The organism is Nonomuraea longicatena (genome assembly GCF_039525605.1).
GTDB lineage: Bacteria > Actinomycetota > Actinomycetes > Streptosporangiales > Streptosporangiaceae > Nonomuraea > Nonomuraea longicatena.
The window spans coordinates 202,986-258,056 of record NZ_BAAAHQ010000021.1 but is presented as its reverse complement, the minus strand read 5'-3'; the positions used below and the strand labels follow the sequence as shown (position 1 = coordinate 258,056).

Annotated in this window: 59 protein-coding genes (1 of these 59 cut by a window edge); 34 read left to right on the top strand and 25 right to left on the bottom strand. The window is 69.2% G+C overall.

Going from position 1 to position 55,071, the window contains the following annotated elements; translation table 11 throughout:
* The 7 genes from ABD120_RS20925 to ABD120_RS20895 all read left to right on the top strand — a co-directional run.
* Positions 1–386 carry part of the coding region annotated (locus ABD120_RS20925) for a PEP/pyruvate-binding domain-containing protein (protein WP_343951636.1) on the top strand (this coding region is incomplete at its 5' end). The annotated region extends 1,890 nt beyond the left edge of the window, so 386 of the 2,276 annotated nt are shown.
* 32 nt (positions 387–418) lie between these two features.
* Positions 419–1,255 (top strand): UbiA prenyltransferase family protein, encoded by an 837-nt coding sequence (locus tag ABD120_RS20920; protein WP_343951635.1) that lies wholly within the window; start codon positions 419–421, stop codon positions 1,253–1,255.
* A complete protein-coding gene (locus ABD120_RS20915) occupies positions 1,252–2,439 on the top strand; it encodes a cytochrome P450 (RefSeq protein ID WP_343951634.1) in 1,188 nt (395 codons plus the stop codon). The genes ABD120_RS20920 and ABD120_RS20915 overlap by 4 nt, the downstream gene beginning before the upstream one ends.
* A complete protein-coding gene (locus tag ABD120_RS20910) occupies positions 2,433–3,023 on the top strand; it encodes a nitroreductase family protein (RefSeq protein WP_343951633.1) in 591 nt (196 codons plus the stop codon). Before ABD120_RS20915 ends, ABD120_RS20910 begins: the two co-directional genes overlap by 7 nt.
* A gap of 93 nt (positions 3,024–3,116) precedes the next feature.
* Positions 3,117–4,154 carry a cobalamin-independent methionine synthase II family protein gene (locus tag ABD120_RS20905; RefSeq protein WP_343951632.1) on the top strand — a complete coding sequence of 346 codons (1,038 nt, stop codon included), beginning with the start codon at positions 3,117–3,119 and terminating at the stop codon, positions 4,152–4,154.
* A gap of 57 nt (positions 4,155–4,211) precedes the next feature.
* Positions 4,212–4,766: a heavy metal-binding domain-containing protein gene (locus ABD120_RS20900; RefSeq protein WP_343951631.1), complete on the top strand. Its 555-nt coding sequence runs from the start codon at positions 4,212–4,214 to the stop codon at positions 4,764–4,766.
* The gene (locus tag ABD120_RS20895) at positions 4,766–5,155 is read left to right on the top strand and encodes a hypothetical protein (RefSeq protein WP_343951630.1); all 390 of its coding nucleotides are present in this window, start codon (positions 4,766–4,768) and stop codon (positions 5,153–5,155) included. The genes ABD120_RS20900 and ABD120_RS20895 overlap by 1 nt, the downstream gene beginning before the upstream one ends.
* 5 nt (positions 5,156–5,160) lie before the next feature.
* Here ABD120_RS20895 and ABD120_RS20890 read toward each other — a convergent pair whose 3' ends face one another.
* Genes ABD120_RS20890 through ABD120_RS20870 form a run of 5 tightly spaced genes read right to left on the bottom strand, consistent with a single transcriptional unit; the run spans position 5,161 to position 9,334 of the window.
* On the bottom strand, positions 5,161–7,074 hold the full coding sequence (locus ABD120_RS20890; protein ID WP_343951629.1) for a hypothetical protein: 1,914 nt from the start codon (positions 7,072–7,074) through the stop codon (positions 5,161–5,163).
* Positions 7,071–7,886: a 5'-methylthioadenosine/S-adenosylhomocysteine nucleosidase family protein gene (locus tag ABD120_RS20885; protein ID WP_343951628.1), complete on the bottom strand. Its 816-nt coding sequence runs from the start codon at positions 7,884–7,886 to the stop codon at positions 7,071–7,073. Before ABD120_RS20885 ends, ABD120_RS20890 begins: the two co-directional genes overlap by 4 nt.
* A gap of 15 nt (positions 7,887–7,901) precedes the next feature.
* Positions 7,902–8,585, bottom strand: a complete 684-nt coding sequence (locus tag ABD120_RS20880) for an NUDIX hydrolase (protein ID WP_343951627.1) — start codon at positions 8,583–8,585, stop codon at positions 7,902–7,904.
* A 59-nt stretch (positions 8,586–8,644) separates the two neighbouring features.
* Positions 8,645–8,833, bottom strand: coding sequence for a hypothetical protein (locus ABD120_RS20875; protein WP_343951626.1), 189 nt, complete (start codon positions 8,831–8,833; stop codon positions 8,645–8,647).
* Positions 8,834–8,875: 42 nt separating this feature from the next.
* Complete coding sequence (locus tag ABD120_RS20870; protein WP_343951625.1) at positions 8,876–9,334, bottom strand: MarR family winged helix-turn-helix transcriptional regulator; 459 nt, start codon at positions 9,332–9,334, stop codon at positions 8,876–8,878.
* Positions 9,335–9,399: 65 nt separating this feature from the next.
* Here ABD120_RS20870 and ABD120_RS20865 point away from each other — a divergent pair, with 65 nt between their 5' ends.
* Positions 9,400–9,909, top strand: coding sequence for a VOC family protein (locus ABD120_RS20865; protein WP_343951624.1), 510 nt, complete (start codon positions 9,400–9,402; stop codon positions 9,907–9,909).
* 55 nt (positions 9,910–9,964) lie between these two features.
* Positions 9,965–10,207 (top strand): hypothetical protein, encoded by a 243-nt coding sequence (locus tag ABD120_RS20860; RefSeq protein WP_343951623.1) that lies wholly within the window; start codon positions 9,965–9,967, stop codon positions 10,205–10,207.
* Positions 10,208–10,226: 19 nt separating this feature from the next.
* Here the strand turns inward: ABD120_RS20860 and ABD120_RS20855 are convergent, their stop codons facing one another.
* The gene (locus ABD120_RS20855; protein WP_343951622.1) at positions 10,227–12,647 is read right to left on the bottom strand and encodes a PKD domain-containing protein; all 2,421 of its coding nucleotides are present in this window, start codon (positions 12,645–12,647) and stop codon (positions 10,227–10,229) included.
* A 192-nt stretch (positions 12,648–12,839) separates the two neighbouring features.
* Here ABD120_RS20855 and ABD120_RS20850 point away from each other — a divergent pair, with 192 nt between their 5' ends.
* From ABD120_RS20850 to ABD120_RS20835, 4 genes are all read left to right on the top strand, one after another.
* On the top strand, positions 12,840–13,496 hold the full coding sequence (locus tag ABD120_RS20850) for a DUF998 domain-containing protein (protein ID WP_343951621.1): 657 nt from the start codon (positions 12,840–12,842) through the stop codon (positions 13,494–13,496).
* 63 nt (positions 13,497–13,559) lie between these two features.
* The gene (locus tag ABD120_RS20845; protein ID WP_343951620.1) at positions 13,560–15,851 is read left to right on the top strand and encodes a sensor histidine kinase; all 2,292 of its coding nucleotides are present in this window, start codon (positions 13,560–13,562) and stop codon (positions 15,849–15,851) included.
* On the top strand, positions 15,848–16,219 hold the full coding sequence (locus tag ABD120_RS20840; RefSeq protein ID WP_343951619.1) for a DUF742 domain-containing protein: 372 nt from the start codon (positions 15,848–15,850) through the stop codon (positions 16,217–16,219). Before ABD120_RS20845 ends, ABD120_RS20840 begins: the two co-directional genes overlap by 4 nt.
* Positions 16,220–16,273: 54 nt before the next feature.
* On the top strand, positions 16,274–17,239 hold the full coding sequence (locus ABD120_RS20835; RefSeq protein ID WP_343951618.1) for a DUF4331 family protein: 966 nt from the start codon (positions 16,274–16,276) through the stop codon (positions 17,237–17,239).
* On the opposite strand, the gene ABD120_RS20830 is transcribed toward ABD120_RS20835, so the two are convergent.
* The 4 genes from ABD120_RS20830 to ABD120_RS20815 are packed head-to-tail and all read right to left on the bottom strand — an operon-like array spanning position 17,236 to position 20,627.
* Complete coding sequence (locus tag ABD120_RS20830) at positions 17,236–17,805, bottom strand: GTP-binding protein (RefSeq protein WP_343951617.1); 570 nt, start codon at positions 17,803–17,805, stop codon at positions 17,236–17,238. The two genes, ABD120_RS20835 and ABD120_RS20830, sit on opposite strands and share 4 nt — an antisense overlap.
* Entirely contained in the window at positions 17,786–18,133 is a 348-nt protein-coding gene (locus tag ABD120_RS20825; protein WP_343951643.1) for a DUF742 domain-containing protein, read from the bottom strand. The genes ABD120_RS20830 and ABD120_RS20825 overlap by 20 nt, the downstream gene beginning before the upstream one ends.
* Positions 18,134–18,135: 2 nt before the next feature.
* The gene (locus ABD120_RS20820) at positions 18,136–18,531 is read right to left on the bottom strand and encodes a roadblock/LC7 domain-containing protein (protein WP_343951642.1); all 396 of its coding nucleotides are present in this window, start codon (positions 18,529–18,531) and stop codon (positions 18,136–18,138) included.
* A gap of 8 nt (positions 18,532–18,539) precedes the next feature.
* Entirely contained in the window at positions 18,540–20,627 is a 2,088-nt protein-coding gene (locus tag ABD120_RS20815; RefSeq protein WP_343951616.1) for a sensor histidine kinase, read from the bottom strand.
* Positions 20,628–20,777: 150 nt separating this feature from the next.
* Here ABD120_RS20815 and ABD120_RS20810 point away from each other — a divergent pair, with 150 nt between their 5' ends.
* Positions 20,778–21,545 carry an SDR family NAD(P)-dependent oxidoreductase gene (locus tag ABD120_RS20810; protein WP_343951615.1) on the top strand — a complete coding sequence of 256 codons (768 nt, stop codon included), beginning with the start codon at positions 20,778–20,780 and terminating at the stop codon, positions 21,543–21,545.
* Here the strand turns inward: ABD120_RS20810 and ABD120_RS20805 are convergent.
* Together ABD120_RS20805 and ABD120_RS20800 are read right to left on the bottom strand one after the other, a co-directional pair.
* Positions 21,520–22,098: a hypothetical protein gene (locus ABD120_RS20805; RefSeq protein WP_343951614.1), complete on the bottom strand. Its 579-nt coding sequence runs from the start codon at positions 22,096–22,098 to the stop codon at positions 21,520–21,522. The two genes, ABD120_RS20810 and ABD120_RS20805, sit on opposite strands and share 26 nt — an antisense overlap.
* A complete protein-coding gene (locus ABD120_RS20800; RefSeq protein WP_343951613.1) occupies positions 22,095–24,062 on the bottom strand; it encodes an NAD(P)-binding protein in 1,968 nt (655 codons plus the stop codon). Before ABD120_RS20800 ends, ABD120_RS20805 begins: the two co-directional genes overlap by 4 nt.
* A gap of 266 nt (positions 24,063–24,328) precedes the next feature.
* Between ABD120_RS20800 and ABD120_RS20795 the strand changes: the two genes are divergently transcribed.
* On the top strand, positions 24,329–24,952 hold the full coding sequence (locus tag ABD120_RS20795) for a hypothetical protein (RefSeq protein WP_343951612.1): 624 nt from the start codon (positions 24,329–24,331) through the stop codon (positions 24,950–24,952).
* A gap of 36 nt (positions 24,953–24,988) precedes the next feature.
* Here ABD120_RS20795 and ABD120_RS20790 read toward each other — a convergent pair whose 3' ends face one another.
* On the bottom strand, positions 24,989–25,420 hold the full coding sequence (locus tag ABD120_RS20790) for a MarR family winged helix-turn-helix transcriptional regulator (protein ID WP_343951611.1): 432 nt from the start codon (positions 25,418–25,420) through the stop codon (positions 24,989–24,991).
* An 83-nt stretch (positions 25,421–25,503) separates the two neighbouring features.
* On the opposite strand from ABD120_RS20790, the gene ABD120_RS20785 reads away from it, so the two are divergent.
* Positions 25,504–25,854, top strand: coding sequence for a DMT family transporter (locus tag ABD120_RS20785; protein ID WP_343951610.1), 351 nt, complete (start codon positions 25,504–25,506; stop codon positions 25,852–25,854).
* Between the two features lie 11 nt (positions 25,855–25,865).
* Complete coding sequence (locus tag ABD120_RS20780) at positions 25,866–26,183, top strand: DMT family transporter (RefSeq protein ID WP_343951609.1); 318 nt, start codon at positions 25,866–25,868, stop codon at positions 26,181–26,183.
* An 82-nt stretch (positions 26,184–26,265) separates the two neighbouring features.
* Here ABD120_RS20780 and ABD120_RS20775 read toward each other — a convergent pair whose 3' ends face one another.
* A complete protein-coding gene (locus tag ABD120_RS20775) occupies positions 26,266–27,540 on the bottom strand; it encodes an MFS transporter (RefSeq protein WP_343951608.1) in 1,275 nt (424 codons plus the stop codon).
* Between the two features lie 82 nt (positions 27,541–27,622).
* On the opposite strand from ABD120_RS20775, the gene ABD120_RS20770 reads away from it, so the two are divergent.
* Positions 27,623–28,168, top strand: a complete 546-nt coding sequence (locus ABD120_RS20770; RefSeq protein WP_343951607.1) for a CGNR zinc finger domain-containing protein — start codon at positions 27,623–27,625, stop codon at positions 28,166–28,168.
* 4 nt (positions 28,169–28,172) lie between these two features.
* On the opposite strand, the gene ABD120_RS20765 is transcribed toward ABD120_RS20770, so the two are convergent.
* The 3 genes from ABD120_RS20765 to wecB form a co-directional block, all read right to left on the bottom strand.
* Positions 28,173–28,949 carry an IclR family transcriptional regulator gene (locus tag ABD120_RS20765; protein WP_343951606.1) on the bottom strand — a complete coding sequence of 259 codons (777 nt, stop codon included), beginning with the start codon at positions 28,947–28,949 and terminating at the stop codon, positions 28,173–28,175.
* 142 nt (positions 28,950–29,091) lie between these two features.
* Positions 29,092–31,128, bottom strand: coding sequence for a glycosyltransferase family protein (locus ABD120_RS20760; protein ID WP_343951605.1), 2,037 nt, complete (start codon positions 31,126–31,128; stop codon positions 29,092–29,094).
* Between the two features lie 56 nt (positions 31,129–31,184).
* Positions 31,185–32,315, bottom strand: a complete 1,131-nt coding sequence (wecB, locus tag ABD120_RS20755; RefSeq protein ID WP_343951604.1) for a non-hydrolyzing UDP-N-acetylglucosamine 2-epimerase — start codon at positions 32,313–32,315, stop codon at positions 31,185–31,187.
* A gap of 56 nt (positions 32,316–32,371) precedes the next feature.
* Here wecB and ABD120_RS20750 point away from each other — a divergent pair, with 56 nt between their 5' ends.
* The 5 genes from ABD120_RS20750 (at position 32,372) to ABD120_RS20730 (ending at position 39,031) form a co-directional block, all read left to right on the top strand.
* Positions 32,372–34,036 carry a glycosyltransferase family 4 protein gene (locus tag ABD120_RS20750; RefSeq protein ID WP_343951603.1) on the top strand — a complete coding sequence of 555 codons (1,665 nt, stop codon included), beginning with the start codon at positions 32,372–32,374 and terminating at the stop codon, positions 34,034–34,036.
* Between the two features lie 115 nt (positions 34,037–34,151).
* A complete protein-coding gene (locus ABD120_RS20745; protein ID WP_343951602.1) occupies positions 34,152–35,414 on the top strand; it encodes a nucleotide sugar dehydrogenase in 1,263 nt (420 codons plus the stop codon).
* 18 nt (positions 35,415–35,432) lie between these two features.
* Complete coding sequence (locus tag ABD120_RS20740; RefSeq protein ID WP_343951601.1) at positions 35,433–36,521, top strand: glycosyltransferase; 1,089 nt, start codon at positions 35,433–35,435, stop codon at positions 36,519–36,521.
* Positions 36,522–36,564: 43 nt separating this feature from the next.
* Positions 36,565–38,361 carry a DUF4434 domain-containing protein gene (locus ABD120_RS20735; RefSeq protein ID WP_343951600.1) on the top strand — a complete coding sequence of 599 codons (1,797 nt, stop codon included), beginning with the start codon at positions 36,565–36,567 and terminating at the stop codon, positions 38,359–38,361.
* A gap of 10 nt (positions 38,362–38,371) precedes the next feature.
* Positions 38,372–39,031: an NUDIX hydrolase gene (locus tag ABD120_RS20730; RefSeq protein WP_343951599.1), complete on the top strand. Its 660-nt coding sequence runs from the start codon at positions 38,372–38,374 to the stop codon at positions 39,029–39,031.
* 348 nt (positions 39,032–39,379) lie between these two features.
* On the opposite strand, the gene ABD120_RS20725 is transcribed toward ABD120_RS20730, so the two are convergent.
* Positions 39,380–40,621: a helix-turn-helix domain-containing protein gene (locus tag ABD120_RS20725; protein WP_343951598.1), complete on the bottom strand. Its 1,242-nt coding sequence runs from the start codon at positions 40,619–40,621 to the stop codon at positions 39,380–39,382.
* Positions 40,622–41,128: 507 nt separating this feature from the next.
* Here ABD120_RS20725 and ABD120_RS20720 point away from each other — a divergent pair.
* Genes ABD120_RS20720 through ABD120_RS20710 form a run of 3 tightly spaced genes read left to right on the top strand, consistent with a single transcriptional unit; the run spans position 41,129 to position 42,419 of the window.
* On the top strand, positions 41,129–41,365 hold the full coding sequence (locus ABD120_RS20720; RefSeq protein WP_343951597.1) for a hypothetical protein: 237 nt from the start codon (positions 41,129–41,131) through the stop codon (positions 41,363–41,365).
* Complete coding sequence (locus tag ABD120_RS20715; protein ID WP_343951596.1) at positions 41,353–42,036, top strand: hypothetical protein; 684 nt, start codon at positions 41,353–41,355, stop codon at positions 42,034–42,036. The genes ABD120_RS20720 and ABD120_RS20715 overlap by 13 nt, the downstream gene beginning before the upstream one ends.
* Complete coding sequence (locus ABD120_RS20710; protein WP_343951595.1) at positions 42,036–42,419, top strand: hypothetical protein; 384 nt, start codon at positions 42,036–42,038, stop codon at positions 42,417–42,419. The genes ABD120_RS20715 and ABD120_RS20710 overlap by 1 nt, the downstream gene beginning before the upstream one ends.
* An 830-nt stretch (positions 42,420–43,249) precedes the next feature.
* Here the strand turns inward: ABD120_RS20710 and ABD120_RS20705 are convergent.
* The gene (locus ABD120_RS20705; RefSeq protein WP_343951594.1) at positions 43,250–43,684 is read right to left on the bottom strand and encodes an NUDIX hydrolase; all 435 of its coding nucleotides are present in this window, start codon (positions 43,682–43,684) and stop codon (positions 43,250–43,252) included.
* Between the two features lie 62 nt (positions 43,685–43,746).
* Between ABD120_RS20705 and ABD120_RS20700 the strand changes: the two genes are divergently transcribed.
* The 4 genes from ABD120_RS20700 to ABD120_RS20685 all read left to right on the top strand — a co-directional run bounded on the left by ABD120_RS20700 (position 43,747) and on the right by ABD120_RS20685 (position 47,505).
* Positions 43,747–44,532 carry a GntR family transcriptional regulator gene (locus tag ABD120_RS20700; protein ID WP_343951593.1) on the top strand — a complete coding sequence of 262 codons (786 nt, stop codon included), beginning with the start codon at positions 43,747–43,749 and terminating at the stop codon, positions 44,530–44,532.
* A 905-nt stretch (positions 44,533–45,437) separates the two neighbouring features.
* Complete coding sequence (locus ABD120_RS20695) at positions 45,438–45,746, top strand: hypothetical protein (RefSeq protein WP_343951592.1); 309 nt, start codon at positions 45,438–45,440, stop codon at positions 45,744–45,746.
* Positions 45,747–45,820: 74 nt separating this feature from the next.
* On the top strand, positions 45,821–46,405 hold the full coding sequence (locus ABD120_RS20690) for an RNA polymerase sigma factor (protein ID WP_343951591.1): 585 nt from the start codon (positions 45,821–45,823) through the stop codon (positions 46,403–46,405).
* Positions 46,402–47,505 carry a CU044_5270 family protein gene (locus tag ABD120_RS20685; protein WP_343951590.1) on the top strand — a complete coding sequence of 368 codons (1,104 nt, stop codon included), beginning with the start codon at positions 46,402–46,404 and terminating at the stop codon, positions 47,503–47,505. The genes ABD120_RS20690 and ABD120_RS20685 overlap by 4 nt, the downstream gene beginning before the upstream one ends.
* A gap of 123 nt (positions 47,506–47,628) precedes the next feature.
* Here ABD120_RS20685 and ABD120_RS20680 read toward each other — a convergent pair whose 3' ends face one another.
* Positions 47,629–47,925, bottom strand: coding sequence for a DUF1330 domain-containing protein (locus tag ABD120_RS20680; protein WP_343951589.1), 297 nt, complete (start codon positions 47,923–47,925; stop codon positions 47,629–47,631).
* Between the two features lie 123 nt (positions 47,926–48,048).
* Here ABD120_RS20680 and ABD120_RS20675 point away from each other — a divergent pair, with 123 nt between their 5' ends.
* From ABD120_RS20675 to ABD120_RS20660, 4 genes are all read left to right on the top strand, one after another.
* Positions 48,049–48,537 carry a MarR family winged helix-turn-helix transcriptional regulator gene (locus ABD120_RS20675; RefSeq protein WP_343951588.1) on the top strand — a complete coding sequence of 163 codons (489 nt, stop codon included), beginning with the start codon at positions 48,049–48,051 and terminating at the stop codon, positions 48,535–48,537.
* Between the two features lie 207 nt (positions 48,538–48,744).
* Positions 48,745–49,986, top strand: a complete 1,242-nt coding sequence (locus ABD120_RS20670; RefSeq protein ID WP_343951587.1) for a YwqG family protein — start codon at positions 48,745–48,747, stop codon at positions 49,984–49,986.
* A gap of 186 nt (positions 49,987–50,172) precedes the next feature.
* Entirely contained in the window at positions 50,173–51,423 is a 1,251-nt protein-coding gene (locus tag ABD120_RS20665) for an SMI1/KNR4 family protein (RefSeq protein WP_343951586.1), read from the top strand.
* 327 nt (positions 51,424–51,750) lie between these two features.
* Entirely contained in the window at positions 51,751–52,338 is a 588-nt protein-coding gene (locus tag ABD120_RS20660) for a peptidase inhibitor family I36 protein (RefSeq protein ID WP_343951585.1), read from the top strand.
* A 27-nt stretch (positions 52,339–52,365) separates the two neighbouring features.
* Here ABD120_RS20660 and ABD120_RS20655 read toward each other — a convergent pair whose 3' ends face one another.
* From ABD120_RS20655 to ABD120_RS20635, 5 genes are all read right to left on the bottom strand, one after another.
* On the bottom strand, positions 52,366–52,656 hold the full coding sequence (locus ABD120_RS20655; RefSeq protein WP_343951584.1) for a hypothetical protein: 291 nt from the start codon (positions 52,654–52,656) through the stop codon (positions 52,366–52,368).
* Positions 52,653–53,051, bottom strand: coding sequence for a hypothetical protein (locus ABD120_RS20650; RefSeq protein ID WP_343951583.1), 399 nt, complete (start codon positions 53,049–53,051; stop codon positions 52,653–52,655). The genes ABD120_RS20655 and ABD120_RS20650 overlap by 4 nt, the downstream gene beginning before the upstream one ends.
* Before the next feature lie 215 nt (positions 53,052–53,266).
* The gene (locus tag ABD120_RS20645; protein ID WP_343951582.1) at positions 53,267–53,407 is read right to left on the bottom strand and encodes a hypothetical protein; all 141 of its coding nucleotides are present in this window, start codon (positions 53,405–53,407) and stop codon (positions 53,267–53,269) included.
* Positions 53,408–53,572: 165 nt separating this feature from the next.
* On the bottom strand, positions 53,573–53,959 hold the full coding sequence (locus tag ABD120_RS20640; RefSeq protein WP_343951581.1) for a hypothetical protein: 387 nt from the start codon (positions 53,957–53,959) through the stop codon (positions 53,573–53,575).
* A gap of 449 nt (positions 53,960–54,408) precedes the next feature.
* The coding region (locus ABD120_RS20635) for a DUF5753 domain-containing protein (protein ID WP_343951580.1) at positions 54,409–55,071 on the bottom strand (663 nt) is incomplete at its 5' end.

Below are 55,071 nucleotides of genomic sequence, written 5' to 3'. Positions count from 1 at the left end.
TCAACCGGCCGATGGCCCCGCCGAAGGACACCGGCCCGGCGGCCGGGTCCTCGGCGTCCGGCGAGCTGCGCGGGCTGCCGTCCAGCAGGGGAGTGGTGCGCGGTGAGGCCCGCGTCGTCCTCGACCCCTCCGTATCCCCCGAATCCTGCCGTGACCGGATCATCGTGGCGAAGGAGACCGACCCCGGATGGCTGTTCCTCATGATGGCGGCGCGCGGAATGGTGGTGGAACGGGGCACCCTGCTGTCCCACACCGCGATCACCGGACGCCTGCTCGGCATCCCGACCGTCGTGGCCGTGCCCCGGGCGACGACGCTGATCAAGGACGGGGATCTGGTGGAGATCGACGGGGCGGAGGGGAGCGTGCGGGTAGTGGCCACGCCCTGAAGCGGTACGTCGCCGGCAGTTTCCCGCCCAAGGTGTACCTTCCGTACGCGCTGACCTGGGCGCTCGGCGCCCCCGCCGCGTGCGCGCTCGCCGACCCCCGGATCACCGGCTGGCTGCCGGACGCCGCGAGCGCGGTGAGCGCGGTGACGCTGGTCGTCGTCCTGCTCATGATGCGGGCCCTGGACGACATCCGCGACCTCGACTACGACCGTGCGCACAACCCGGACCGGCCGCTGGCCAGAGGCGCCGTCCGGGTCCGCGACCTGGGTCTCATGATGGCGGTGGGCACCGGGTTCGTGCTCGTGCTCAACGTCTGGCGCTGGCCGGTCGCCGCGATGCTCGCCGGTCAGCTCGCCTACGCGTACGCGGTGCTGTGGGCCGACCGCCGGCTGCGGTGGCCGCGCGGCGACGCGATCGTGGCCGGGTTCCTGGTGAGCTTCCCCGTGCAGCTCCTGGTCAACGCCTTCCTGTACGCCGGGCTGCTGTACTCGGCCGGGCTGCCGCCGACCTGGCAGGGCGCGGCCGGGATCGCCGTGACCGCGCTGGCGTTCCTGCACCTGGAGTTCGCCCGCAAGACCACCAGATCCCCCCGGCCCGGCGAACACACCTATGTCACCCTGTTCGGCGCGAACGGCACCGCCGCGCTGGCCGTGGGCTGCGCGCTGGCCTCGGTCGCGCTCCTGGTGGCCACCGTACGCACCGGGCCGGTGTGGCTGGCCGTGGCGCCGCTGGCGTTCGTGGCGGTCGGCGCGCTGCGGTTCTGGCGCGGCGGCCTCACCCGCTGGCCGTACGGGCAGGCGGCGCTGTTCATGCTGGTCAGCTTCGCCGGATACCAGATCGTCAACCTCGTGGAGAGCGTGACCGCATGACCTTCCCCTTCCCCACCGGCGTCGGGGGCGAGCCGCCGGCCGAGTACGCCCGCCTGCGCAGCGAGCCCGGCCTGCCCCGCCTGCGGCTCAGCAACGGCCGCGAGGCGCTGATCGTCACCGGGTACCACGACGTCCGGCACATCCTGTCCGACCGCAGGTTCAGCCGGTCGGCGTTCACCGGGACCCCGCTGTTCGCCCGCACGGCCGAGTCGCTCGCGCTGAACACCGCCGACGCGCCCGACCACGGCCGCCGCAGGGGCGCGATCGCGCACGCCTTCACCGCCCGGCGGGTACGGGCGCTGCGTCCGATGGTCGAACGCGTGGCGGCCGAGCAACTCGCCGAGGTCGCGGCCGGTCCCCGCCCGGTCGATCTGGTCGGACGGTTCACGATGCCCTTCGCCCAGCGGGTCATGTGCCGCATCCTCGGCGTGCCCGAGGACGACCTCGGGCGGCTCAAACCGTGGGTGGACGCCATGATGTCCAGGGGACGCTTCCCCGCCGACGCCGTGTCCGGCGCCCACCGGGAGATGAACGACTACTTCGCCGCCCTCGTCGACGACACCCGGGCGGCGCTCGACGCGGGCCGGGCCGTACCGGGGCTGATCGCCGACATGCTCGCCCCGCGCAGGGACGAGCACCGGCTCAGCCGGGAGGAGACGATCACGCTGGCCGCCGGGACGCTCATGGCCGGGTACGAGACCACCGGCAACGAGCTGGGGGCGGCCGTGTACGAGGTGCTGCGCCGTCCGGAACTGACCCGGCGGGTGCGCGAGCGCCCCGACGCGGTCGGGCCGGTGGTCGAGGAACTGCTGCGGTACCTGTGCGTGAACGGCAGCGGCGGGGTGCCGCACGTCGCGACCGCCGACGTGACGCTGCCCGGCGGGGACGTCGTGGCGGCGGGCGAGGTCGTGGTGCCGGTCCCCGACGCCGCCAACCACGACCCCGGCGTCTTCCCCGAACCGCACTGCCTGCGGGCCGACCGGGCCGAGAACCCCCATGTGGCCTTCGGGTTCGGCGCCCACCACTGCCTCGGGGCGGAGCTGGCGCGGCTGGAGATGCGCCTCGGGCTGAGCGCCGTGCTCGCCGCCTTCCCCGGGCTGCGGGTGGCCGTACCGGAGGAGGAACTGCGCTGGCGGACGGACATGTTCGTCAGAGGGCTGTGGGAGCTGCCGGTCACATGGTGACGTCCGACCGGCTGCTGACGACCACCCGGTCGGTACGGCGGCGCCTCGACCTCGACCGGCCGGTACCTCTGGCGCTGGTCGAGGAGTGCCTGCGGATCGCCCAGCAGGCGCCGTGCGGCTCCGGCCGCAACCTCGCTCACTGGGTCGTCGTCACCGACCCGGCGACCAGGGCAGAGATCGGCGAGGTGTACCGCTCGGCGTTCGAGCGCGCCGCGGGCTCCCGGCGGTCGACGCCGTCGCTCGACAGCGCCCGGTATCTCGCCCACCGGCTCGGCGAAGTCCCCGTCCTGGTGCTGGCCTGCCTGGAAACGGGCGGGCCGCTGCCCGACGGCAACCAGGCGGGACTGTGGGGATCCTTGCTGCCTTCGGTGTGGAGCTACATGCTCGCCGCTCGGGCGCGCGGGCTCGGCACCGTCCTGACCACCGCCCATCTGGCCGGTGAACGGCAGGTCGCGCAGTTGCTGGGGATCCCGCCCGGAGTGCACCAGGGGGCGCTGATCCCCACGGCGTACTATCTGGGCGACACCTTCCGCCCAGCGACGCGCCCGCCCCTGGAGGGGGTGCTGCACCGCGAGCGGTGGTGACGATCCGGGTCGCCTACGAGGGCATGGCTACGGCACAGAATGAATCGATGACGGAGTGTGGTCAACCGGCCCGTCGCGATCTACGCTCACGGCATGACACTGCCCACCGAACCCATCGGCAGCATTCCTCGCCCCGCGCAGGTGCTGGCCGCGTCGCCGTCCGAGCTGGCGGAGGCACAGGAACAGGCCGTTCGTGACACCATCGCGCGGCTGGAGGCACTCGGCTCGCCCGTCGTCACCGACGGGGAGCAGTCCAAGCCCAGCTTCGCCACCTACCCCATCGCGGGCCTGGCGAACCTGAGCCCGGACGGGGTGGTGATCCCGTTCGCGGACGGTCACCAGCGGCAACTGCCGTGCCTGACGGCGGGGCCGTTCAGGTACCAGGTCAACGCGGAGAAGTACCTGCGCGCCGCCCAGGCGCACGCGAGCGTGCCGGTGAAGCAGGCCGTCATCGCGCCGTCGGCGCTGAGCCTGCTGTACCCGTCGGCGGGGATCGACGGGTACTCGCGCGAGGCGTTCCTCGACGACCTGGTCGACGCGGCCGAGGCCGACATCAGGGGTTGCCTGGACGCCGGCGCGCACGTCGTGCAGCTCGACTTCACCGAAGGACGGCTCTCGCTCAAGCTCGACCCGAGCGGCGGTGTCCTCGACGACTTCGTCGCCGTCAACAACCGGGTCCTCGAACGGTTCTCGGCCGCCGAGCGGGCGCGGATCGGGGTGCACACCTGCCCCGGCGGCGACCAGGACTCCACGCACAGCCTGGACATAGACTACGCCGGGCTGCTGCCCAAGCTGTTCCAGCTCAAGGCGGGCAACTTCTACCTGCAGCTGGCCAGCGAGCCGGACCCGGACAAGGTGCTGGCGGTGGCGGCCGACCACCTGCCCGCCGACGCGCGGATCTTCGTCGGCGTGACCGATCCCGTCGACCCCGTGGTGGAGACGCCGGAGCAGGTCAGGGACCGGGTGCTGGCCGCCGCCCGCCATCTGCCCGCCGACCGGCTCGGCACCTGTGACGACTGCGGTTTCTCGCCGTTCGCCGACGACACCTCGACCTCACGCGAGGTCGCCTTCGCCAAGATCGAGGCCCGGGTGCAGGGCACGGCTCTGGCCGCCGCCGCGCTCGGTATCTGAGCCTCAGGCCGGGAGCCGTCGTGCTCCCGGTCGCATTTGTCCACCTGCGCTGTGTATGTGGCTAGGGTGACCTCGTGCGCGAGGATGTGCCTCCGGCCGCGAGCACGCGGTTACGGGGAACGGGGGACACCTGGCAAGGACTTCGGCAGCAACGTCCAGGAGTTCGTCGCGATCGGTACGGCGGTGAAGGCCGACGAACCGGGGGAGTGGCGCGACAACAAGGACCGCCCCTTCACCTCGGCACTGTCCGGCCAGGACTTCTGGACGCTGATCAGAGCCGGGTACGCGCCGCTCGGCATGGTGATGGGCACCTGCATCTACCACATCGCCCACCGCTCGGTCGGCTCCGTGGTCTCGACAGTGGGGACGAACGTGGAGATCTCGGAGTTCACCCAGGCTCTGTACAACGCGCGCGAGCTGGCCATGGCCCGGATGCAGGCGGAGGCCAAGCAACTCGGCGCAGAAGGGATCGTCGGCGTGGAGTTGGACCAGCACCACCATGAATGGGGACCGCACACGATGGAGTTCTTCGCGATCGGCACCGCCATCCGTCCGCTGAGGGACGACCACCGCATCGAGCGTCCCCAGATGGTGCTGGGACTGGACCGCTGATGGACCACGAACTGCTCGCCGCCCTGCGGTACGACGACGCCGACATCACCGCCTACGCCACCGTCCTGCTGCGTACCCTCGGCGACATGCTGCCGCCCGACTGCGTCACGGTCGAACGGGACAGCGGCCTGCGGGCCCGCCTGCGCGGACGGGACGGCCGGGTGCGGCGCCTGGCCGTACGGCTGGAGGACCGGGTGCTGACGCTGAGCGCGGCGGGCGCCGGCCGGCCGGAGGCGGAGATCCTGCACGAGGTGCACGGGGTGACGCTGTCGCGGCAGCGGGTCCCGGTCGACGCCTGGGTGCGGGCGCTGGCCGAGGCCCTGCTGCGGCGTGCAGAGGCCGACTCGGCGGCGGCGGTGGCGCTGCGGCGCCTGCTGGCCGACGGGTAGGGACCTCACGGCGGGCTGAAGATCTGGTGGGTGGCGTAGGCGAGATGGGCGAGACCGTCCTGCTCGCGGCGGCGCTCGTGGTTGATCCACTCGCGGCCTTCGGCGGCGACCCCCTCCAGCACGTGCAGGGTGTTCCTGACCCCGGCGGAGTCGAGCGTCGCGAGCGAGTCGTCGCGCGATTCCGAGTCGTCCATCAGGTTGGCCTTGAGCGAGTGCCCGCTCATCAGCGTCAGGTCGAAGGTGAGGCGCCCGTTGGCCCCTTCGGTGACCTCGACGGAGGCGACGGCGTCGTAGCGGAAGTTGTAGTGCCCTTGGACGTGGAGGGCCGCCTTCCCGAAGCTGAGGGTGGCGCTCATCTGCCGCACCCCGTCAACGGTGAGCAGGAAGACCAGCAGCCGGTAGCCGGTGTACCGCCACGGTCCCTTGGCGACCCGCGCCCGCTTGTAGGACGTGCCGGGTGTCTCGATGAAGGCGTGGGCGATGATGTCGTGCGAGGAGAGCCGGTAGTGGCGCATCGCCTCCGCCATGAGCGCCTTGCGGTCGCAGTCGAGCCAGCGGGCCATCTCCTCGTCCGAGGGCTGGTCGGCGAGTTTGCTCCGCCACCGGGCGAGTGCCTCCCTGCGGGCCTCCAGTTTGTGTTCCGCCTGCTCCTTCTCGACGGCGTGGCGCCGGTGCTCGCCGGCGATGCGCAACCCGCCGACCGCGGCCACCCACGCCGCCCCGAACCCGATGATCAACGCGGTCGCGGCGGGGAAGGCGCTGGCGTGCAGGCCGCCCCACGCCAGCGCGCCCGCGCCCAGGACGGTGAGCAGGGCGGCAGGCACCACGGGAACGCGGCGATCGGGTTCCGCCGGGAGGTCCTTCAGCCACGCGGTGCGCGCCTCACCGACGAGGAAGCGGGTGAGCCACGCGACCTGCTCGGCCGAGACCCTGCTCTCGCGGTAGATCTCGACGACCTCGTCCCGCAGCGCCTTCCTGGTGGCGGCCGTGGCCGCGAGCCAGTCCGCGCGTTCCATCCCGTGGGGAACGTACAGGGCGAAGTAGTGGTCGAACTGCCGGTCGATCTTGCGCGCGAACCCGCCGGGTGCGCCCCTGCCGCCGCGCGCCGCAGCGTACGTCCCCACGGGCCGGGCGGCCGACGTCGCCGGGGCGTGCCTGACCAGGAGGGCGACGCCGATCCCGAGTAGCGCCACGGCGAGCGCGGTCAGCGGCCACGAGTACCGCCAGGCGTGGACCGCGACGAAGCCGCAGGCGGCGACCGCGACCGTGCCGAGCAGGCCCGACACCACCAGTTCGCCCACCCCGACCTCCACCGGACGCGGCCACCGGACCCTGGCCTCCGCCGGCCTCGGCTGGAAGAACTTCCACGCCCTCCCCTCGCGGTCTCCCGCGCTTCGGGCCTGCCGTGCGGCCTCGAACGAGCGCGCCCACATGGCGTCCTGCACCTGCCCGGTCAGGAACATCTCCAGGTGCTGCAGGATCTCCTCGCGTTGCTCCGGCCCCAGCGCCATGAACTCCTTGTCGATGACGCGCGGATCGATGGTGCCGGTCTGCAGCGCCGCGAGCACCCGGCTGATCAGTTTGGTCGCCTCGGTCCACTGGTCGTCCGCCTGGTGCGCGAACCTGCCCTGCAGCGTGTTCAGCCGCCCGATCTCCTCCGGTGGCACCTGCTGGAGCGAGCGCCCGCTCAGGGTGGCCAGCAGCAGATAGAAGCAGGATCTGCTGGTCACGCAGCCGTTCTCGACGGCGTCGCCGATGATCTCGCGGGCCCGGTCGGCCATGCCGCCGCGCAGGCAGTTGACGCCGACCTCGAAGCGGTCCTTGGGGGAGGAGTCGTTGAGGACCTGGTAGACGCTGACGTCCCCATGGACGGTCTCCGCCTGGACGCCGACGGTGGCGGAGTCCTCGGCGACGTTCACCGGAGGTTGATGTCGCCGTTGACCTGCCCGGCCTGGACGCCGACCCGCGCGTGGTCGCGGGCGACGTTGACGGCCGGGCGGGCGGCGGGCTCGGGTTCGGGGACGTCGATCTCACGGGCCAGCGCGAGCGCGAACGCCGCCGCGCTCGCGGCCGCCCTGGGCTGCCAGCCGTCGGTGGCGACCTTGGTGCCGTCGGCCCGGTCGCTGATGCCGCGCACGACCGCCAGCGGGCGCGAGCGGTTGTCGTGGGCGGCCTTGGCGACCCCCGCCGACTCCATCTCGATGGCCAGGGCGTCGTTGTAGGTCTGGCGGATCCACTCGGCGTGCCAGGAGACGGCGGAGTCCTGGACGACCTCGCCCGCCGCGATGGGCCCGAACTTCACCGGGTGCGGCCAGGAGCCGGCGCGCCTGACGTGCCGGGCGAGCTGGTCGAGCTCGTGCGAGATCTCCCAGGCGCGCGGGCGGGCCTTGAACCCGTCGTCCTCGCTGGTGCCGCCGTGGTAGGCGTAGACGTGGGTGGCGACCACCACCGTGCCGAGCTGGATGTCCGGCCACAGGCCGCCCGCCACTCCCGTGAACAGCACGGCGGGCGGGTCGAACTCGTGGATGGCCCGTTCGGTGAGCACCGCTGAGGCGTGGTTGCCCTTGCCGGTCAGCCCCAGGGCGACCGGCCGGTCGGTGCCGGGGATGTGGCCGACCTCGAACCGGGTGCCCTGCCGGTGGCGGTGGGGGCGCAGCCCGTCCAGCCGTTCGCGGACGGCGTCGTACTCCAGGTCGAGTGCGGTGAGGATGACGATGGGACGCTCGTTCATGAGTGCACACCTTCCTCAGGGGCGGCTCATCGGGGGGTTCAGCACCCTGACCGGCCCGGCGCGGAAGAGCCGGGCGGGGCGACCGGTGTCGGTGCGTCGCATGGGGCCGTCGGCCACGATGAAGCCGCGTGCGTTCTGAACCTTGCGATAGAAATTGCGGGGATCGAGGCGGATCCCCCACACCGCCTCGTAGACCTGCTGCAGTTCGGAGATCGTGAAGGTCTCGTCGCAGAAGGCGGTGGCGAGCGCGGAGTGTTCGAGCTTGGCGCGGGCCCGCTCGACGCCGTCGGCCAGGATGCGCCGGTGGTCGAAGGCCAGCTCCGCCGTGAGCGCCCGCTCGACCGGGACCCATCGGGCGCCCGCCGCGTCGGTGCCCGCCACGGGCTCCGGCAGGCGCGGCGCGACCGCCAGGTGTGCGACGGACACCACCCGGCCGCGTGGATCGCGGCCGGGTTCGCCGTAGACGCCGAGCGCCTCCAGGTGGGGTACGTCGGACAGGCCCGCCTCCTCGGCGAGTTCGCGCCGGGCGGCCGAGGTGATGTCCTCGTGCTCGTCGCGCAGGAAGCCGCCGGGCAGCGCGGACGCGCCCAGGTGCGGCTCGACGCCCCGCTCGACGAGCAGCACGTGGAGCCGGGCGTCGCGCAGGGTGAGGATCACCAGGTCGACCGCGAGCAGTACGCGGGGGGCCGTCCACTCCATGAACGCACGATAACTTCCTGTCACCGTGACAGGAAGCCTTTTCGCTCAGATCGGCGGGATCACAGCCCCGAGGGGTCGCGTCCCACGCTGATCTCCTCGGCGATTCTGCGGATCTCGGAGGCCTCGATGCCCGGCGCCCTGGGCAGCTCGCGCACCAGGGCCTCGATCACCACGGGCACGGGCTGGCCGGCCAGTTGCGCGGCGATGCCGTGGACCGTCTGGAACAGCGCTGCGTCGGTGTCGTGCATGTGACCCCGTCTCCCTCGTCGGACTTCTTTCCGGGGGTCACGCTACGACGAGCGGCCGACACTTTTGCTCCGCACCGCCGTACAGATCTCGTCAAGGGCGCGTAGCTGCTCGGGCGTGAGGGCGTCGAACAGGCACTCGCGCACCTCCGCCACGTGGCCGGGCGCGGCCGAGGCGAGGGCGTCGAAGCCCGCGTCGGTGAGGACGGCGACGTTGCCGCGCCGGTCGGAGTCGCAGGGGGTACGGCGCACCCAGCCGCGCTCCTCCAGCCTGGCCACGGCGTGCGACAGGCGGCTCTGCGAGGACCGGGCGCGGTGGGCCAGCTCGTTCATGCGCATCGCGCGTCCGGGGGACTCGGACAGGGCCACGAGGATCATGTAGTACGTGTGCGGCATCCCGGCGTCGCGTTGCAACTGCCGGTCGAGCGCCTCGTTGACCAGCTGGGTCATGGCCAGGAAGTTACGCCAGGTCCGTTGCTCGGATTCGTCCAGCCATCGGGTCATGGGCCCAGTTTACTTGAGCGCTCATGTTATATTGATTGAGAGTTCATGAATCAGGAGGGGACGTCATGCCGATCCAGCGCCTCAACCACGCGGTCCTGTACGTCCGCGACGTGGACCGCAGCGTCGCGTTCTATCGCGACGTCCTCGGCTTCGAGGTCGTCATGAGCCTGCCCGGAGCCGCGTTCCTGCAGGCGGAGGGCTCCACCAACGACCACGACCTCGGGCTGTTCCAGGTCGGCGAACAGGCGGGCCCGAGCCCCGCCGGCCGCACCTCCGTCGGCCTCTACCACCTGGCCTGGGAGGTCGACACGCTCGACGAACTCGACCGCGTCGCGCGCAGGCTCGGCGAGCTCGGCTCGCTCGCCGGGGCCTCCGACCACTCGACGACCAAGGCGCTGTACGCCAAGGACCCCGACGGGCTGGAGTTCGAGGTGTCCTGGCTGGTGCCCGCCGCGCTCGTCACCGAGGAGGTGCTGGCGGGCAGGAGCACCGTACGGCCACTGGACCTCGACCAGGACAAGGAGCGGTACGGCGGGCAGACCCGGGGCGGCGTGGGCGTCTCTGTACCGGGCTGATGCTCCGAGTTACGGTGGACATATCCGACTGGCTCGCTTTTGGAGAACGGTCACCATGTCCACCGACCCACGTCACGTGATCGACGCCATCGACGGCGTGGTCGACGACTGGGAGGCGTCCAGCGCCGACTCCATGCGCTGGGCTCCTCCGGAGCAGCACGAGCCCGACCTCTTCGACGAGGCCACCAAGCTCCTCGCGCCGCTGGCGCACGCCGTCACGGAACTCCTGCGGCCGGTGGGCGAGGCCATCGACAACGCGGTTGACCGCCTCATCGAGGGCCCGGACGACCGCCGCTGACCCGCGCGTGCCGACGAGGTCAGCCCAGGTTGACGCTGTTGAGGACGGCCACCTGGGCGAGGACCTCCGAGGTGGTGGCACCGGGGTCGAGGCGGACGGCCTCAGCCCGGTCCATCACCGTCGCGAACCGGGTGTCGGGCACCCGGTCGACATCGGTGTCCACGAGCTGGTCCAGGGACGGGGAGCCGTCCGCGAAGTTCAGCCACGCGGTCAGCGCCTGGGCGTCGAGCTGCCGCCTCGGGTCCGGGCCCGCCGGGGTCAGGACCGCGTACGCCCTCGCCCTGGTCGAGACGTCCACGACCTCGGAGAAGACCCTGCTCATCCGCTGGGCGGTCAGCAGGTGGCAGCTCGGCGTGGGTGCGCCGGGCGCGAAACGCAGTGCCCAGTAGGCGAGCAGGCGTGGGCGGACGGCGTCGCCGGTGACGATCAGCGTGGCGGTGTCCGACGCCTGACCGCCGTCGTCGTCGCCCGCCTGGAGCCGGACACCGTACGCGCAGGGGCGGGTCCAGGTGTGGGACCGGACGTCGCGGACGTCGCGCGGCGCCACGTCCGGGCTCGGGTCGGGATCGCGGGCGGGCGGGTGGACCAGGGACTCGGTGCTCGTCTCCTGGCCGTCGCCCCAGGTCCAGGTCAAGGTCAGGTCGTCACTGCCGGGGTCGGTGACGCGGGCCGACCATTCGACCGGGGCGCCGAGGCGGGCCACCCGGGTCTGCCCGCCGTCGATCGCGGCCGTGGGCGGCGTGTTGGACACGGTGACGATCGCGGTGTCCTTGCCGGTGAAGCCGGAGGCGTCGGTCACGGTCAGAGTGGCGGTGAAGGCGCCGTCGTCGCCGTACACGTGCGTGGGGGCGGGGCCTTGCGCGGGGGCGGAGGCGTCGCCGAAGTCCCAGGTGTAGGTGAGCGGACCCGCTCCCGTCGCCGCGCCCGCGAGGGTGAGCGGGGTGTTCTCCGCCACCGTGTACGGTCCCCCGGCCTCGGCCTTCGGCGCGAACGCGGGGCCGAGCTTGTCGCGCAGCAGCGCCGCCGTCTCGCCGGTGATCTCGGGCGGCGTGGGCGAGTGCGCGCCGTCGGCGTAGTCGGGGTCGTCGCGGAAGTCGTAGTCCAGGTTCGCCCAGTCGTCGTGGCCCACCAGCTTGTCTTCGGGGCTCGCCCCGCATCCGTCGATCCCGAGGTTGTTGAGGTCGATCGGATTGGGCAGCGGGTCGGCCGACTCGGTGCCGTCCTTGTTCCAGTCGATCGCGCCCTTGGCGGGCGCCCGTTCGGTGGTGGCGCCGTCGTCGCGGCTCCAGATCGCGACGCCGGTGCCGCCGTCGCCGACGCCGTCCTTCTCGACCAGCGCCTTTTCATTGAGTTCGAGCAGTTTTCCCCGGGAGTAGTCGAGTTTGCGGGTGCCGTCCGTCTGGAGCAGGTGCGCGGTCTGCCAGGTGTAGCTCATGACGCTGAGGTAGTTCGGCTTGCAGTTGACGTCCTTGTCGCCGCCGTGGTCGAGGCCGAGGTTGTGGCCGAACTCGTGCATGAGGGTGCCCGACTGCTGGTTGACGGTGCCGACGTGGTGGGTGCCCGCCGCGTTGAGTCCCCAGGTGTTGTCGCCGAGGGTCACCAGTACGTCGTTGCCGTGGATCTCGGCGCGGCCGGAGGAGCCGCCGCCGTCGCGCCGGTGGCCGAGGATCACGTAGTGGTAGGCCCGGCGCTTGGCCTCCAGCGCCGAGGGTCTGGTCCGCTCGCCGGGCGTGCCGAAGGATCCCCTCTTGAGGGTGTCGAAGCCGTCCCAGGTGGTGACCTCGTCCTGGTGGGCGAGCTGCTCGTCCTCGTCGATGTGCATGGTGATCCCGGTGCTGCCGTCGGGGTTCTGGACGGGTGCGGCGGCGAAGGCGGCGACGACGTCCTGGCGGGCGGCGGGCAGGAGCTCGTGGAACTCCATGTGGTCGATCTCCAGGTACAGGTCCTTGCGGCGGGCGTCCGCGCCCGCGAGCGTGAGGTCGGGCAGGCCGTCGTCGTCGGTGTCGATACCGCCGATCTCCCACGCGTCGAGGAGGGCGTCGCCGTCGGTGTCGCCGGAGACGGTGAGCCGGGTGGTGCAGGTCGCGAGGACGGTGGCCCCGGTGAGGGAGGTGCTGACCTCGATGGTGACGTCGTCGGTGCCGGGGGACAGGTGGCCGGTCGTCAGGTGCGCGCTGACGCTGACGCCGGTGCCGCTGGAGACGGTCCTGGTGAGGTAGGTGTGCCTGGCGCCGTAGAAGTCGTTGTCGAGCATCACGGCGGTGAACTGGGCGTCCTGGCCGTCGCCCCGGTAGACGAAGCTGAAGTCGACCGCGATGGTCTCACCCGGTTCGATGACGGGCCGGCGCGCGGAGAAGGCGCAGCTCGCCGAGAGTTCCGGCGCGGCGGCCGCGCCCAGGCAGGTGGCGACCAGGACGGCCGAGAGCACAGCTTTGATCATCCGAAGCACAGCATGGAGGATCACCAACGAAACATCCCGAGAAACTCCCGCAGGGGGAATAATTCCCGGTCAGCGCGTCAATTGCGATGGTATGTCGGCAAGATCGGCAAAGAGCCCCTAGGGGTACGCCAGGGTCCGCTCAGGGATCGCGCCTGATGTCGTACGGGCGCCCGAACCGGGAACCTTGGGTTCATGACCGCAGTGAAGAGGGCCTGCCCGTGGGCGGCGGCGCTGGCCATCGCGTTCTCCGTCGTCGCGGTGGTGGTGGGCCAGCTGGAGCCGGACCCCCACCTCAACCCGTTGAACGTGACCGTCAGCGAGTACGCCGTCGCCGACCGGGGCGGTGTCACCGAGTGGGGCATGGCGATCCTCGGACTGGGGTCGTTCGCGCTGGTCGCGGGGCTGCGGATGGCCAGGGCGCCCATCGCGGGGATACCGGAGAAGCTGCTCATGGTCTGGTCGGCGGCGCTGGTCGTCGCGGCGGTGGTCCCGACCACTCCGGTCGGCATGGACATGACGCTCACGGCGCTGATCCACCGCTTCGTCTCGGTCGCGGCCTTCGTCAGCCTCCCGGTGGCGGCGGCGCTGCTGGTGCCGAGATTCCGGGCGGACGAACGGTGGCGGCCGGTGGCGCGGACCGTCGAGTGGCTGGCGCTCGCGGGCGGCCTCGGGATCGCGGCGATCACGTACGTCGCGCTGCCGGGCGACCGGGTGCTGATCGGTCTCGTCGAGCGGATCCTGCTCGGCGCGGAAGTGGCGTTGCTCACTGTTCTCGCCGGATGGCTGGTGCGTTTGACCTGGAACAAGTCCGTTCAGGTCTTGACATATCACAAATTTCTCACGAATTGATCATTTTTAACACCGGTAACAGTGCTATCCTCTCCCGCGATCTTCTATCCGGGAGCAGGTGTCATGGCATCGGGCAGATCCATCCGATTCAAGATCTCGGCGCTGCTCGTGATCCCGCTCGTATCCCTCGTCGCCCTGTGGGGTTTCGCGGCGGGTACCACGTCGACTCAGGCGATGAAGCTGCTGGAGGTCGAGTCCCTCTGGCGCAACGTCGTCGACAACGCCGACCGCCTCGTCTCCGCGCTCCAGCGTGAGCGGCTCGCCTCCGCCGCGCACCTCGCCAAGTCCGCCGAGGACCCCTCCGCCCTCGCCGCCAGCCGGGCCGACACCGACAAGGCGCGCAAGATCTTCGCCGAGCGCTCCGCCTCGGAAGAGGCGGTCGAGGTGCTCGACGCGGGAATGGACGCCCAGCTCAAGGAGACGCTGTCGGTTCTCACCGGCCTGGCGGAGACCCGGCGGCGGGTGGACGACGGGGAACTGAAGCCCACCGAGCTGGTGACGGCCTACACGGCGATCTCCGACTCGGTGCACCGGCTGTACGCCTCCTTCGCCGTCGGCACCGACGTGGACCTCATCCGCCAGTCGCACGGCCTCATCGGCGGCGACCAGGTGCGCGAACTCGCCCACCGCGAGCACGCGCTGCTCGTCGCCGCGGCGGGCGACCTCAGCGCCGCCGACCGGGTGATGCTCGCCAGGATCGACGGCGCCCGCGCCCACCAGCTCCCCGAGGCGCTGGCCAACCTGGACGACGCCATGCGCAGCCCGTTCCAGCGGGTGGACACCACCGGGTTCGACCAGATGATCGCCAGCTACATGGGCGGTGCGAAGACCGACATCCAGATCTGGAAGGGCGTCGCGGAGCCGGTACTGCAGGGCTACGACATCGCGGTGGCGCAGTCGGGGGAGACCCTGCTGAGCCGCATGGAACCGGCCGGTCTCGCCATCGTGATCAGGGCCGTGATCGCCGGGGTCGTCGGCCTGGTCGCGGTGGTCTTCTCCGTCTTCATCTCCGTCCGCGTGGCGCGCAGACTCGGCAGGGAACTCGCCGACCTGCGCCAGAACGCCAGGGACCTGGCCGAGAAGCGGCTGCCCGAACTCGTCGTCCGCCTGCGGCGCGGTGAGCGCGTGGACCTCGTGGCGGAGGCCCCGCCGGTCAGCGTGCCGCCGGAGGCGACCAGCGAGGTCGTCGATCTGGCCGCCGCCTACGACCGCGTGCAGAGCACCGCGATCGAGGCCGCCATCGACCAGGCCAGGCTCCGCCAGGCGGGCGCGGAGGCGCTGCGCAACCTGGCCAGGCGCAGCCAGACGCTGGTCCAGCGGCAGATCAAGCTGCTCGACGAGATGCAGGGCCAGACGCACGACCCGGAGGCCCTGGAGCGGCTGTTCCGCCTCGACCACCTCACCACCCGCATGCGCCGTCACTCCGAGGGCCTGGTGCTGCTGTCGGGCGGCGCCGGCGGCCGCAGGTGGCGCTCCAACGTGCCGATCGAGGACACCCTGAACGGCGCCGCCGCCCAGGTCGAGGACTACACCCGGATCAAGGTGTACCCGATGCCGGAGATCGGGGTCTCCGGCGCCGCCGTCGCCGACCTCATGCACCTGTTCGCCGAGCTGATGGAGAACGGCGCCGCCTTCTCCACGCCGGGCAGCGAGGTCTCCGTGCGCGGCGAGCTGGTCGGCCGAGGGTATGCCGTCGAGATCGAGGACCGGGGCTGCGGGCTGAGCGAGGCCGAGCGTCGGCGGGTCAACGAGCGGCTGGCCGGTCCGCAGGAGTTCGACCCGTCGCAGACCGAGCGGCTCGGCTTCGCGGTGGTCGGCATGCTGGCCGCCAGGCACGGCGTCTCCGTCACGCTCAAGAACTCGCCGTACGGCGGCACGTCCGCCGTCGTGCTGCTGCCCATGGCGCTCGTCGAGCCGCTGCAGCCCGCCGTGCACGAGCCGCCGCAGCTGGAGTCGGTCTCCGTGTCCGTCGTCAGGAGCGCGGACCTCACCGGCGCCGAGATGGGGCCCGGGGGGCTGCCGCGCCGTACGAGGACCTCGAAGCGGGCGCACGGGCGCACGCCGGGACGGACGCAGGGGCGGGCGCAGGAACGCCTCCACGAGCGACTGCCGGAACCCGTGCTCGAACCGGTCCTCGAACCCGTGCCGGAGCCCGTGCCCGAGCTGATGCAGGACCTGCCGCGCCGGGTCCGGCAGACCAACCTGCCGCAGCGGCTGCGTCAGCAACAACCGGAACGACCTGGACGACTGGAGGAACGGAGTCCGGAGGAGACGAGGGCGCTGCTGTCCTCGCTGCAGTCAGGCTGGCAGCGGGGCCGGCAGGACGGCGATCAGAACGGGGGATCCGAATCGTGAGTCAGGACCACGAATGGGTGGACGAGGAGGCGGGGCCGGTCGTCAGGCCGTACGCGGTCACGGGGGGCCGCACCCGCACCTCGGCGAAGGAACTCGACCTGCTGTCGGCGGTCGTCGCCACGGGGCGGGCGGCGGAGAGCGGGCTGGGCGCCCAGCACCGCAGGCTGCTCGGACGGCTCTCGCAGCGGCGGGGCACGCCGGTGGCCGAACTGGCGGGCGCCATGGACCTGCCGGTGGGGGTGGTGCGGGTGCTGGTCGGCGATTTGATCGAGTGCGGCGCCGCGCAGGCCCGCCCGCCCGCGGCCAAGGCCAACCTGGCGACGGAGAGCCTGCTGCGCGAGGTCATCAACGGCCTCAAGGCCTTGTAGAAACTATGCTCTGACCTGGGATAGCGGCTGAGCCGGGCCGGGGATGCAGCAGGCATGTCACATCATCTGAGCGGCCCCAACCTGCGCCCGCCCGCAGGCGACGCGCGCCTCGACCTCACCGACGTGTTCGCCTTCCAGGCGCCGGGACGGCCGGGGCACACCGTGCTGATCATGGACGTGAACTCGTTCGCGTTCGACCCCGGCGGCCAGCCCCATCCGTACCCGGGTGCCGTCTACCGGCTCGACGTGGACGGCGACGGGGACGACCGGGCGGACGTGGCCTTCAGCTTCGTCTTCTCCGAGCCGCGCGACGGCGCCCAGACGGTCACCGTCCACTACGCGACCGGTGAGCAGGCCCGTTCGCCCGAGGCGGCGGGGGATGTGGTCCTGCGCGACGTGCCGGTGACCTTCGGGGCGCAGCCGTACGTGGCGGAGGAGGGCTGGCTGACGTTCGCGGCCGGGTTGCGCAGCGACCCGTTCTTCGCCGACCTGGAGGGCATCGGGAACGACTTCACGTGGACGGGCCGCGACACCATCGCGGACAACAACGTGATCGGGATCGTGCTGGAGGTGCCCGACCAGATCCTCGGGAACGGGCCCCGGATCGGCCTGTGGGGGCGTGTGACCGTCGAACGGGACGGTCGGTGGGTCTCGGTGGATCGGGGCGCCCATCCGTCGCTCACGGCCTATTTCAACGCCGAGGACGCCAAGGACGAGTACAACGCCGGCAACCCGGAAGACGACGTCCTGAAATATCGGGACCTGTGGGTGAAGGTGTTGGAGCACACCGGTGGCTACACCGCCGAGGCCGCGGCGGACGCCCTCCGTACGGTCCTGCCCGACGTGCTGCACTTCGATCGTTCCAAACCGGCGGCCTACCCGAACGGCAGGCGGCTCGACGACGACGTCACCGACGCGCGGCTGCAGATGATCAGCAATGGCCGGATCCAGGGTGACGGGATCGGGCCGCACACCGATCTGCTGCCCGTTTTCCCGTATCTCGGCCCGCCGCACTCCTAGGCGTTGGTCAGTGTGCGCAGTGAGTGCTCGACCAGAGTCACCATGACCTCCTTGGCCGAGGCCCGCCTGCGTACGTCGCAGAGCATCACCGGAACGTCGTCGTCGAGGTCGAGAGCGACGCGCACGTCCTCCACGCTGTGCTGGGCGGCGCCGTCGAAGCAGTTGACCGCCACGACGAACGGCGTGCCCCGCTGCTCGAAGTAGTCGACGGAGGGGAAGCAGTCGGTCAGCCTGCGGGTGTCGGCGATCACCACCGCGCCGAGCGCGCCGTGGGCCAGTTCGTCCCACATGAACCAGAAGCGTTCCTGGCCGGGCGTGCCGAACAGGTAGACGACCAGGCCCTCCCTGATCGTGATGCGGCCGAAGTCCATGGCCACGGTCGTGGTGGTCTTGGCCTCGACGCCGCCGATGTCGTCGACGCCGACACTGATGTCGGACAGCACCTCCTCGGTGCGTAAGGGCCGGATCTCGCTGATCGATCCCACGAGGGTGGTCTTGCCGACGCCGAAGCCGCCGGCGATGAGGATCTTCAGCGCGATCGGATCCTCAGAGAGCGCGTAGTCCATTGATCACTTCCTTGAGAATGCGCTCTGTCGGCCGGGGTCCGGACGCGTTGGGCGCGGTCACCGTGAGAAGCCCTTGGTCGCGCAGGTCGCCGATCAGCACCCGGACGACTCCGATGGGCAGGTCCAGCTCCACGGCCACGTCGGCCACCGAGATGGGAGTACGCGCGGCACGGAGGATGGCGTGCTGCTCGGGGCCGAGCGCGCTTGGGGGGTCGCCGACCGCACTCACCAGGGCGATGAGGTCGAGCGAGCCGCCGGCCGAGCGAACCCGGCCCTTGGTCAGGGCATACGGACGGACGAGCGGCCCCGCCTCGTCGTCCAGCCACATGTTCACGACAGGGCCGATCGCGGGTTGGTCGTGATGTGCTGGCCCACCCGCTTGACCAGCATCGCCATCTCGTAGGCGATGTGGCCCACGTCGACGTTGGCATCGGCGATCACGGCCAGGCAGGTGCCCTGGCCGGCGGCCGTGACGAACAGGAACGCCGACTCCATCTCCACGATGGTCTGGCGCACGTCACCGCCGCCGAAGTGGCGGCCGGTGCCACGGGCCAGGCTGTGGAATCCCGAGGCCACGGCGGCCAGGTGCTCTGAGTCCTCGCGGCTCAGACCCTTGGAGGAGCCGACGGCCAGGCCGTCGGTCGACAGGAGCACGGCCTGGCGGATGGCCGCGACCCGGGTCGCGAGGTCGTCGAGCAGCCAGTTGAGCTCCCCGGAATTGGTCATGGGCGTGCTCACGAGTCGTCCCCCTCGTTGTCGGCTTCGTTTCGGGCGCGTTGGGTTCCCCGTTGGAACGCGGAGAACAGATCGCGTACCTCGTCGGGAGATCGTTCGGCTGTGGTGGGCGGTGGCTCCGGCGGTTTGCCGGGTTGGGGCGGCAGGTTGGTCTGGCGTCTGCGGCGGGGCAGCCCCGAAGGCGCCTCGGCCACGACGGCCAGTGGCTTCTTGCTGGTGCGAGTCGGCAGCTCCAGGTCGGGTGGCGGCTCAAGGGCCTGTTGCTCGGTGACCAGCTTACGGGGGATCAGCACGATTGCCGTAGTGCCCCCGTAGGGGGAGGACCGTAGCAGCACCTGGAGTTCGTGGCGCTGGGCCAGCCGGGCGACCACGAACAGGCCCAGCCGGTCGCTGTCGGCCAGGTCGAACTCGGGGGGGTCGGCCAGCCGGGCGTTGACGGCGGAGTACTCGGCGGGGCTCAGCCCGAGCCCCCTGTCCTCGACCTCGATCACGAAGCCGTTGCTGACCAGGTCGCCGCGCACCTGCACGTGGGTGTCCGGCGGGGAGTAGATGGTGGCGTTCTCGACCAGTTCGGCGACCAGGTGGGTGAGGTCGGCGGCGGAGGCTCCGTCGAGGGCCGCGCCGGGCAGTTCGGCCACGTCCACCCGGCCGTAGTCCTCGACCTCCGCGATGGCCGCCCGGACGACGTCGATCACCGGCACCGGCCGCCGCCACACGCGGCCCGGCTGGGCGCCGGACAGGATGATCAGGCCCTCGGCGTGCCGCCGCATGCGGGTGGTCAGGTGGTCGAGGCGGAAGAGCTCCTCCAGCCGGTCGGGGTCGTGCGTACGGCGCTGCATGGTGTCGAGCAGCGCGAGCTGCCGGTGGAGCAGGCCCTGCTTGCGGCGGGCCAGGTTGAGGAAGACCTGGCCGACGCCCTCGCGCAGCGCCGCCTGCCCCACAGCCGCCTGTACGGCGGTGCGCTGCACCGACCCGAACGCCCCCGCCACGTCGGTGATCTCGGCGGAGCCGCTGACCTTGAGCGGCCTGGCCTCGGCCTTGACGTCCACCTCCACGCCCTCGCGCAGCAACTGGACCACGCGCGGCAACCGGGCCTCGGCCAGGTCGGCGGCGGCGGTCTGCAGCCCGCCCAGTTCGGCGGCGAGACGGCGGCCGAACCGTACGGAGATGAGGATGGAGGCGATGACGGCGACGAGCCCGAGACCGCCCGCGAACGCGATCTTGATCACGATGCCGGTGGCCGCCTCGCCGGCCCGGCGGGCCAGTTCCTGCGTGGAGACGGCGCCGAGCCGGTCGAGCCGTTCGGAGAGCCTGCTGACGGAGGTCGCCCAGGCGTCGAGGTCGCCGGGCGGGCGGCCGGTCTGGACGACGCGCGCCTCGGCGGCGGCGAAGCTGAGGTACGGCTCGCTGCTCATCACCTGCTCGAACGGCTGCCGGAAACCGACGTCGAGCCCGGCCAGGCCCCGGGAGTGCAGGAACCTGCGCGAGGCGACGTACTCGGTGAAGGCGGTGGCCTCGGCGGGGGTGAGCCGGCCGTCGACGGCCGCGCCCGCGATGAGGGCCTGCTCCCTGGCGATGTACTCGCGGGCGTTGCCCATCGCCTGCAGGGCGGCCGCCTGCTGGTAGAGCGCGAGGTCCGGTACGGAGACGAGGTGGTCGTAGAGGCGGAACAGGGTGTCGAGGACCCGGTTGAACTCGCTCACCCCGGAGAGCCTGGTGCTCTGGCCGGAGTCGAGGTCGGCGCGGATCGAGGACAGCCGGGCGAGTTCGCCGGTGAGCTCGTCGAGGGTGTGGCGGATCTCGGTGTCGATGGCGTCGGCGGCCTGGGCGGTCGAGCGCAGGAAGGTCTCGACGGACGCGTCGGTGCGGGCACGTTGCTCGCCGAGCTTTTTGGGGAACGACCGGGTGGTGGCGGCGACGACGGACTCGCTGCGTTCGGCCTGAAGCTGGAGGCCCAGGTCCATGGAGGTGGCGCCGATGGTCTCGTACAGGGTGTTGGCCCGGAGCAGGATGCGGCCGTCTCCGACCGTGAGGTTCAGGACGAAGCCCCAGAGCGCGCTCAACGACAGCAAGGGCAGCAGCAGCAATAAGAAGATCTTGAACCGAATTGACCGGTTACGCGAGCCCATGTTCCAACCTCAGGGTCGAGGCACATTCCACACTTTGTGTTAATAGCCTCCGGAAGATCGCACAGGAGACTAGCACCTAATAAGGTTCCAGCGCAGTGGAGGAACCTGATGATAAGCGTGATTACCGGGGCAAGCAGCGGGATCGGGGCAGCAGCGGCAACGGAACTGTCGCGACGAGGACACCACGTCGTCCTCGTCGGCCGTGACCGGGCCCGGCTCGACGCGGTGGCGGCGAGCCTGACCGGTCCCGAAGCCGACGTCCTGACCTGCGACTTCACCTCGCTCGACGACGTCAGGCGGCTCGGGGGCGAGCTGCGGGCGCGCTACGACGACATCGACGTGCTCGCCAACAACGCCGGGGTGATGAGCCCCGCCAGGCGGCTGACCGGCGACGGGCACGAGCTGATGATCCAGGTCAACCACCTGGCCCCGTTCCTGCTGACCCTGGAACTGACCGGCCGCGTCGGCCGGGTCGTCACCACCGCCTCCATGGCGGGCCGCTCCGGCCGCCTCGACGCCGCCGACCTCAACAGGGAGCGGCGGCGCTGGAACGGCTGGCTGCAGTACGGCGACACCAAGCAGGCCAACATGCTCTTCACCGCCGCGCTGGCCGAACGGGACGTGCACGCGACCTGCTTCCACCCGGGGGTGATCCGTACCGGGTTCGCGGGGGGCACCCTGCTCATGCGGGCCTGCCTCGCGGTCCCCGGCCTCGCCAAGCCGCCGGAGCGGGGCGCCGCCGGGCTCGTGGAGCTGGCGACCACGCCGGGGCGGCCGGGCGGCTACTACGCCGGAGGCCGGCCCACCCGGGGCAACGCCGACCCCGAGCTGGCCGAGCGGCTGTGGGAGGTCAGCCTCCGCGCGGTGAACGGCTGAGCGCCCGCAGCCACAGCAGCGCGGCCGCCGAGATGACGATGAGCCCGCCCCAGTTCAGCACCGTGTACAGGTGGACCTGGGCCTCGGTGACGTCCGGCACCTTGCCGATGCGCAGCGACTGGAACTGCCACGGCTTGCCGGCCAGGAACAGGGTGATCGCGATGGCGATGGCGCTCATCGAGTCCCACAGCGCGTGCAGCAGCGAGACGCCGAGATAGGCGAGCAGCACCCGCGCCGCGAGCTTCACGCCCTCCTCGATGAGGCCGACGCCGACGTACATGAGCAGCGACGGGTGGAGGTAGCTCTCCAGGATCGAGGCGCCGAGCACGCCCAGGACGCCGCCGATCACGAACGCCTTGAACAGCAGCTCGACCGTGACCTCGGCGGACCGTCCCCGGCCGTAGGCCCACACCACGAACGTCACCGGCACGAGTAAGCTGCCGAGCAGCACCACCGTCGGGACCAGGTTGGAGTTGGCCGTCAACAGGGTGACGGCCACGCTCGCCACCCACAGGGCCAGTCCGATCAGGAAGATCTTCAGCCAGGGCCTCATGCGGACAGCTCCGCCACGGCACGGAATCCGGCGGTGATGGCGGCGTCGGCGTAGGCGGCCGGGATCGAGTCCGAGTTGGCGATGGCGATGCGGCCGTGCCGCCTGCGCGCGAGGTCGGCGGGGAACGGGCCGTCCGGGTAGAAGGCGTCCCAGGGGCGGCAGTACTCGGGCGCGTATCCGTGCCCCCAGCGGTTGACCGTGATCGCCTGGATGTCCTCCGTCGGGTCGAATCCGCCGGGCGACAGCAATCTGGTGAGCTGGTCGCGGATCGAGTACTCCATGTACGAGTACGGCGTGCCGAGCAGCGTGTGGCGGCCGGAGACCGCGCCCGCGCTCGGTCCCATCTGCGACGCGCACGGGGCGGCGACCAACTGCACGTTCGCGGGCTGGCCCGGATCCTTCGGGAAGGCGTAGTCCGGCATGCTGACCGGGTAGTCGAGCTGGGACACGCACCAGTACGCCCCGGTCCACCGCGTGTGGTGGACGCCGATCTTGCGCCAGGCCTCCCAGTTCCGCACCTGCACCATCGCGTACAGCATGGGCATCTTGACCGCCTGGCGCATGGCCTGCTTCTGCTCCACCGGCAGCGTCGGCACCAGGAACGGGATGACCATGTTCCAGCAGGCCATGATCACCGAACCGGCGCGCACGGTCCTGATCCGCTCGCCGTCGAAGTAGCCGACGGTCGCGCTGGTCGCGCTGCCTGCCGGGCCGTCGTTCTCCGCCAGCACCACCGGGCTCGACAGCCGGAAGCGCACCCGGTTGGCGGGCAGGTCGAGGTGGTTGTAGTTGAAGTCGGCCGTGGTGATCCGGTCCATGCCGGAGGCGCTCGCGAAGCCGGGGATCATCCGGGCCAGCATCATCCGCACGAGCGCCTGGTTGCCCTCGGGGAAGTGGTAGATGTACGGGTCGTTCGCGTCCCACTCCTTGATCATGCTGGGGGAGTTGAAGCGGGACGGCTTGGCCGCGTCGAGCTTCAGGCCCTGGAAACCCGGGTAGTCCCAGCCCTCGCTGCTGCCCCAGGCGTCGATGGCGCCGAACGCCTGCGTCGTGTAGGCCCAGTCGTCGTTCGACTGCGAGCGCAGGAACCTCTCCACGTCCGGGTGCACCTTGCAGACCTCCAGCAGGAAGCCCGAGTAGGTGAGGTCGGCGAGGCGGCGCTGTTTCTGCTCCTGCGACAGGCCGGGGAACCAGTCGGGCGGGTTCGTGTACAGCCGCACCAGGTCGCGCTTGGCCTGCTCGGCGATCGGCAGTTCGGCGACCCACTGCTGAGCCTTGATGCCGGGGGTGTACCTGACGAGCTTCTCGACGGGGAAGGTCTCCTGGTCGCACATCACGCTGTCGTACATCTTCAGGCCGGGGTAGAGACCCTGGTCGAAGAACTTGTCGAACTTCTGGAGCTGGATGCCGAGCTGGTCGAGCAGCAGCTTGCCCTCCGGCGTCCAGGCCGAGGGGGCCTCGATCGACTGCGAGCCCCCGTAGCCGACGAGCGGGCCCTTGCGTCCCGCCGGGTTGAACTCGGTACGGCGGGCGTGGCCGCCGATCTCGTCGTGGTTGTCGAGGATGAGGATGCGGGCGCGCGGCTCGCGCCGCAGCCACTCGAAGGCGGCGCTCACACCGCTGATGCCGCCGCCGACCACGACCAGGTCGTAGGTCTCTCCGGTGGACTCCGGGGTGCCCGCGTACTCCCAGAACCGGTCGTCGCGCATGGCATGGGGCACGCTCAGCGCCTGTGCGGTGTTGCCCTGCAGGCCGGTGAGGACGGGCGGGAACGTCACGTCCATCGGCACCTGCAGTTCGGGGGTGCCGATGACGCCCGGCTCGCCGCTTGAGGGGCCGCAGCCGAGCGCGGATCCGAGCGCGGCCACCCCCGCGGTCATCGCGATGCCGTCGAAGAAGTCGCGGCGGGAAATGGGGCGGCCCATCCCGAGCTCGCGCGCCCTGCGGGGGTTGATGTCGCTCATGACGAGATCATCAGCAGCTGCGGTAATTGCCGCCCACGGACGCGCAGCGGTGGAGGAATATTTTGCGTGGACTATTACGGCGAATGCCTGTTTGGAGGGCTTCTCTGCAGGTCCTCGAATCGGAGGGCGCTCCATAAACGCCGACAATTGCCCCGATAATTACAGTGGGTGGCGGCAACTCTCCCATTCCTCTAACGTCTTGGGAAAGGGATCAGAAGTGAGGTGGAGAATTTATGCGTAAGGCATTTTCCTACGCTTTTCTGGGCATGCTGGTCATTTCGGGCTGCTCCGGTGGGGAGTCCGCCGCGCCGCCCGCCGAGCGTCCCGCCCCCAAGGCGGTCGACGCCGCCCGGCTCGGCACCGCCCTGCTGCCCACGCCTCAGGGCATGCAGATCACCTACGGTCCCGAGACCGGGGCGTACTCCTCGCTCAAGGCCACCAAGCAGGGGCAGGAGGCGCTGAAGAAGGCCACCGTCAACAAGTCGGGCTGCAGGGGCATCGGGCAGCTCGACGCCGACCGGGTCGGCGCGGCCCCGGCGGCCGTCGTGGCCTACTCCTCCAAGTCGGGCTCGATCAGCCAGTCGCTGGTCGCCACCGACACCTTCCCCGGGCCGCTGCCCAAGGGCTGCGGACGCTACGAGGCCATGGTGGGCGAGTCGAAGGTCGTGTACGTCACCAAGGAGCTCAACCTGCCCAAGCACGGCGACCAGTCGCGCGTCTTCCTCACCAGGGCGATCAGCGGGGGCAAGGAGGCGCAGATCGGCGCGGTGCTGATCCAGCGGGCGGGTGTGGTGGCGAGCCTGCTCGTCGTCGGCGCGGAGATCAAGCGCAAGGGCCTGCAGGAGCTCGCGCGCCTGGCCGACGAGAAGCTCGCCCGCATCATCGGCTGACCGGCCGCTCACGGGTGAACGGCCGGTCGCCTTCTGTTATCGCGTGACCGGCTGGGTGGCCGTGCGCAGGGCGGCCACCGTGGGGGCGAGGCCCTCGGTGGCGGCCTGGTCGAGGGTGGCGGTCAGGGTGTTCTCGTAGGTCGCCGCCGCGCTCTCCTTGCGGGCCCGGCCCTCGTCGGTGATCAGCGTGAAGACACCGCGCCGGTCCTCGTCGCAGTAGTCGCGGCGGCTCAGTCCGCTGCCCTCCAGGCGTCCCACCAGCCGGGTGACCGAGCTCTGGTTGAGCCCGAGCAGGTCGGCCAGTTCCTGCATGCGCAGGTAGCCGCCGTCGGAGGTCGACAGGTGGCACAGCGCGCGGTACTCGGACAGGCCGAGCCCGTGCCGCTGCAACGCCGCAGCCAGCGCCTGTTCCACGCGGGCGTGCAGGCGGATCACGTCCACCCACATGTCGTCGTCGATCGTCGCCATGAACCTCTCCTCACGTCTTGACACAGCCTAATATGCACGCACATACTATGCATGTACAAGCAAATGTTGAAGGGGTTCCTCCCATGGCCTGGATCTATCTGCTCATCGCGGCGGTCTTCGAGGTGGTGTTCGCACTCGGGACCAACGCCACCGAGGGCTTCACCCGCCTCGGCCCATCGGTGCTGACCGTCGTGGCGGCCATCACCGGAGTGTTCTTCCTGAGTCTGGCGCTGAAGACGCTGGACGTCGGTGTCGGGTACACGGTCTGGACGGGCATCGGCTCGGTCGGCACGGTCATCTTCAGCACCGTCATCTTCGACGAGGTCATGACGGTCTGGAAGGCGCTGGCCTTCGTGCTGATCATCGGCGGGGTCGTCGGCTTGAAGCTGTCGTCTGGAAAATCCGAGAAGTCCGCCGAGTCGGCCGCTGTCTAGGGAGTTCTGTCATGGCCTGGATCTATCTGTCAATAGCGATCGTCTTCGAGGTGGCCTTCGCACTCGGGACCAACGCCGCCAAGGGCTTCACCCGCCTGTGGCCCTCCGTGTTCACCGTCGTGTCCGCCGTGATCGGCGTCTTCTTCCTGAGCCTCGCCCTGAAGACACTGGACGTGGGGGTCGGCTACACCGTCTGGACGGGTGTGGGCGCCGTCGGCACCGTGATCTTCGGAGCCCTGCTGTACAAGGAGAAGATCACCAAGGGCAAGCTGCTGTCCTTCCTCGCGATCATCGCGGGCGTGGCGCTCCTGCGCCTGACCTCGGGCTGAGCCGTACTCATGAGCCCCGATCACGAGTACGGCGGGCCGCCTGGGGCGAGCCCCGGGCGGCCGACGCGTTCCCGGCAGGGCGTCAGCCGTCGGTCGCCCGGTCGGGCTCGGGGACGGGGCGGTCGGCGCGGGTGGTGAGCCGGTTGGCGACGACGGCCAGGATCGCCGCGGCCACCGTGGCGCCCGCCGCTGCCGCGAGGGCGGTGGCGCCGGTGTCCTGGGGGCCGGTGAGGCGACCGGCGACGGCGGTGCCCAGGCCGTACCCGGCCCACATGAAGGTGTTGAGCCAGGCGAAGACCTCGGTGCGGTAGCGGCCGGGGGTGTGGTCGGCGAGCAGCGCGGGGATGACCGCGTCGCGCGGGCCGGTCACCAGCCCGACCAGGGTGATCAGTACGGCCAGGCTCGCGAAACCGGGCGCCCAGGCTCCGGCGGCGAGGACGGCCGCCTCCGCCACCGAGAACAGGACGAGCAGGCGGCGGGCGGTGACCGGCCAGGCCCGCGCGCCGTACCCGAGGGTGCCGAGCAGGGCGCCGACCGACAGCAGGCCCATCAGCACCCCTGCTGAGGCGGCGGAGCCGAAGGAGGTGGCGGCGGCCACGGTGGCGATGCGCAGCGACCCGAAGACGAAGGTGCCGAAGGCGGCGATGGTCAGCAGCACCAGCGTGGGCGGATGCGCGAGCGGCCCGGCCAGCCGGAACCTGCGTGGTTCAGGGTGGTCGGTCGCGGTTCCGGTTTCCGTGTGGTTCGTCGCGGCGCCGGGTTCCGCGTGGCCCGTCGCGGTTCCTCCGGCACGCACCGCGGCCGAGGTCAGGAGCAGGACCGTGCCGAGCAGTACGGCGGCGCCCGCGCCCGCCACCACCCCGTGGGCCGGGACGAACAGGGCCAGCAGCGGCACGATCAGCGGCCCGGCGATGAACATCAGCTCGTTGACGGCGTTGTCCGCCGCGTAGGCGGCCGCCAGCGTGTCGGCGGGCACGAGGCGGGGCCAGGCGCTCCTGATGACCGACGAGACGGGCGGCGTGGTGACGCCGAGCAGCACCGCTGCTGCGATCATCAGCGCGGACGGGGTGAGCAGGAGCAGCGTGTAGGCGACGGCGTGGGCGATCAGGTAGCCGGTCAGTGTGGCGCGGGGGCCGTACCGGTCGGCGAGGCGTCCGCCGATCGGCGCGCACACGGCCAGGGCGAGGGCGTGGCCGGTGAGGACGAGTCCTGCGGTGGCGTAGGAGCCGAGCCGGTCCACGGCGGACAGCAGCAGCGCGAGGCTGAGCACGGGGGTGCCCAGCTTGACGATGAGCCCGGCGACGAGCAGGTAGAGGACACCCGGGTGGGTGACCAGGCGGCGATAGGGCGCGAACATGGCGGCTCCGTTACCATCTAACTGGATTACGCCTATGACACCCCGGAAGGGAGTCACCAGTCAAATGGAAATAGCCTGTAACGTGACGCGGCAAGCTCCACTGATCGCCGAACTGGTCAACCTGGCCACCGTGCGGCTGCGCGGCGGGGCGTGGGTGGATCCGCTGGAGGGCGACCTGCTGGTGGAGGCGTTCACCACCCTGCTCGGCGCGCGCCGCAGCGCGGCCGTCCTCACCGAGCCGGACGCCGGAGCGCACCTGGCCGAACTGGCGTGGGAGCTACGGCAGGTCCTGCTGGCCGACCGGCCCGCCGACCAGGCCGCCCGCATCAACGCCATGATCGCCAAATACGGCGCCCAGCCCTACCTGGTCGAGGACGTCGGCCAGCCCTTCCACCTGCACTTCCACGGCTCCGGCGGCGGTCAGGTGGCGGCACTCGGCGGCGAGTTCGCCACCGCGCTGGCCCTCATCGTGGACGGCTACGGCCCCGACCGCTTCGGCGCCTGCGAGGCGCAGCGGTGCGAGGCCGTCTACATCGACCTGACCCGCAACGGCTCCCGCCGCTACTGCGGCGCGGCGTGCACGGCCCGCGCCAAGACCGCCGCCTACCGCAGCCGCCGCCAGGGTTGAACGCTCAGGCCGCGTCCAGGCGGATCACCAGATCGGTGAGTTCGCCGGCCGCCTTCGTGACCGCGCTCACGACCATGGGGACCTCCTCGTCGGAGACCCGGTGCGCCAGCGCCGCGATGCTCAGCGCCGCGACCACCCCGCCGTCTCGGCCGCGCACTGGCGCGGCCACCCCGAGCACGTCGGGGTCGAGTTCGCCGCGCGCCACCGCGTGCCCCCGCTCCCTGATCTGCGCCAGCCGCGCCATGAGCACGGCGGGGTCGGTGACGGTCGCCTCGGTGAAGCGGGTCAGCGGCGTGTCGAGCAGTTCGGCGAGTTCGGCCTGCGGCACCCAGGCGATCAGCGCCAGCGCCGCCGCCCCCGCGTTCAGCGGCAGCACCTGCCCGCGCTCGTAGGACAGCCGCAGCGCCTGGGAGACGTCCTCGCGCTCCAGGCACACGACGGCCGTTCCGGTGCGGCGGGTGAGCAGCACCGGGTGGCCGGTGGTCTGCGCCAGATCGCGCATCACCGGCCGGGCCAGTTCGGACAGGCCGACCCCCCGGCGGGCGATCCGCGCGAGGTCGAACACCCGAGGGCCGAGCCGGAACCCGGCGCCGACCTCGTTCTCCTCCAGGAAGCCCATGGAGGTGAGGCTCTGCAGATAGCGGTAGGCGGTGGAGCGCGCGACCCCCAGATGCTCGGCGACCCGGTTGCCCGTGAGAACCAGGACGTCGTCGCGGAAGAGCAGCAGAATGTCCAGCGCCCGGTCGGCTGTGGAATTGCGACTGCGATACCCCTGTGACACGCGTCTCATCCTATCTTCCCATGTCGGGGGTGCACGGGCGCCGTCGCGGCGGGGTGTGGCGCGGATCCGGGAGCGTGTTCCTGGAGGCCGCCCGCGCGCGGCGGCGGGTGGCGGTGGGGGGTGGCCGGCCGTGACGGAGAGACTAGATCAGCACGTGGTCGGCGGGATGTCCCACGAACGAGAACTGCGCGTTGCGCGTCAGTTTGATGTGGTCCGCCTGCCAGGTGTGCATCGAGGCGTCGGCGCTGCGCCAGTACACGAAGTTGAACCGGTCCGCCGAGTAGATCTTGACCCGGTCCTCCTTCAGCCGCCGCACCAGGTGCGTGTCCTCGCCCCGGGTGATGTCGGCGAACGGGTAGGCCGCGAACATCGACGCCTTGCCCAGGAATGTGCCGCCCTGCACCAGGAACGAGTACCTGTGCTCCAGGCCGGGCAGGCGCAGCATCGTGGTGTTGGAGCCCTCGAAGTACGAGTAGTGCGCGCCCTTGCCGACGAGTTCGGCGTCGGTGTAGTCGAAGGCCCTGACCAGGTCGGACAGGTAGTGCTCGCCGTACAGGTTGTCGTCGTCCATCTTGGCGACCAGTTCGCCGTCGGCCGCCTCGATGCCGAGGTTCATGCACGCGCCCAGCGACAGCTCCGGCGACGCCGGGAGCACCACCACGTCCGAGATGCCCGCCATGCGGGCCTTGTCGGCGACCACGACCGGGTCGATGTCCAGGCCGTGCAGCACCATGACGAGCTGTAGCGGGCGGTGGATCTGCTTGGCCACCGAGGCGATCGCGTGCTCGATCTGCGCCGCGCGGTTGGTCGGCAGCACCACCGAGATCGAGCGCGAGCGCGGCGCGACCGGGCGGCCGAGCAGGCGCAGGATCTGGTCCACCCGGTGCGAGAACAGGTGCTTGTCGAAGACCTCGCGCATGGCGAGGTGTCCCATGCGGGCGCGCAGCTCGGGGCTGTTGATCAGGTGGAGCACCTGGTTGTACGACTCGATCGGTTCACGGGCGATCGGGATCAGCTCGCCGAAGGTCTCCTCGATCGCGCGCGACCAGCCGGTCACGACCGGGGTCGAGCACGCCGACAGCTCGAAGACGCGCCGCGCGCACATGGTCGGCGAGTCGAGCACGGAGTTGACGTTGAGGAAGACCTTGTACATGCGGTACGCGGCCAGCATCTGGTCGTAGGGGAGTTCGCCCACGATGTGCGGCCGGTACTTGTCCGGCCAAGCGTACTTCTCGTCCACCTCGCCGTTGCGGGCGAAGATGTGCAGGCCGAGCTCACGGACCGGGTCGAGTACGGTCTCCATCTGCTCGCGCCGCTCGGGATGCTTGTTGCGGAAGTACATCCCGGCGAAGACCACGTCGTGCAGCCGCCCGTGCTTCTGCTGGATCGGGTTGTGCACGCGGGGCTGGGCGGCGAACTGCAGCACATCGACCCGATCATGCCCCAGTACTTCGCGATATTTCGGGAGCATGTCGCCGTCGCACGTGAACACGTAGTCGAACAGCTTGGCCGTGTCGATGAAGAAGTCGAAGTTCGGCGGGTCCTCCTTGTTCCAGAAGACCGTCGGGATGCCCTCCCGCTTGCACCAGCCCACCAGTTCGCGCAGCGGCTCCTTGGGCGCGTTGGTCCCGGTCATCTGGTAGCGCCAGCGGCCCTGGTTGCCGTGCCAGGCCGACTCGCAGAACAGCAGGTCGGGGCGCCGCTCGGCGAAGATCTCCGGCCAGTCCTTCAACCCGAACTCGATCTGGTCCCACTCGTACTTGAAGGCCATCCGGGAGAAGTCGTCCAGGATCACCGCGACCTTCAGGTCCGGCCGGTCGACCGGCCCGGCGGGCCACTTGATCGCGGGCACCTCGACCGGCGGCGGGCGCCTGCCCGCCGCCTCGATCACGTCCGTCACCGGCTCGGGGGCCTGCGGCGCCCGCTCGCGCGAGCGCACCGCGTCCACGATCCGGCCGGGGCTCTTGGAGCCGAGCGCCTCGCCGAGCTTGAAGGTGCGCTTGGCGTGCGTCGCCTCCAGCTTCCACGACGCGTAGGCGGCCTTGGCCTCGGCGATCTCCAGCCGCCGCCGCAGTTCCCTGATGTCGGCCTCGTACCGCTCGACGAGCTTGCGCTCCTCGGGCAGCCAGTTGACGGGACCGAGCCGCTGGAAGGTCGGCTCTTCTGGGGTTTCGGCCATGGTGCTCGCCTATCGCATCGCGGGATTTGTCATGTTACGGCGGAAACCGTACAGATTCAGGAAGAACGCGTACCTTGCGAGGCGGGGGAGAGGTTGTCACCCTTCAGCCAGGCCGCGATCACCCGCGCGATGCGCGGGCCTGCGGCGCCGTCCCACAGCGGCGGCAGCTCGCCCGACGGCGTCGCCGCCCCGTCCGCGAGCGCCTTGTCGGCCGCCGACGGCAGCAGCGCGGGCGTCACGAGCCGGTTGGTGCCGTGCGTGATCGTCACCGGCCGCTCGGTGTTGGGCCGTACGGTCAGGCACGGGACGCCCAGCATGGTCGTCTCCTCCTGCACGCCGCCCGAGTCCGTGACCACCAGCGCCGCCCCGCGCACCAGCGAGAGGAAGTCCACGTAGCCCAGTGGGTCCACGACCTTGACCGTCGGGCCGTCCACCAGCCCGGCCTCGGCCAGGCGGGTGCGCCCGCGCGGGTGGATCGGCACCACCAGCGGCACCCGCTCGGCCACCGCCAGCACCGCGTCCACCAGTTCCTTCGCGGCGGCGGGCGAGTCCACGTTGGCCGGGCGGTGCAGCGTCGCCACGGCGTACCTGGACGGCAGGCCCAGCCGCTCGGCCACCGGCGCCGGATCCAGGCGCGGCATCGCGGAGAACAGGCTGTCGATCATCGGGTTGCCCACGAAGTGCACCTTGTGCGCGGCCACGCCCTCGGCGGCGAGGAACTGCAGCGCGTCCGGCGAGGTCGTGAACAGCAGGTCCGACAGCGCGTCGGTGACGATCCGGTTGACCTCCTCCGGCATGCCCCGGTCGAAGGAGCGCAGGCCCGCCTCGACGTGCGCGGAGGGGATGCCCAGCTTGGCCGCGACCAGGATCGCCGCCAGCGTCGAGTTCACGTCGCCGTACACGACGACCAGGTCGGGATCGTGCTCGGTGAAGACCTCTTCGAGGCCGACGAGCAGCGCCGCCGTCTGCTTGGCGTGGGTGCCGGAACCGACCGCCAGGTTCGCCAGCGGCTCGGGCAGCGCGAGGTCCTGGAAGAAGACGTCCGACATCAACGCGTCATAGTGCTGACCTGTGTGGATGATGCCCTGCCTGACGCCGAGCCCGCCGAGTGCCCGCACCACCGGGGCCGCCTTCACGAAGTTGGGCCGGGCACCCAGGACATGCAGGACCAGGGGGTTCTCCCTCATTGACCTCGCCTTTCATAGCGGATAGGGAAAAACGTTGCCTATGGTACGGTCACCGCGTGGTATCCGACGCCAGACGCAAGGTTTCCGCCAAGTCGGCCCGCGCCGGTGTCGGTGGACTACTCAAGGGCTTCGTCCAGCACCCGATCATCGTCTCCCGGGTCGTCGCGACGAAGGTGAGAGCGGACCCGGTACGGGTGGCACAGGCGGCAGCCGACGCCCTCCCGCCCAAGCTGCGCCCCATCGTGGGCCGGGTCGCCTGGCCCACCGCGCGCAAGGTGCGCTGGGCATACCGGAAGATCAGCATGCGCGCGGTCAACGCGCCCTGGCACGAGGCCAAGCAGCACTGGAACGACGGCCGCGTCTCCCAGGCCGCCGAGGCGCTCGCCCCCTTCACCAAGTACCCCTTCGTCAACCGGCGCCACGCCTACTACGTGGGCGAACTGGCCGCCATCAGCCCCGACCCGATCCCGGCCAAGCCGCCGGTCCAGGTCGGCGAGCGGGTCACCGGGCGGGTGCTGCACTGCGTCACCAACGCGCTGCCGTACGCGCAGGCCGGGTACACCGTGCGGACCCACCGCATCGTCACCGCGCAGAAGGCCGCAGGGCTCGACCCGCACGTGGTCACGAGCTGGGGCTGGCCGATGCTGCAGGGGCACGCCGAGGCGACGCCGTTCGAGGAGATCGACGGCATCCCCTACTACCGGCTGCTGCCCGACGGGCGCGGCGAGATGCCCTTCGAGACGCGCGGGCGCATCATCAGGGGCGCCGACGAGGTCACCGCGCTGGTCGAACGGCTGCGCCCCCGGGTGCTGCACGCCGCCACCGACCACCGCAACGGCTCCATCGCCCACGCGGTGCGCGCCCGCACCTCCACACCCTTCGTCTACGAGGTGCGCGGCTTCCTGGAGGAGACCTGGGCCTCGCGCGACCCCGAGGTCCGCGTGGGCAGCGAACGGCAGGTGCTCCAGCGCGAGCGCGAGGCGTTCCTGATGCGCGAGGCCGACGCCGTCGTCACGCTCGCCGAGACGATGGCGACCGAGATCGTCGATCGCGGTGTGCCACGCGAGCGCATCCACCTCGCGCCCAATGCCGTGGACGACTCGCTGCTGACCGCGTCGTACGACGGCGCGACCTTCCGCCGCGAGATGGGCATCGCCGACGGCGAGATCGTCGTGGGCTCGGTGTCGAGCATCGTCGCCTACGAGGGCTTCGCCACCCTGCTGCGGGCCGCTGCGCTCCTGCGCGACCAGGGCGCCCGCGTCCGCGCGCTGATCGTCGGCGACGGCACCGAGCGCGAGAACCTGCTCGCCCTGGTCGACGAACTGCGCCTGGACACCGCGATCCTGCCCGGCCGGGTCGGCCCCGAGGAGGCGCTGCAGGCGCAGGCCGCCATCGACATCTTCGTCTGCCCGCGCGAGGACCTGCGCGTCTGCCGACTCGTTACGCCACTGAAACCCGTCGAGGCGATGGCGCTCGGCAAGCCCGTCGTCCTCAGCGATCTGCCCGCCCTGTCCGAGCTCGTGGGCTCGGACGGCGCCGGCCTGCTCGTGCCGCCCGGCGACCCGGAGGCGCTCGCCCAGGCGCTGGCGGAGCTGAGCGAGGACCCGGCCAGGCGCGCCGAGATGGGCGAGGCGGGGCGCGCGGAGGTCGCGGCCAAGCGCACGTGGAGCCGTGTCGCGGAGACCTATCGGAACCTGTACCGAACGCTAGATGAACGATGACCTGTCAATTGGCTGTCGGTTCCGACAGGTTCGCTCACATTAGGCGTGAGCTAGGTGGACTTGAGATAGCCTTTGCCACCATGAAGTGTTGTTTCCGGCTTGCCAAGGTGCTGACGTGACAGAAATCGACTTGACTGTCATCGGCCTGGGGTACGTCGGCATGCCTCTGGCCAAGGAGGCCGTGGCGGCTGGGCTCCGGGTCGTCGGCCTCGACGTCGATCCCGTCAAGGTCGAGGCGCTCAACGCCGGGCAGTCCTACATCGACGACCTGACCGACGCCGACCTCGACCACATGCTGGCCAGCGGATTCCGCGCCACGCTCGACGAGTCCGTGCTGGCCCGGAGCAACACCATCGTCATCTGCGTGCCCACGCCGCTGGACGAGGACCACCGTCCCGACCTGTCGGCCGTCGAGGGCGCCACCAAGACCGTCGCGCGCAACCTGGCCAAGGACACCCTGGTCGTCCTGGAGTCCACCACCTGGCCCGGCACCACCGATGAGGTGGCCCGCCCCCTGCTGGAGACCTCCGGCCTGGTCGCGGGCGAGGACTTCCACCTCGCCTTCTCGCCCGAGCGCATCGACCCGGGCAACCCCAAATTCGGCCTGCGCAACACACCCAAGGTCGTCGGCGGCTACACCCGGCCCTGCCGCGACCGCGCCGCCGCCTTCTACGCCCAGTTCATCGAGCAGGTCGTGCCGGTCAGCGGCACCAGGGAGGCCGAGATGGCCAAACTGCTCGAAAACACCTACCGGCACGTCAACATCGCGCTCGTCAACGAGATGGCGATCTTCTGCGACGAGCTCGGCATCAACCTGTGGGAGGCCATCGAGGCCGCGGCCACCAAGCCGTTCGGCTTCCAGAAGTTCCTCCCCGGGCCCGGCGTCGGCGGGCACTGCATCCCCGTCGACCCGTCCTACCTGTCCTACACGGTGCGCAAGCTCGGCTACCCCTTCCGGTTCGTCGAACTGGCCCAGGAGATCAACGAGCGCATGCCGTCGTACGTGGTGGCACGCGTGCAGCGCCTGCTCAACCGCGACCGCAAGGCCGTCAACGGCGCCAAGGTGGTCATGCTCGGCGTGACCTACAAGGAGGACATCGCCGACGAGCGCGAGACCCCGGCCCTTCCCGTGGCGCGTGCGCTGCTGGAGCTGGGCGCCGAGCTCTCGTACGTCGATCCGTACGTCAAGGAGTGGTTTGTCGACGGCACCCAAGTGCCGCGCGAGGAGGATCTCGGCCAGGCCGTAGTGGAGGCGGACGTGACACTGCTGATGCAGAAGCACGCCGCCTTCGACCTCGCGATGGTCGAGGACAAGGCCCGGCTCGTGCTGGACACCCGCGGTGTGCTCACCGAGGGTGAACGCGTCGAGCGGCTGTAGCGACGGAGGCTGCGCGCAGTGCACGTGCTCGTCATGACGGTGGTGCATCACCCCGAGGACGCCCGGATCCTGCATCGGCAGATTCGCGCGCTCGTGGACGCCGGCCATGAGGTCACGTACGCGGCGCCGTACAGTGCCCGTGGAGTCGTCCCCCGCTCGTGGGTCAACGGTGTCGACCTGCCCAGAGCCGCCGAAAGGCGGCGGATCGCCGCCGTCTGGGCGGCGCGCAAGCTTTTCAAGAAGATGCGCGACAAGGTCGATCTCGTGCTCGTGCACGACCCCGAACTGCTGTTCGCGCTGTGGGGCGTGCGCAAGCGCCCGCCCATGGTGTGGGACGTCCACGAGGACACCCCGGCGACGCTGTCGCTCAAGCCGTGGCTGCCGTCGTTCCTGCGTCCGCCGGTGCGCTTCCTCGCCCGCATGCTCGAAGGCACGGCCGAGCGGCACATGCACCTGCTGCTGGCCGAGACCGCGTACGCGGGGCGGTTCAAGCACGCCCATCTGATCGTCCCCAACGAGACCTGGGTGCCGGACACCGTCACCCCGCCCGGCGACGACCGGGTCGTCTACCTGGGCTGGCTGTCGTGGGCGCGCGGCGTGCGCGAGGCCGTCGAGGTGGCGCGCATACTGCAGCCGTACCGGGTCGCGGTCGAACTGATCGGCTACGCCGACCCGCAGAGCCGTCCGATGCTCAACGAGGCCGTGGCCGAGGGGCTGCTGGAGTGGCGCGACTTCATGCCGAACGACGAGGCGCTCAAGCGGCTCGACGGCGCGCTCGCCGGGCTGTCCCTGCTGCACGACGAGCCCAACTACCGGCACTCCATGCCCACGAAGATCGTGGAGTACATGGCGCACGGCATCCCGGTCATCACCACGCCCTCTCCCCGGGCGGTCGAACTGGTCGAACGCTACGACAGCGGTGTCGTCGTGCCGTGGGAGGACGCGAAGGCGGTGGCGCAGGCCGTACTCACGCTTCGCGACGACGTCCGGGAGCGGCACGGGCAGGGGGCGCGCGGGTACGCGGCCGCGCGCGCCAACCACCACTGGCCGAACTCCGCCAAGCGGTTCGTGACCCAACTGGAGGCGTGGGCAGGCGTCAGGAGATAGCGGTTTATCTCCGACAGATCACAAAGGCGGTAGATTCCTCAACGTGCGCTGGCTTCTCGTCCTCCTCGGCGCGGTGATCCTCGTGGCCGTGGCGGCCGTGGTGATCGTCCTACCTTCCTCCGAAGACCCGCCACCGCCCAAGGCCCAGCCCACCCCCGCGAAGACCGAGCCGACCCCGCAGGTCAGCAAGGTCCAGGACGAGTGCGGCACCTTCGACACCGCCGAGAAGTACCCGTACGCGATCACCGGCTACTGGATCACCCCCAAGGCCGATCCGTGCACCTGGCGGCACCAGTTCCAGGAGATCCACCGCGTCGGCGGCGACACCGTCATCAGGATCGGGTACGGCCTGCAGTACCGCACCGTGGACGAGCAGGGCCGCATCCTCGCCAAGAAGAGCGAAGGCGTCGACCCCCTCTACGCCGACTGCGTCGAGGACGGACGCTCCTGCCTGCGGGCCGCCGAAGCGGACCTCAAGCGACTCCACCCCGGCAACCGCATCGGGCGCACGTACGTCTACCGGACCGACGAGGGCTTCGGCCCCGACCTGTTCCGCTGCACCCAGGTCGAACGCGCCATCGACGCCGGGAAGCGCTTCTACTACCGGCTGCTCACCCCCATGGACGGCGGTGACGACTCCACCTGCGACTTCGACGAACCCCGCACGTACGACCTGATCCTCGTCAGCGGCTCGGCCCCCGACAAGGACAGCCTCACGCGACTGCTGTCCCTCGGCGACCAGTTCGGCGTACGGGTCTTCCCCGCGCTGCCGCTCGCCCCGCGCATGCCCGGCCAGGAGACCAGGGCCAACCCGACGCACCTCACCACGCTCACCACCCTGACCCGCCGCCTCCTTCAGGACTACGGCGCCCGGTTCGACGGCAGAGCCGCGCTCGGTGGCGTCTACCAGCCCTTCGAGGTCATGCTCGGCGCCACCCTGGCCACCAACCCCACGCTGGAGGTCTACGCGGGCCAGCACCAGATCGTGGAACAGGAGCTGTCCGGCAAACCCATCCTGATCAGCCCGTACATGGACGCTCGCAAACGCGTCGGCTTCGGGCAGACCCCCAAGCAGGTGGCCGAGGCGTTCAAGGCCCTCGCCAAGACCGGCGTCGGCATCATCGCCCCCCAGGACAGCAGAGGGACGGGCAAGGTCGGCCTGTACTGGCCCGACCAGCGCGACGAGGAGATCGACGCCCGCCTGCGCCCCCTCATCGGCGAGAGCACCTACGGCGACGCCTACCACGGCTCCACCCGCGACTACTACCGCGAGATGTCACTCGCCCGCGACCAGATGATCGCCGAAGGCCACCAGGTCGACCTGTGGGCCAATGTGGAGGCGTTCGAACCCTCGACCTCCGGCGACAAGCCCTGCCAGCCCCAGGGCACCCGCGGCAAAACCGACAAGAAGCGCCTCGACCAGGCCGTCGCCATGGCCGGACGGTACGTCCAGAAGATCGTCTCCTACATGTGGAGCGACTTCATGACCTGCGGCTCGCCCACCCTCGAATCCGAGATCATCAAGGACTACCGCCGCCCCATCGCCGTCGACGCCATCCGCCGCGCCCGCAGCATCCAGGACGGCGTCGAGGTCCGCGGATACAACTTCAGCGGCGGCACCGTCACCGTCGAATGGTCGGGCGGCACCAAGGACCTGGACATCGCCGCCACCGGCTGGCTCGACGTCGCCCCCGCCGGCGAACTGGCCGAAGGACTCCAGACCGCGTGGGTACCCTTCGACTGGGCGCAGGTGCCCGCCGGAGAATGGGTGCGCGTGCGGGTGAAGCTGCCCACCGGCCAGGAGACGACGGAACCGTTGCGCGTGCGGATCAGCGTGTAACGTGCGGAACATGGTCCCGAGCGTGCCCGTCAGCGTGGATCTGGTCGTGCTCACCGTACGCTGCCAGGCACTCAGCGCGCTGGTGTGGCGGCGCGACAACCCGCCGTTCCTGCGCCGCTGGTCGCTGGCGGGCGGCTTCATCCAACTGGACGAGGACCTGCCTGACGCCGCCCGCCGCATCATGACCGAACGGGCGGGCATCCCGGGCGCGGGCACCCTGCACCTGGAACAGTTGCAGACATACGGTTACCCGGACCGCGACCCGCGCCAGCGCGTCCTCAGCGTCGCCTACCTGTGCCTGGCCCCCGACCTACCGGCCTCGGAGAAGGCGCACATGGCGTGGGTGCCGGTGGCGGAACTGACGGTGATGGCCTTCGACCACCGCAGAATGATGCTGGACGGGATAGAACGCGCCCGCGCCAAACTGGAGTACACCTCACTGGCGGCGGCCTTCTGCGAACCCGAATTCACGGTGGCAGACTTGCGCCGCGTCTACGAATTGGTCTGGGCCCGCCCCCTGGATCCCAGAAACTTCCACCGAAAGGTCACCAAGGCCGAAGGCTTCCTCATGGAAACGGGCGAAACCACCACCAGAGACGGCGGCCGCCCCGCCAAACTCTACCGCCGAGGCCCCGCCGAACTCCTCCACCCACCGATGCTGCGCTCCTAAAAGCACAGCGCTCCGCTTCTAAAAGCAAGGCGCTCCGCCCATGTCTCCAGTCGGGCCGAGGGCCCGACCCCTTGCGGTCTTCGCTTCGCTCAGCCGTCCTTCCTCTCCCACCCCTTGCCCATCTGGGTGGTTACCCACCTACGCCCACCCACCGAAAGGCGCTCGCTCACGCTCGCCCGTGCTCCTTCCAGGGCAAGCCCGGGTTCGGGCGCCGATACCGGGCGTTCCCGGTGGCCTTGTGAGGGAACGAGAAGCTGTTTCCTTGATCAGGCGCACAAAGGCAGGCAAGGCGGCCGATGTCGGGCGGGCAACAACTTCGAGGCCAGCGTGTTGGGCATCGTCACAGGGTCATTGCGTGAGCGCTGCAAGCCGCTCTTGAATGTCTCGCGCGCCCGGCGCATCGACCCGAGCGAGCTGGTCAGCGGTCATCCGGAGTTCGGCCACCGCGTGCGCGTTGACGGCCACCGCGTCCGGGGCCACTTTGATCGCCACATCCGTCGCTGCCTCCGCGTCGCCCTGCACAGCATGCGCGCGCGCAAGGCACGCCCGAAACCATGCGCGGTCGCGTCGATAGCTCTCCGGGAGAGTCCGTAGCCCATCTTCGAGCAATTCGACTGCGTGGTTACCATTTCCCAGCTGGAGTTCTGCCATCCCTCTCTGCATTCGAAACCACCCCTCATCGTAGAAATACATCCACGGAGGCTCGTCTTCGGGATGCCGCGCGGCGCGGCGAATCATATCCTCTGCTTCGCTCAATCGAGAACGCGCCGAGTTGGCGTCATTCATCTGCGCGTGACCTCGCGCTATCATCTGGCTGGCCATGCCCTGAACGCCGAGCGTGGTGCGACCGTCGTGCCAACGCGACGCTTCGGCGAGCCTGATGCATTTCTGGGCGTCTCCGAGGCTCCATGCTTGATGTGCCCGCATGTTCAGTGTGGTGGCAGCGAGTGAGGCGTCTCCGGCTTCCAACGCCCATGCGTGAGACCGGTCGTACCAAGCGAGCGCGGCGCCCTCATTCCCGGCGTCCTGACACATCCAGGCCACGAACTGTGCGTATTGAGCCACCAGGGCGACCAAGCGGCCCCCGAACGTCCCCGAAGCGCCGTGAGCGAGATCGATGACAGTAGAGAACTGCGCCATAACGGTTGGCAATAGTGGGCCACTGCCAAGTGTGTCCTCAGCGTAGCGATGCTCGGAGAGACAACGATCCAGCCATTCAAGCGTTACCTCGTCCATGCGGCGCGGTTCGCGAATGGCTCGGGTAATACGCTCATATAGGTCGGCGTCTGGGGCAAGTGCGGGAATCGGGGCGATCGGCACGGGTGCCGGTGATTTGGGGAGAAGGCGATCGTCACCTGAGTCGAAGACTCGGCTGTACAGCAGGAGGTAAGGATCAGTGGGTTGATGTCGCCCTGCTTCGTGGTCCTTTATCCGACGAATCACCGAGTCGAGGTCCGGCAGCTGGATACTGCCGCCTGTTGCTTTGATCAGCCGGATAGCGAGTTGCTTCTGGGACCAGCCGGCCTGGCGTCGTTTCTCACGTAGGAGTTCGGCCCATGCCGGGGTCAGCGGGGGATGTTCGGTGGCCATGTCGCACCTCGGGGCGGGGAGAGGGGACAGTCCTTCTCCCTCAGTGTCCCCCATTCGCACCTGTCCGCGCAGGCCATCAGGCGTTGAACTGTGGGTCGCGAGGCACATCGAGTACGGCGCGCTAGGCCACCGGGTTCCGCCGACAAAGGCAGCCCCGGACGCGGTGATTGGTCCCACCGATCCGGTGCCCCGATCGCACAAAGGAGGTACGGCCCATGCAGAACTCTTGAGCCGGCGAGCCGAGGATCGGCATTCCGGGTTGATGGACGCCCGCCTCGATCCATCGACGGATCTCGGCTGAAAATTGTTCGTACCTGGAGCGGTCGGGGCGGAAATCGACCGCATCAACACGATAGGAGTCGCCCAGTTCTGACGCTCTTCTAGACGTACATGTCGTATCCGGTCGTTTTATATCGGAAACGGTAGTGAGGTTCTGGACATGAAGCGGGCTCGCCCGGCGCTGCACACGACCGGAACGAGCCCTGACCGCACACTGGAGGTGCGACTGTGAGCAACAGTAACCCCCCGACACCCCTCCCCGAAATGGCCTGCCACGTGCCCTCGGTCGTAGTGGGGGCTACCTGTCTGCAACTGCTGGCCCAGGGGTGGATCACTTCGACGGGCCTGTGCCCGCGCTGCACGGTCACACTCATGGCCGGGTTCGTCCACGCGGTCCCCGAGCCGCTCGTGTGGAGCGTCTTCTACAGCAACAAGCTGATGGAGGCGGAGCAATGGGCGTCCTGACGACCGACCTCGCCCGCCGCCAGGCGCTTGCCATGTCTGTGGTCCGCGAGCCGTGTTTCACGGCCGAGGATCCGCCGTTGGCGATGGGGTGCGCGCTGTGCGGGCACCCGCCCTACGGGCACGGCTGTGCCATTCTCGGCGCGCACGAGTACGAGGTGCCGTCAGCAGAGCTGATGGCCGAGCGGCTCCGCCTGTACAGGGCGCTCGGGTTGCACCGGCGCCGCATGTGCGAGGCCGAATTCTGCCGCGACCATGCGTGCGTGGCCGTGCCGGAGCCGGTCGACAGCGTGTTGGAAGCGGCTCCGTTCGCTGCCGGCCCGGCCGTCGTGGACGCCTTGGAAGCCGCAGAAGTCATCGCTCTTCACCCGACGACGTCTCTCCTTCCTGATACGTCGAGTCCAAGTCGAGACGACGTTCGCCCGACTGCCCAGGCGGCGACCTGGTCGACGCCTGGTCGCCGGCGAAGGGCGATCCTTCACCCGCCACCCTTCGACCGAGTCGGCGTGGGTGCTCGGACGCGTCACCCGACGGCGATGCCCGAGCATGCACAAGATGCTCCAACTCGACGGCCGCGTTCGTATCTGGGGCGGGTCTACCCGCCGAACCGGCCCGAACCGGTCGGATGGCACCAGCAGCGGCAACCCACGACCTTCAGAGAAGGGGTGCGCTGATGGGCGTTCGGAGCCTGGGCGACGCGCTGGCCCACCGGTTCCCGGTGGTGTTCCAGCGGTGGTGTGAGCTGGAGTATGTACCGGCGGAGTGGCGTGACAGCGGCTACCGGGTGCGGGCGCTGATCTGGGCGTCCGCGCTGGCCGTGGGCGCGAACCAGCGTCGCATGACCGCGCTGACCATGGCGCTGAGGGACGGCGTCCCCATCGTGGACATCGCCCGCGCGCTCGACGTCCGCCCCGATGCCCGAACGATCCGGGAGCTGTGGGAGCCGTGGGCCCTGGGTGAGATGGTCAGGCACCGCCAGGGGCAGGGAGCGTTGTCGCCCGAGGAGTTCGAGAGCATCCGCGGCTCTCTGATCGCGGAGGAAGGGCCACCGGCATGACCACGACGGCCGTATCCCGCATCTCGCCGTCCTCAGGTGGAGCCGAGCTGAACGGCTGCCTGTCTCCCCACCTACCGAAGCCACAGGTGGACTGCATTCGGCTGGTCTGGCTCGCGGCGCGACACGAGCTACGCCGTCGAGTACTTCTGTGGACCTGCCACTGTGGCGGCATCGCGTACGAGCTGTGTGCCTCGGGCGGGCAGACGTTCCTCCGTCGCGAGGACATGCGTTTCCGGAAGGTCGCCGAGACGCACCGCATGCGCACACAAGAAGGCCACGCCACCTGGCAGGCCCTCCTCCAAGGCCACGTGAGATAAGTCCGGACAAGATCTCGGCCATGCCGCACTCCCAAAAGGTACGGCGCTCCGCCCGTGTCCCCAGTCGGGCCGTGGGTCCGACCCCTCGCGGCCCTTCCTCTCCCACCCCTTGCCCATCTGGGTGGTCAACCACCTACGCCCACCCCACCAAAAGGCGCTCGCTCACGCTTGCCCGTGCTCCTTCCAGGGGCAAGCCCAGGTCTGGGCAGGGAAACGCTGCCCAGCGACGAGTTCAGGGGACGATCGCGGAGCCAGGCCCCATCGGCCCGTGGTGCGGAGGACATCGATACCCCGACTGGGGCTGCACACGACCGGAACGAGCTCTGACCGCGCACTGGAGGTGCGACCGTGACTCCCCCAGACCCTTCCGCCACGCCGTCGAAGACGACAGAGACGGCACAGTCGCGAATGGGCACTTGCGCGACGGCGCTTGCGGGGAACCACTCGCTGATTCAGGCGAGCGTGCGCCCTTCGTCAGTCCACCTTGTGATCGCGGCTCGATGATGTCGTTCGTCAGGTGCCAAGAAGGTACGTGCCATCGTGGTGACGTACGGCGGGGCTGCCTTTGAACCACATGGCGTCGAGGACGCGGACGGCGAACGCCTCGGGAGCCAGAGCGACGACCTTGTCTTCGTGGGCCCAGCAAAAGGCTTTGGCTTCGTCGGTTTCGACGAGGTGTCCTCCCGTGACCTTGCAGCGGAAGACCAGCGCGACGATTCCTCGTGCCATGTTCTTGTACACGCCGGTGAGGGCCAGCGGCTCGATTTGGAGGCCCGTCTCCTCCTCGATCTCCCGACGGAGTCCGGCGTTGATGTCCTCGTGAAGTTCGAGCACCCCACCGGGAGCTTCCCAATGCCCGTTGTCACGCCGCTGGGTGAGCAGGGCTCGCCCGGCATCGTCGATGATCACTCCCGCGACGCTTACGGAATGAGTGTTCGACTGGCTCATGGAAGACCTCACGGCGATATTCTCGGCAGTGGTACACGTATGTACGAGTTGAGGAGTTCGACATGTCTGAGCTACCCCTTCCCCACCTCGATCCGATCAGCGACCGGGCCGTCTTTCGCCAGATCGCTGACCATATTAGGCACGCAATTGAGACAGGTGCGCTGAGCGCGGGCGACAAGGTGCCCTCGGAAGCGAAGCTGATGCAACACTATGGCGTCGCCCGGATGACCATCCGTCATGCCCTCCAAATCCTGCAGGGAGAGGGGTTGACGGTCGCCGAGCACGGGCGTGGCGTCTTCGTCCGCACTCGCCCGCTGGTCCGTCGACTCGCATCCGACCGCTTCGCCCGGCGGCATCGCGATCTGGGCAAGGCGGCGTTCATCGTGGAGACCGAGGGCGCTGGCGGCACTCCTACCGTGGACTCCATCGCGATCACGGAGGCTAATCCATCCCCTGATGTGGCGGCGAGACTTGCGCTCGACCTTCGAGAGCTCGTGGTGGCCAGGACCCGACGGTACTTGATCAACGGCCAGCCGGTTGAAATGGCCACATCGTATATCCCTCATGCTCTCGCGGTGGGTACGCGAGTCATGCAACCCGACAGCGGACCCGGTGGGATCTATGCGCGCCTGGAGGAGAAAGGGCATCGCCTCGAACGCTTCGAGGAAGAGGTCAGGGCGCGCATGCCGTACCGAGATGAGGTCCGCGCACTGGAGTTGGCTCCAGGCGTTCCGGTGTTTCACCTCATTCGGACGGCGTATGCGGTGGGCGGTCGAGCAATCGAAGTGTGCGACACCGTGATGTCGACTGATGCCTACGTGCTCACGTACGAGTTGCCGGCCAGTTGAGGACTTGACCGGCTCCTCTAGAGGAGTGCTAGCATGTTAAACGTGTCTACTCATCTAGGCGAGTAGACGTCTATGAATGTCATCGACTTGCTCAGACGACTGCCGCTTCAACGACTCGGGCCCGCCCGGCGATACGAACGCCGGACGGGCCCTTGATCAGGAATCGAGGTCCTGACCATGAGCAACAGTAACCCTCCGACGACGTGCTTCACGGCCGAGGATCCGCCGTTGGCGATGAGGTGCGCGCTGTGCGGGCACCCGCCCTATGCGCACGGCAGTGCCATTCTCGGCGCCCACGAGTACGAGGTGCCGTCAGCAGAGCTGATGGCCGAGTGGCTCCGCCTGTACAGGGCGCTCGGGCTGCATCGGCGCCGCATATCTGAGGCCGGTACGTGCGTGACCATGCCGGAGCCGGTCGACAGCGTGTGGGAAGCGGCTCCGGTCGATGAGCCGTTCGCTGCCTGTGAGGACTCCTCGGAAGCCGCAGAAGTCATCGCTCCTCACCGGACGACATCTTTCCTTCCTGATGGGCCGAACCCAGTCCAAGACGACATTCGTCCGACGGAGCAGGCGGCGCCGGGCAGTCGGCGAAGGGCGATCCTGCGCCCGCCGTACGTCGGCCGAGTGGGCGTGGGTGCTCGGAGACGTCTCTCGTCGGCGACGCCCGAGCATGTACGAGATGCTTCAACCGGATGGCCGCGTTCGTATCCGGGGCGGGTCTATCCGCCGAACCGGCCTGAACCGGTCGGATGGCAACAGCGGCCGCCCGCGACCCTCAGGGGAGGGGAGCGCTGATGGCGGTTCGAAGCCTCGCCGACGCGTTGCGCCGCGCCTTCTCCATGGTGTTCCAGCGATGGTAGGAGTTGGAGTACGTACCGGTGGAGTGGCGCGATAGGAGCTACCGGGTGCGGGCGCTGATCTGGGCGTCCGCCTTGGCGGTGGGTGCGAACGAACATCGCATGACCGCACTCACGAAGGCGCTGAGGGACGGTGTTCCCATCGTGGACATCGCTCGCGCGCCCGATGCCCGAACGATCCGGGAGCCGTGGGCCCTGGGTGGGACGGTCAGGCACCGCCAGGGGCAGGGAGCGCTGTCTCCCGAGGAGTTCGAGAGCATCTGCGGCTCTCTGATCGCGGGGGAAAAGCCACCGGCATGCGGTCGTCTTCGGGTCATGCGCGATCCTCTGGCGCACGACGTGATGCGGAAGTCGTGATGGACCGTGAAGAGGAATCAGGGGATCGCCGAAGTACGGGTGTTCCGATGTAATCGACTGAAAGGCTGGCATGCATGCCAGCTCCCCCGAACTCGGCGCCGCCCAGCGAGGGCACCGACGCGCAGGTGATCGAGGCGTCGCGGCGTCACCCTGATCGCTTCGGGGCCGTCTTCGATCGCTATTTCGCACACATTCACCGCTACATTCACCTGCGCTTAGGCGAATCGGCCGCGGACGACCTCACTGCGGAAACCTTTCTGCGTGCCTTTCGCGGCCGGGACCGTTTCGACCTCACCTGTCCCAGCGCCCGCCCCTGGCTGTACGGCATCGCCTCCAACCTGGTCGCCGAACATCGTCGCGGTGAGGCGCGCAGATATCGGGCGCTGGCCAGAAGCGCCGATGTCGCGGAGATCGCCAGCCACGACGAGCGCGTGGTGCAACGGGTCTCCGCGGCGGTCATGCAGCCGAGGCTGGCCGCCGGCCTGGCCCGGCTCTCGGCCGGGGACAGGGACGTCCTGCTGCTGGTCGCCTGCGCCCAGCTCAGCTATGAGGAGGTGGCCGAAGCCCTCGGCATACCTCAGGGAACGGTGGGATCGCGTCTCAATCGCGCCCGCAAGAAGCTCCGCAAGATCATCGGTCCCGCCGGGGAGGCACTGTGACGAACGAACTCGAAGTGATCAAGGAGCACCACGACAGTCTGCCCGGACCCGGTCCCGAGGTGGCCGCGCGCGCATGGGTGCTGGTGGCTCAAGAGATCGAGGCCGGAGGGGACGGCAATCAGCCGGCGCGATCACGTCAGCGGCCTGCTCGCGGGCTTCTGGGCGGCGGATGGGTGCTGAGGGCCGGCGTGGCCGTGGGCCTCGCGGCGGCGGTGACCGCGGGATTGGTCTTGGTGCGTGGAGGTGACGGCTCCGCTCCGTTGGGGACGCCTCCGGCCAGCGCCGCCGAGTTGCTCAGAAGTGCGGCCTTGGTCGCGGCGCGGGAGGACGTACGGCCCGGTCCGGGGCAGTACTTCTACATCGACCAGAAGACCGTCACGTTCGCCAGCGGCTTCAAAAGCGAGTACACCCAGGACGTGCGCCGTGAAGTGTGGACGTCGGCCGAAGATCCCTATGAGGCCGCCCTGACCCGCTCGACGTACGGAAAGACACATGTCATCAGCGGACGAAGCCCGGAACACGTGCAGTCCCCCGGAACGGTGGAGTACCAGCGCGCGGGGCAGTGTCGCCAGGGCTCCCTGGGCCTGCCTCCGCAGGCCGCCGATCTTCCCGCCGATCCCGATCGGCTCCTGGCGAAGATCCGCCAGGACGCTGAGGGCTTCGTCCGGGCCGACCAACGCAGGCGAGGAGAGAAAGACCTGGCCCAGAACGAGATCGACATGCGGGTCGAGAAGGTCATCGGGAGCCGGTTGCTCAAGCTGGCGGAGAACCCGCTCACCCCGTCTCAGACCAGGGCCACGGTCTTCGGAGCGTTGTCCAAGATGCCGACCGCGACCATCGTCCCAGACCTCACCGACCCTGCCGGGCGACGCGGGGTAGGCGCCTCGCTCAAGTTCGAGAACCCCGGCGGCTGGGAACGCGCGGAGCTCATCTTCGAGCCGGACACGTACCGGTTCCTCGGCTACCGCAAATGGCTCGGGCGGAAAGACGGCGGACAGGCCAAGGAGATCGCGGGTGGCAGCATGGCAGTGATGGGAGTAAAGGTCGTCGACTCCATGGCGGAGGTCCCGAAGAACGCCGGCGAGCCGATGTCCTGCTGACTCGATCGTCTTGGGCGAGCGCCGTTGTCGCACCGGCCGATGCTCAGGCACCCGCTCGGCATGGAGCACTCCTGGTCCCGGCAGGCTGGCGCCGGTTCGCGCGCCAGACTGCCGGGACGGTCCTCAGCCGCTCAGACCGGGGACGAGGTTGATGTCGACCGGGTGGCCCATGGTGGAGATGCGCCAGTCCGCCAACTCCTGGTACTGCGGGGAGTCGTACCAGCCGCGCGCGGCCTGCTCGGTGGGAAAGCGAAGGATCGCCGTCCTGGTGTAGTCCACTCGGCCTTCGAGCCGCTCCGGCGCGGTGAAGGCCAGCAGGTCGCCGTTGAACAGCTCCAGGGTCGCCCCGACGTTGGCCAGGTAGTGGCCCAGATCGCTGTCGGGGGTGGCGTCGGTCCTGACGATGACCACGTAGTGCATGTCTTGCTCCTTCACTTTCATGTTAAACACTTAAGCATTGAAGCGTACGAGGTCAGACGCTAGGCCACGGTTCCTGCCAATGTCAAACGGTATAGCGTTGAAGTGTTTTGGTAGGGTCGGCGCATGGGTGACACGGCCGATACGATCATGGAACAGTGGGGAGCCGTCCGGCCCGAGCTGGACTCCTGGCCAGTGGGAGTCGTGGTGCGGATCTTCCGCGCCTCCCGGCACCTCGAAGCGGGGTTGAAGGACTACTTCACGGCCCACGACCTGGAACCGTGGGAGTACGACGTGCTCGCCACCCTGCTGCGTTCCGGCGAAGACGGCACCCTGCGCATGAGCGACCTGGCCGGGGCCGCGATGCTGACCCCCGGCGCGCTGACCAACCGGGTCAACCGCCTCGTCGCCAGAGGACTGGTCACCCGCGAGACGGACGCGGACAACCGTCGCACCGTCAAGACGACCCTCACCGACGAAGGTCGTCGGCTCGCCCACGACCTCATCGAGGGCCACTTCGCCAACGAGCTGAGCCTCATCGACGGCCTCAGCCGCGACGAACAGGCCCAGCTCGCCACCCTGCTGCGCAAGCTCCTGATATCACTCGGGGAATGATCGCCGCTGCGATCCGCCGTCCGAGCGCCCGCGGGTACTCCGTGTTCACGGTGCCACGCCTCAGCACTGGACGGCTCCCAGAATCTCCGCCGGACGTTCCCCGGTGTGTGCACGCCCGCGCCTCCGATGGGCGGGCATACGTTCGCCGTCAACGAGGGTCATCGCGGCCAACAGATCGGCTGGTACTTTGCGGATCATGATTGTCCGATGCGTGGACAGGATGTGAATGTGGAAGCGCTGGAAGCGCTGTTACGAGCAGGGTTGCCCGCCAAGCAGGGACAGGCACGCTTGGAGTTTGCCGAGCCTGGCCTCGTACTCATGTGCGACGGATCCCTCAGCGTGAGGTTGTCCCTGCACAACGATGACACCGGCGAATGCGCAGAGCAGGCAGTCCAACTGGTCCCGGCAGGTCAGACTCTCGGGCGCACCCACGCCTATGTTCAGGCGTGGGTTCAGTCGCTGCCGTCCCTGCTGGCCTGCGTCGTCGACCGGACAGGTGGACGGTCCATGACACCCGGCATGCTGGAGTTCTCCCAGGTTGTGCTGAAAGACGACCAGGTGCAGACCACGACGCAGTTTCTTGAGCGGTTCGCCGATCCCCTCGTCGTTGAGGCGTGGGCCGCAGCGGCCGATGCCATCAACGACGAGGAATGGATCCGGGCTGTGTGCAGGGACCTCAGACTCGGCGAGCACGCGGACGAACTCGTGGCACTGCGTCGCGCCGGGATCGGCCTGACTCCTCGCCGTAACGGCATGGCCGCAGGTCGCACCCACCTGGGTGGGGTCCCCGAGCTTCCACGGGGGGCACTCTGGCCACATCGCCAAAACCATCCCATGACCCTCTTGGCGCAGATCGACCTGGCCGAGACGAACCGCTGCGATGACGAGCGACTGCTACCCCCGGCCGGGCTCCTGCAGATCTTCGCCGACCTCACCGGTAACACCGCCTGGGATGACCTGACCCATGGACCAGGAGTTCTGGTCCTGACCCAGCCACCCCAGGCTCGCGACCTGGTCGTCACAGAAGCTCCCACAGGTACGGCGATACTCCCGCACCGCGCGGTGATCCCGGTCGTGGATCCGTCACTGCCTCCTCTGGACAGCCCCTTCTACCACGACCTCACCGGCCTGGACCTCGCCGGAGACGACCCGGCCCACCTGAGCGAGAGACTCGCGGCATTCAACGAGTTCCATCCTCCGCTGGATGACGATGACCGGCCCCGGCACCGCCTGCTCGGCTACGCCGACCCGCTACAAGACGATCCGTGGCGACACTGCGCAACCACCGACCCGAGGACGCCGCCAACCCAATGGCAGCTCCTGGCCCAGATCGACTCCGAACCAGACGCTCAGCTCGGCGACAACGGCCTGATCTACGTCTTCATCCCGCGTGACGCGCTGGCGGCGGGTGACTTCTCCCGAGCCTGTGGTGTGTGGCAGATGCATTGACCGCCTGCGGGCGCGTCCACGGACGGGGTGTGCGCGTCTCCGCTCGCCAGGCAGGGGTCCTGCGGGGCAGTAGTCCCCGAACCCGCAGGTCGTGCCGGCCTTCAGCACGCAGGCACGTAGGAACTGAACCTGCAGAGATGATCAGTACGTCAGTTTCGTCAGGGGTGGTCGCTAAGTTGTGTTGGCATGGCGACATCCTCCCGGCAGAAGCTGCCGATCCTCCATGTGGTTGACGAAGACTTCGTTCTGCCCGATCGGGGCGATGAGCAGGAAGGGCCCGCGTCGGCGGTTCCCGCTGGCGACCCGGATGAGGCGGTGCGGCTTTTCCACCACTACCGGCGGCTGATGGCGCAGATCCTCGGGTACGAGGAGAAACTCCCCGGGCCCGCGAGCGAGGACGACCTCGTCGCGGTGGAGCAGCGATTGGGTGTCGCGCTGCCTCCGGACCTCCGTGCGCTGTACGGCATCGCCGACGGTGATGGTGACCTCATCAACCCGCTCTTCGACCGGAACGAGTGGCTGCCCCTTTCCGAACTCGGCGATCAGGATGACGAGTGGCTCGACATCTCGCAGGAGTGGCAGTACGAACCCTGGCGCGAGACGGTCTTCGATGCCCAGCCCCCGAATACCGTCCGAAGGTCGCAGCTACGTCCGGACTGGGTCCGGTTCGCGTTCGACACCGGCGGCAACTGGCTCGCCGTGGACATGGATCCCGGTCCGGACGGTCGTCCCGGACAGGTCATCAGGCTCGGAGTCGACTACCGGCACGGGCCCACGTACGTCGCTGACTCGGTGACCACGTTCCTGCGCCGTTTGGTGGAAGCGCTGGAACGCGGTGACTACACCAGTCACGACAGGAGCCTGTGGATCGACTCGGACCTGCCGGATCTGCCCCGCGAGCACTCCAAGTACCGCGACGACCGGCCCTCCCTTGCGCGGGCCACGCAGGCCGGTCCACGTGTGCAGGAGGTCCGGGTGGCCGACGTAGAGGATTGCGCATTTCTCGCTGCGGTGCCCGAGGTGTCGTCGCTGGCGCTGTCGAGCAAGGGTTCGCCCGACCTGACCCCGCTCGGCGGCCTTCCGATCGAGTATCTGGAACTCGATGTGGACTCGCCCGACCTGACGGCGCCGGCCCGGAACCGGGAGTTGCGCTCACTGTCGGTCACCTGTGCGCGGCCCGTCGAGCTGGCTCCGCTCCGTACGGTGCCGAACCTGTGGGCGCTGGACATCGCGGCGGCATCCGTCGCCGACCTCGCCACGGTGGCCGAGCTGAAGGGCCTGCGGTACCTGGAGGTCACCCAGGACCAGTGGCGGGAACTGTCGGAACTGGACGACCTGCCGCCACTGGCCGTCATCGGCATCCACCCCCGGCGCCCCGACCGCGACGTGCGGTTCTCAACGGACTGGGTCACCGACTACGGCGAGCCGCCAGCCTGAATCGGTGCAACCAGAACGGACGTCACCAGACCACGGATGATCGTCGGCTCCCGTCGGCCGGGCTCGTCCAACCCCGCCCGCTCGTGCCGATCAGCCGCCCCTGCTCACCAGCGCGGCCAGATCGGAAAAGCCTTATCGAATCAGCCGACGTCGCTGTCATCCCGGGGTCTTCGTTTCAGGTCGGCGGGAATCGGTGTTCCCTATTTTGAAATAGAGGCGCGGCTCTTTCGAGCGTGGCCGAAAGACATTGACCCCCTTGTGGCTGGATCGGAGACTTCACCCACGGCGCCGGTAAAGAAACGGCGCACGAAGAAGGGAACTGTCACAGTGATCCGACTGGGACGTACCGTCGCCGCGCTGGGGGCGGCCGGCGCACTGGCCCTGACCCTGGCCGGTGGCGCCACCGCGGAGACGGGTAACGCCGCCGTCCAGACCACGACTGCCGGCGCGCCTGAGATCAGGCTCTCCGAGCCGGAGAAGCAAGCCTTACAGGCAGAGGTGGACAAGCGCCTGAAAGACTACGGCGGCGGCAAGCAGATCGGCATCAACCAGATTGCCTACCAGGACAATCAGCTCATCCTCACCTTGCCGCTGCCGGGTGAAAAGAAGGCCCGCACGGTCAATGAGCCCATCACGATCCTGGGGACCCCGAACTGCAGTGCCTTCTACGCCTGCCTGTGGTCGGACACCAACTTCAACGGCTCACGACTCAGCCTGACACAGTGTGCGACGGTCGCGCTGACAGCGCCCTTCAATTCCAGCGTGGGGTCGATACACAACACCCAGTCAACCGGGACGCAAACGATACTCATGAACGGGTCTCGGCAGATTCTGAACGCGAGCATGGCGCCGAGCACCATCAACGACACCGGGATCGGGAGCCGTTCCCACGCCCGCTTCTGGAAGGTCTGTTGATATCCAGCCAAAGGTCCTAGGGGTGGATCATGTGGTTGGGATCAGGATCTCAACCACATGATCGAGCCTCGGAAGGTGAAGCCCTGCCTCGGGGATCACCGGTCGAGCAGTGACAGGTGGTGCTGGTTTGTAGCGCTCTCCCTGGACGCCGATCCGTTCGGCCAGGTGGTCGAGGTCGATCAGGTCGTCTGCCGAGAGCGCGACCTCGGTGGCGGCGGTGTTCTCCCGTACACGGGCCGGGTGCCCGGGGATCGGGACGATCCGGGGGCGCCGGGCCAGCAGTAGCCGCTCAGGGACATCAGGGGAGTGAGGTCTCATGCCGAGACGTTGTGCGGGGTCGGGCAGGGGTGGCCGACGTGTCGGTTCGGGCAGCAGATCACGCCGACGGTGATGAAGCGACCTGCGGCCAGCCATTCGCCCCATTGGGCGTCGACGCCTCGTGGGAGCAGGTCACTTGCGAGGTTGATCCGCGCGTTGAGCGGGATCTTGTCGGTCGGCGGCTGGACGGGAGCGTACTGGTCGCCCATCCATCCGGCGGCCGCGTCCGTGTCCCCGAAGGTCCGGGCCATGCGGTTGGCCGGCTTGAGCAGCCAGTCTCCGGTCCGCATCGGCGGTAGGGGCGAGGCGGGGAAGTCGGGTGAGGTGGGACGGCGTTCGTGCTCTCGGGCGAGTTCGGTGCCGTTGCCGAGCCAGGTGTAGGCGTGCCAGTGCAATGAATCCCCCGGTTGTGCGCTCGGTGCGGTCCTGCCCGACGTTCGGTGTGGTCCTGCTGGATATCGAGGTGTGGTCCTGCCGGACGTGCGGTACGGCCCTGCCCGAGGTGACCGGGCAGGGCCGTCGAAAGGCGGCTGCCTAGATGGTCGTCATCCCGGCCGCGCGAAGCTCGTCACCGGTGAACCGGAGCGTCCCGGCATCCGGGTTCTTGCTGTCACGCAGGGCGGAAAGCCTCCGAGTGCCCCGAAATCCGGGCGATCTCGACACAGGACTCGCCTTCGCCGTCCTGGTTGGTGCTGCCGCCGCACGGGCGGTGGAACGCCAGGTCACCGAGGCTCAGTTCGTACAGATCCACCTGTCTGCCCTCCTCTGCCGACGGGCGCGGGCGGTCCGACGTGTAACCACGGCCGATGAGGTTCGGTCGGTCGTCAGTTCGGAGCGTCTCGTGCGGGACTACGGGGAGACGGCAGCCCATAACCGACTTGGCTGGTTGCCGAAGGTCGACTGTTCCGCAGGGTGTTCAGATGGCGGGTTGCAGGTCGAATACACGGACCAGGAGGCTGTGCGCGAGCACACTCGGCAAGTAGCGATGGTTGTCGAACCGCACCTCGACCTCGTGCATCCCGGCTGGCAGCATCAAGCCGCTTGGCGTGGGCTCGTGCACGTCGCCGAGGACGCCGGCCGGTGCGGCGGCGCTCGCGGTGTACACGTCGGCGGATTTGTGGAGCTGCGGGCAGGCGGCCAGCGATCCGGGGATGCAGGTACGGCAGGTGGGCGGGGCGTTGGTTATGGCTACCCCTGGCCAGCCAGGGTCCCAACGGATCGCCGTCTCGGTCAGGATCCACGGGATGCGGCCATTCGGATCGGCGGCGGGACTGCCGCATACCTGGCACCACAGGCGCCTCATGCACCGCCATTGACGTCGGGTGTTGAGCTTGCGCCACTCCGGCCTGCCTCTGCGGTGCATCCCGTAGCGAGCACGTAACACCCCGAACTCCCAGTCACCTGGAACGGGCGTCTCGTAGGTGAGTCTGAGTCGCCTCCGGGGCGCCGGTCGGCCACGAACGCGATGGCGTCCCTCACCAACTCCCCGCTGTAGGCGATCACGTAAGGTGCGCGGGACGCCTTTCCTGCGGTCCGGGCGACCGTTGTCCCGAGACCTTGTGCAGAGGCGGTGTGTTCAGTGGATTTTCCAGAACCTCGAAATCTTGGGCCAAATCCGAGAACCCGTCGATCCTGACTGTGGACTGGTGGTTTGTGTGTTCCCGCCATGTCGCCACCGTAGAAGCCGGCGTGGGCGCCAGGCTAGTAGAATTCCAGCGCTCGAATAAACTAGCTCCTGGTAAATCTCGAAGCTCACGCTCGAAAAATGGTTACCCATTCCCGCAGGTAGTTTCTGCCTTCATCGCCAAAGTGCGCAATGCTCTCGTACATATCGAAGACCTCTCGATGTTGGCCCACGTCACGGGAATCTTGGAAGACGATTCTCCCGGTGAAGGTTTCGACGGTGACAAGGTGATCGTCGTAGATTGTGAAGGTATTCAGGGGTCCGCGCGGGAGGTCTGTGCCGAACGGGATCAATCCTATTCTTACCGTTGACAGCTGTGACAGTGAGGCGATCCGGTCTATTTGGACTGCCATTGCAGGGGCGGAAATGATGCCCCACTTTATCGCCTGTTCGGTCAGAATAAAGGTGAACAATTTGGACTCGTCGTAGAGTACGGCTTGTCGTTCTATCTTTTTGGCGATTGTCTTGGCTGTGTCGACTGGACGCCCTGCCAGACTGGCTCGTATGTATTCGGGCGTTGCGAGCAATGCGGTAATCATGGACGGAAGGAAGTATCGAAGTTCCGTCGCACTTGCTTCCAGTGCGGCCAGCTCTGACTGTCTCTTCTCCAGTCCTCGCCGCCATGACGACCGATTGTCCTGCCATTCGGTGTTGGCGATACGGGCTAGAGCGGTTATCTCGTTGATCTTTTCTTGTGGTGCGTTCACCGCGCGCAGAATGCTCACCACGTC

What these genes read in the sequence shown, in the direction of transcription:
- ABD120_RS20705 (WP_343951594.1), bottom strand. Translation starts at nt 43,684, where the DNA reads ATGAGCCAGTCGAACACTCATTCCGTAAGCGTCGCGGGAGTGATCATC.
- ABD120_RS20910 (WP_343951633.1), top strand. Translation starts at nt 2,433, where the DNA reads ATGGTGACGTCCGACCGGCTGCTGACGACCACCCGGTCGGTACGGCGG.
- ABD120_RS20905 (WP_343951632.1), top strand. Translation starts at nt 3,117, where the DNA reads ATGACACTGCCCACCGAACCCATCGGCAGCATTCCTCGCCCCGCGCAG.
- ABD120_RS20760 (WP_343951605.1), bottom strand. Translation starts at nt 31,128, where the DNA reads ATGGCCGAAACCCCAGAAGAGCCGACCTTCCAGCGGCTCGGTCCCGTC.
- ABD120_RS20785 (WP_343951610.1), top strand. Translation starts at nt 25,504, where the DNA reads ATGGCCTGGATCTATCTGCTCATCGCGGCGGTCTTCGAGGTGGTGTTC.
- ABD120_RS20795 (WP_343951612.1), top strand. Translation starts at nt 24,329, where the DNA reads ATGCTGGTCATTTCGGGCTGCTCCGGTGGGGAGTCCGCCGCGCCGCCC.
- ABD120_RS20670 (WP_343951587.1), top strand. Translation starts at nt 48,745, where the DNA reads ATGCGTGGACAGGATGTGAATGTGGAAGCGCTGGAAGCGCTGTTACGA.
- wecB (WP_343951604.1), bottom strand. Translation starts at nt 32,315, where the DNA reads ATGAGGGAGAACCCCCTGGTCCTGCATGTCCTGGGTGCCCGGCCCAAC.
- ABD120_RS20885 (WP_343951628.1), bottom strand. Translation starts at nt 7,886, where the DNA reads ATGAACGAGCGTCCCATCGTCATCCTCACCGCACTCGACCTGGAGTAC.
- ABD120_RS20640 (WP_343951581.1), bottom strand. Translation starts at nt 53,959, where the DNA reads ATGAGGCGCCTGTGGTGCCAGGTATGCGGCAGTCCCGCCGCCGATCCG.
- ABD120_RS20715 (WP_343951596.1), top strand. Translation starts at nt 41,353, where the DNA reads ATGGGCGTCCTGACGACCGACCTCGCCCGCCGCCAGGCGCTTGCCATG.
- ABD120_RS20835 (WP_343951618.1), top strand. Translation starts at nt 16,274, where the DNA reads ATGTCACATCATCTGAGCGGCCCCAACCTGCGCCCGCCCGCAGGCGAC.
- ABD120_RS20775 (WP_343951608.1), bottom strand. Translation starts at nt 27,540, where the DNA reads ATGTTCGCGCCCTATCGCCGCCTGGTCACCCACCCGGGTGTCCTCTAC.
- ABD120_RS20665 (WP_343951586.1), top strand. Translation starts at nt 50,173, where the DNA reads ATGGCGACATCCTCCCGGCAGAAGCTGCCGATCCTCCATGTGGTTGAC.
- ABD120_RS20800 (WP_343951613.1), bottom strand. Translation starts at nt 24,062, where the DNA reads ATGAGCGACATCAACCCCCGCAGGGCGCGCGAGCTCGGGATGGGCCGC.
- ABD120_RS20655 (WP_343951584.1), bottom strand. Translation starts at nt 52,656, where the DNA reads ATGAGACCTCACTCCCCTGATGTCCCTGAGCGGCTACTGCTGGCCCGG.
- ABD120_RS20825 (WP_343951643.1), bottom strand. Translation starts at nt 18,133, where the DNA reads ATGTGGCTGGACGACGAGGCGGGGCCGCTCGTCCGTCCGTATGCCCTG.
- ABD120_RS20870 (WP_343951625.1), bottom strand. Translation starts at nt 9,334, where the DNA reads ATGACCCGATGGCTGGACGAATCCGAGCAACGGACCTGGCGTAACTTC.
- ABD120_RS20875 (WP_343951626.1), bottom strand. Translation starts at nt 8,833, where the DNA reads ATGCACGACACCGACGCAGCGCTGTTCCAGACGGTCCACGGCATCGCC.
- ABD120_RS20855 (WP_343951622.1), bottom strand. Translation starts at nt 12,647, where the DNA reads ATGATCAAAGCTGTGCTCTCGGCCGTCCTGGTCGCCACCTGCCTGGGC.
- ABD120_RS20915 (WP_343951634.1), top strand. Translation starts at nt 1,252, where the DNA reads ATGACCTTCCCCTTCCCCACCGGCGTCGGGGGCGAGCCGCCGGCCGAG.
- ABD120_RS20895 (WP_343951630.1), top strand. Translation starts at nt 4,766, where the DNA reads ATGGACCACGAACTGCTCGCCGCCCTGCGGTACGACGACGCCGACATC.
- ABD120_RS20810 (WP_343951615.1), top strand. Translation starts at nt 20,778, where the DNA reads ATGATAAGCGTGATTACCGGGGCAAGCAGCGGGATCGGGGCAGCAGCG.
- ABD120_RS20675 (WP_343951588.1), top strand. Translation starts at nt 48,049, where the DNA reads ATGGGTGACACGGCCGATACGATCATGGAACAGTGGGGAGCCGTCCGG.
- ABD120_RS20865 (WP_343951624.1), top strand. Translation starts at nt 9,400, where the DNA reads ATGCCGATCCAGCGCCTCAACCACGCGGTCCTGTACGTCCGCGACGTG.
- ABD120_RS20710 (WP_343951595.1), top strand. Translation starts at nt 42,036, where the DNA reads ATGGGCGTTCGGAGCCTGGGCGACGCGCTGGCCCACCGGTTCCCGGTG.
- ABD120_RS20860 (WP_343951623.1), top strand. Translation starts at nt 9,965, where the DNA reads ATGTCCACCGACCCACGTCACGTGATCGACGCCATCGACGGCGTGGTC.
- ABD120_RS20730 (WP_343951599.1), top strand. Translation starts at nt 38,372, where the DNA reads ATGGTCCCGAGCGTGCCCGTCAGCGTGGATCTGGTCGTGCTCACCGTA.
- ABD120_RS20780 (WP_343951609.1), top strand. Translation starts at nt 25,866, where the DNA reads ATGGCCTGGATCTATCTGTCAATAGCGATCGTCTTCGAGGTGGCCTTC.
- ABD120_RS20690 (WP_343951591.1), top strand. Translation starts at nt 45,821, where the DNA reads ATGCCAGCTCCCCCGAACTCGGCGCCGCCCAGCGAGGGCACCGACGCG.
- ABD120_RS20820 (WP_343951642.1), bottom strand. Translation starts at nt 18,531, where the DNA reads ATGACCAATTCCGGGGAGCTCAACTGGCTGCTCGACGACCTCGCGACC.
- ABD120_RS20850 (WP_343951621.1), top strand. Translation starts at nt 12,840, where the DNA reads ATGACCGCAGTGAAGAGGGCCTGCCCGTGGGCGGCGGCGCTGGCCATC.
- ABD120_RS20845 (WP_343951620.1), top strand. Translation starts at nt 13,560, where the DNA reads ATGGCATCGGGCAGATCCATCCGATTCAAGATCTCGGCGCTGCTCGTG.
- ABD120_RS20805 (WP_343951614.1), bottom strand. Translation starts at nt 22,098, where the DNA reads ATGAGGCCCTGGCTGAAGATCTTCCTGATCGGACTGGCCCTGTGGGTG.
- ABD120_RS20830 (WP_343951617.1), bottom strand. Translation starts at nt 17,805, where the DNA reads ATGGACTACGCGCTCTCTGAGGATCCGATCGCGCTGAAGATCCTCATC.
- ABD120_RS20725 (WP_343951598.1), bottom strand. Translation starts at nt 40,621, where the DNA reads ATGGCCACCGAACATCCCCCGCTGACCCCGGCATGGGCCGAACTCCTA.
- ABD120_RS20880 (WP_343951627.1), bottom strand. Translation starts at nt 8,585, where the DNA reads ATGGAGTGGACGGCCCCCCGCGTACTGCTCGCGGTCGACCTGGTGATC.
- ABD120_RS20790 (WP_343951611.1), bottom strand. Translation starts at nt 25,420, where the DNA reads ATGGCGACGATCGACGACGACATGTGGGTGGACGTGATCCGCCTGCAC.
- ABD120_RS20680 (WP_343951589.1), bottom strand. Translation starts at nt 47,925, where the DNA reads ATGCACTACGTGGTCATCGTCAGGACCGACGCCACCCCCGACAGCGAT.
- ABD120_RS20700 (WP_343951593.1), top strand. Translation starts at nt 43,747, where the DNA reads ATGTCTGAGCTACCCCTTCCCCACCTCGATCCGATCAGCGACCGGGCC.